49 protein-coding genes are annotated in these 41,714 nt (G+C 62.8%); 29 read left to right on the forward strand and 20 right to left on the reverse strand.

Annotated features, from left to right (window positions below):
- Positions 1–22 precede the first annotated feature (22 nt).
- Genes C5F53_RS13485 through C5F53_RS13495 form a run of 3 tightly spaced genes read right to left on the reverse strand, consistent with a single transcriptional unit; the run spans position 23 to position 2,719 of the window.
- Complete coding sequence (locus C5F53_RS13485) at positions 23–862, reverse strand: ABC transporter permease (protein ID WP_105261876.1); 840 nt, start codon at positions 860–862, stop codon at positions 23–25.
- Positions 855–1,709: an ABC transporter ATP-binding protein gene (locus tag C5F53_RS13490; protein ID WP_105261877.1), complete on the reverse strand. Its 855-nt coding sequence runs from the start codon at positions 1,707–1,709 to the stop codon at positions 855–857. Before C5F53_RS13490 ends, C5F53_RS13485 begins: the two co-directional genes overlap by 8 nt.
- A complete protein-coding gene (locus C5F53_RS13495) occupies positions 1,706–2,719 on the reverse strand; it encodes an ABC transporter substrate-binding protein (protein ID WP_105261878.1) in 1,014 nt (337 codons plus the stop codon). The genes C5F53_RS13490 and C5F53_RS13495 overlap by 4 nt, the downstream gene beginning before the upstream one ends.
- Before the next feature lie 219 nt (positions 2,720–2,938).
- Here C5F53_RS13495 and C5F53_RS13500 point away from each other — a divergent pair, with 219 nt between their 5' ends.
- The 6 genes from C5F53_RS13500 (at position 2,939) to C5F53_RS20275 (ending at position 8,401) form a co-directional block, all read left to right on the forward strand.
- The gene (locus tag C5F53_RS13500) at positions 2,939–3,865 is read left to right on the forward strand and encodes a TauD/TfdA family dioxygenase (protein WP_105261879.1); all 927 of its coding nucleotides are present in this window, start codon (positions 2,939–2,941) and stop codon (positions 3,863–3,865) included.
- Positions 3,865–5,052 (forward strand): MFS transporter, encoded by a 1,188-nt coding sequence (locus tag C5F53_RS13505; protein WP_105261880.1) that lies wholly within the window; start codon positions 3,865–3,867, stop codon positions 5,050–5,052. The genes C5F53_RS13500 and C5F53_RS13505 overlap by 1 nt, the downstream gene beginning before the upstream one ends.
- Before the next feature lie 146 nt (positions 5,053–5,198).
- Positions 5,199–6,140, forward strand: a complete 942-nt coding sequence (locus C5F53_RS13510; RefSeq protein WP_105261881.1) for a CysB family HTH-type transcriptional regulator — start codon at positions 5,199–5,201, stop codon at positions 6,138–6,140.
- A gap of 220 nt (positions 6,141–6,360) precedes the next feature.
- Positions 6,361–7,119, forward strand: coding sequence for a hypothetical protein (locus C5F53_RS20140; RefSeq protein ID WP_161499934.1), 759 nt, complete (start codon positions 6,361–6,363; stop codon positions 7,117–7,119).
- A gap of 124 nt (positions 7,120–7,243) precedes the next feature.
- Entirely contained in the window at positions 7,244–8,020 is a 777-nt protein-coding gene (locus tag C5F53_RS13515) for a hypothetical protein (RefSeq protein ID WP_105261882.1), read from the forward strand.
- Between the two features lie 234 nt (positions 8,021–8,254).
- On the forward strand, positions 8,255–8,401 hold the full coding sequence (locus C5F53_RS20275; RefSeq protein ID WP_161499935.1) for a hypothetical protein: 147 nt from the start codon (positions 8,255–8,257) through the stop codon (positions 8,399–8,401).
- A 119-nt stretch (positions 8,402–8,520) separates the two neighbouring features.
- Here C5F53_RS20275 and C5F53_RS13520 read toward each other — a convergent pair whose 3' ends face one another.
- From C5F53_RS13520 to tauA, 4 genes are read right to left on the reverse strand one after another with little or no spacing between them, the layout of a single operon-like run.
- Positions 8,521–9,417, reverse strand: a complete 897-nt coding sequence (locus C5F53_RS13520) for a DMT family transporter (protein ID WP_201740850.1) — start codon at positions 9,415–9,417, stop codon at positions 8,521–8,523.
- 55 nt (positions 9,418–9,472) lie between these two features.
- Positions 9,473–10,342 carry an ABC transporter permease subunit gene (locus C5F53_RS13525; RefSeq protein WP_105261883.1) on the reverse strand — a complete coding sequence of 290 codons (870 nt, stop codon included), beginning with the start codon at positions 10,340–10,342 and terminating at the stop codon, positions 9,473–9,475.
- Complete coding sequence (locus tag C5F53_RS13530) at positions 10,339–11,139, reverse strand: taurine ABC transporter ATP-binding protein (RefSeq protein WP_105261884.1); 801 nt, start codon at positions 11,137–11,139, stop codon at positions 10,339–10,341. The genes C5F53_RS13525 and C5F53_RS13530 overlap by 4 nt, the downstream gene beginning before the upstream one ends.
- A gap of 4 nt (positions 11,140–11,143) precedes the next feature.
- The gene (gene tauA, locus C5F53_RS13535) at positions 11,144–12,166 is read right to left on the reverse strand and encodes a taurine ABC transporter substrate-binding protein (RefSeq protein ID WP_105261885.1); all 1,023 of its coding nucleotides are present in this window, start codon (positions 12,164–12,166) and stop codon (positions 11,144–11,146) included.
- 186 nt (positions 12,167–12,352) lie between these two features.
- Between tauA and tauD the strand changes: the two genes are divergently transcribed.
- The 6 genes from tauD to C5F53_RS13565 all read left to right on the forward strand — a co-directional run bounded on the left by tauD (position 12,353) and on the right by C5F53_RS13565 (position 18,116).
- Entirely contained in the window at positions 12,353–13,186 is an 834-nt protein-coding gene (gene tauD / locus C5F53_RS13540; protein WP_105261886.1) for a taurine dioxygenase, read from the forward strand.
- 247 nt (positions 13,187–13,433) lie between these two features.
- Positions 13,434–13,901, forward strand: a complete 468-nt coding sequence (locus tag C5F53_RS13545; RefSeq protein ID WP_105261887.1) for a rhodanese-like domain-containing protein — start codon at positions 13,434–13,436, stop codon at positions 13,899–13,901.
- A gap of 12 nt (positions 13,902–13,913) precedes the next feature.
- Positions 13,914–14,834 carry a serine O-acetyltransferase EpsC gene (gene epsC / locus C5F53_RS13550; protein ID WP_105261888.1) on the forward strand — a complete coding sequence of 307 codons (921 nt, stop codon included), beginning with the start codon at positions 13,914–13,916 and terminating at the stop codon, positions 14,832–14,834.
- Positions 14,831–15,103: a helix-turn-helix domain-containing protein gene (locus C5F53_RS13555; RefSeq protein WP_105261889.1), complete on the forward strand. Its 273-nt coding sequence runs from the start codon at positions 14,831–14,833 to the stop codon at positions 15,101–15,103. Before epsC ends, C5F53_RS13555 begins: the two co-directional genes overlap by 4 nt.
- Before the next feature lie 69 nt (positions 15,104–15,172).
- The gene (locus C5F53_RS13560; protein WP_105261890.1) at positions 15,173–16,105 is read left to right on the forward strand and encodes a family 2A encapsulin nanocompartment shell protein; all 933 of its coding nucleotides are present in this window, start codon (positions 15,173–15,175) and stop codon (positions 16,103–16,105) included.
- Between the two features lie 88 nt (positions 16,106–16,193).
- A complete protein-coding gene (locus tag C5F53_RS13565; RefSeq protein WP_105261891.1) occupies positions 16,194–18,116 on the forward strand; it encodes a family 2A encapsulin nanocompartment cargo protein cysteine desulfurase in 1,923 nt (640 codons plus the stop codon).
- A 107-nt stretch (positions 18,117–18,223) separates the two neighbouring features.
- Here C5F53_RS13565 and C5F53_RS13570 read toward each other — a convergent pair whose 3' ends face one another.
- A complete protein-coding gene (locus C5F53_RS13570; protein ID WP_105261892.1) occupies positions 18,224–19,105 on the reverse strand; it encodes an MBL fold metallo-hydrolase in 882 nt (293 codons plus the stop codon).
- Positions 19,106–19,216: 111 nt separating this feature from the next.
- On the opposite strand from C5F53_RS13570, the gene C5F53_RS13575 reads away from it, so the two are divergent.
- The 6 genes from C5F53_RS13575 to C5F53_RS13600 all read left to right on the forward strand — a co-directional run bounded on the left by C5F53_RS13575 (position 19,217) and on the right by C5F53_RS13600 (position 23,248).
- Positions 19,217–19,549 (forward strand): helix-turn-helix transcriptional regulator, encoded by a 333-nt coding sequence (locus tag C5F53_RS13575; RefSeq protein WP_105261893.1) that lies wholly within the window; start codon positions 19,217–19,219, stop codon positions 19,547–19,549.
- A 23-nt stretch (positions 19,550–19,572) separates the two neighbouring features.
- Positions 19,573–20,004: a YeeE/YedE family protein gene (locus C5F53_RS13580; protein WP_105261894.1), complete on the forward strand. Its 432-nt coding sequence runs from the start codon at positions 19,573–19,575 to the stop codon at positions 20,002–20,004.
- A 38-nt stretch (positions 20,005–20,042) separates the two neighbouring features.
- Entirely contained in the window at positions 20,043–20,483 is a 441-nt protein-coding gene (locus C5F53_RS13585) for a YeeE/YedE family protein (protein ID WP_105261895.1), read from the forward strand.
- A 1-nt stretch (position 20,484) separates the two neighbouring features.
- Positions 20,485–20,826, forward strand: a complete 342-nt coding sequence (locus C5F53_RS13590; protein WP_105261896.1) for a TIGR01244 family sulfur transferase — start codon at positions 20,485–20,487, stop codon at positions 20,824–20,826.
- A 10-nt stretch (positions 20,827–20,836) separates the two neighbouring features.
- Positions 20,837–22,549 (forward strand): SulP family inorganic anion transporter, encoded by a 1,713-nt coding sequence (locus tag C5F53_RS13595; RefSeq protein ID WP_105261897.1) that lies wholly within the window; start codon positions 20,837–20,839, stop codon positions 22,547–22,549.
- Between the two features lie 138 nt (positions 22,550–22,687).
- On the forward strand, positions 22,688–23,248 hold the full coding sequence (locus C5F53_RS13600; protein WP_105261898.1) for an alpha/beta hydrolase: 561 nt from the start codon (positions 22,688–22,690) through the stop codon (positions 23,246–23,248).
- A gap of 51 nt (positions 23,249–23,299) precedes the next feature.
- Here the strand turns inward: C5F53_RS13600 and C5F53_RS13605 are convergent, their stop codons facing one another.
- On the reverse strand, positions 23,300–23,821 hold the full coding sequence (locus C5F53_RS13605) for an Rrf2 family transcriptional regulator (RefSeq protein ID WP_105261899.1): 522 nt from the start codon (positions 23,819–23,821) through the stop codon (positions 23,300–23,302).
- 133 nt (positions 23,822–23,954) lie between these two features.
- On the opposite strand from C5F53_RS13605, the gene nhaR reads away from it, so the two are divergent.
- The 8 genes from nhaR (at position 23,955) to C5F53_RS13645 (ending at position 31,141) form a co-directional block, all read left to right on the forward strand.
- On the forward strand, positions 23,955–24,848 hold the full coding sequence (gene nhaR / locus C5F53_RS13610) for a transcriptional activator NhaR (RefSeq protein ID WP_105261900.1): 894 nt from the start codon (positions 23,955–23,957) through the stop codon (positions 24,846–24,848).
- 78 nt (positions 24,849–24,926) lie between these two features.
- Positions 24,927–25,703: a dienelactone hydrolase family protein gene (locus C5F53_RS13615; protein WP_105261901.1), complete on the forward strand. Its 777-nt coding sequence runs from the start codon at positions 24,927–24,929 to the stop codon at positions 25,701–25,703.
- Positions 25,704–25,785: 82 nt separating this feature from the next.
- Entirely contained in the window at positions 25,786–26,256 is a 471-nt protein-coding gene (locus C5F53_RS13620; protein WP_105261902.1) for a CopD family protein, read from the forward strand.
- A 2-nt stretch (positions 26,257–26,258) separates the two neighbouring features.
- Entirely contained in the window at positions 26,259–27,110 is an 852-nt protein-coding gene (locus C5F53_RS13625) for a MipA/OmpV family protein (RefSeq protein WP_236635367.1), read from the forward strand.
- 125 nt (positions 27,111–27,235) lie between these two features.
- Positions 27,236–28,237: a sulfate ABC transporter substrate-binding protein gene (locus C5F53_RS13630; RefSeq protein ID WP_105261903.1), complete on the forward strand. Its 1,002-nt coding sequence runs from the start codon at positions 27,236–27,238 to the stop codon at positions 28,235–28,237.
- Entirely contained in the window at positions 28,238–29,125 is an 888-nt protein-coding gene (gene cysT, locus C5F53_RS13635; RefSeq protein ID WP_105261904.1) for a sulfate ABC transporter permease subunit CysT, read from the forward strand.
- A gap of 4 nt (positions 29,126–29,129) precedes the next feature.
- Positions 29,130–30,029 (forward strand): sulfate ABC transporter permease subunit CysW, encoded by a 900-nt coding sequence (gene cysW, locus C5F53_RS13640; RefSeq protein WP_105261905.1) that lies wholly within the window; start codon positions 29,130–29,132, stop codon positions 30,027–30,029.
- Between the two features lie 17 nt (positions 30,030–30,046).
- Positions 30,047–31,141, forward strand: a complete 1,095-nt coding sequence (locus tag C5F53_RS13645; protein ID WP_105261906.1) for a sulfate/molybdate ABC transporter ATP-binding protein — start codon at positions 30,047–30,049, stop codon at positions 31,139–31,141.
- Positions 31,142–31,198: 57 nt separating this feature from the next.
- On the opposite strand, the gene C5F53_RS13650 is transcribed toward C5F53_RS13645, so the two are convergent.
- From C5F53_RS13650 to C5F53_RS13695, 11 genes are all read right to left on the reverse strand, one after another.
- Positions 31,199–31,447 carry a DUF3297 family protein gene (locus C5F53_RS13650; protein ID WP_105261907.1) on the reverse strand — a complete coding sequence of 83 codons (249 nt, stop codon included), beginning with the start codon at positions 31,445–31,447 and terminating at the stop codon, positions 31,199–31,201.
- Between the two features lie 23 nt (positions 31,448–31,470).
- Positions 31,471–31,611: a hypothetical protein gene (locus C5F53_RS20280; RefSeq protein ID WP_161499936.1), complete on the reverse strand. Its 141-nt coding sequence runs from the start codon at positions 31,609–31,611 to the stop codon at positions 31,471–31,473.
- Positions 31,612–31,692: 81 nt separating this feature from the next.
- A complete protein-coding gene (locus C5F53_RS13655) occupies positions 31,693–32,394 on the reverse strand; it encodes a GIY-YIG nuclease family protein (RefSeq protein WP_105261908.1) in 702 nt (233 codons plus the stop codon).
- 62 nt (positions 32,395–32,456) lie between these two features.
- Positions 32,457–32,669, reverse strand: a complete 213-nt coding sequence (locus C5F53_RS13660; RefSeq protein WP_105261909.1) for a hypothetical protein — start codon at positions 32,667–32,669, stop codon at positions 32,457–32,459.
- A 79-nt stretch (positions 32,670–32,748) separates the two neighbouring features.
- Positions 32,749–33,375: a TetR/AcrR family transcriptional regulator gene (locus tag C5F53_RS13665; RefSeq protein ID WP_105261910.1), complete on the reverse strand. Its 627-nt coding sequence runs from the start codon at positions 33,373–33,375 to the stop codon at positions 32,749–32,751.
- Between the two features lie 16 nt (positions 33,376–33,391).
- Complete coding sequence (locus C5F53_RS13670; protein ID WP_105261911.1) at positions 33,392–34,396, reverse strand: ABC transporter substrate-binding protein; 1,005 nt, start codon at positions 34,394–34,396, stop codon at positions 33,392–33,394.
- Positions 34,397–34,449: 53 nt separating this feature from the next.
- The gene (locus C5F53_RS13675; RefSeq protein ID WP_105261912.1) at positions 34,450–35,313 is read right to left on the reverse strand and encodes an ABC transporter permease; all 864 of its coding nucleotides are present in this window, start codon (positions 35,311–35,313) and stop codon (positions 34,450–34,452) included.
- Complete coding sequence (locus tag C5F53_RS13680; RefSeq protein ID WP_105261913.1) at positions 35,310–36,203, reverse strand: ABC transporter permease; 894 nt, start codon at positions 36,201–36,203, stop codon at positions 35,310–35,312. The genes C5F53_RS13675 and C5F53_RS13680 overlap by 4 nt, the downstream gene beginning before the upstream one ends.
- Positions 36,190–37,017 carry an ABC transporter ATP-binding protein gene (locus tag C5F53_RS13685; protein ID WP_105261914.1) on the reverse strand — a complete coding sequence of 276 codons (828 nt, stop codon included), beginning with the start codon at positions 37,015–37,017 and terminating at the stop codon, positions 36,190–36,192. Before C5F53_RS13685 ends, C5F53_RS13680 begins: the two co-directional genes overlap by 14 nt.
- A 157-nt stretch (positions 37,018–37,174) precedes the next feature.
- Complete coding sequence (locus C5F53_RS13690) at positions 37,175–37,810, reverse strand: response regulator transcription factor (protein ID WP_105261915.1); 636 nt, start codon at positions 37,808–37,810, stop codon at positions 37,175–37,177.
- Positions 37,807–39,762, reverse strand: coding sequence for a nitrogen regulation protein NR(II) (locus C5F53_RS13695; protein ID WP_161499937.1), 1,956 nt, complete (start codon positions 39,760–39,762; stop codon positions 37,807–37,809). Before C5F53_RS13695 ends, C5F53_RS13690 begins: the two co-directional genes overlap by 4 nt.
- Before the next feature lie 36 nt (positions 39,763–39,798).
- On the opposite strand from C5F53_RS13695, the gene C5F53_RS20145 reads away from it, so the two are divergent.
- The 3 genes from C5F53_RS20145 to C5F53_RS13705 form a co-directional block, all read left to right on the forward strand.
- A complete protein-coding gene (locus C5F53_RS20145; protein WP_146097359.1) occupies positions 39,799–40,836 on the forward strand; it encodes a DctP family TRAP transporter solute-binding subunit in 1,038 nt (345 codons plus the stop codon).
- Positions 40,837–40,972: 136 nt separating this feature from the next.
- Positions 40,973–41,461, forward strand: a complete 489-nt coding sequence (locus C5F53_RS13700) for a tripartite tricarboxylate transporter TctB family protein (protein WP_105261917.1) — start codon at positions 40,973–40,975, stop codon at positions 41,459–41,461.
- Between the two features lie 24 nt (positions 41,462–41,485).
- A partial coding sequence (locus C5F53_RS13705; protein WP_201740851.1) for a tripartite tricarboxylate transporter permease occupies positions 41,486–41,714 on the forward strand: 229 nt, incomplete at its 3' end.

The following is a 41,714-nucleotide window of genomic DNA, read 5'->3' on the forward strand; positions in this document are numbered from 1 at the left end:
GAAGCGGCCGGTGGGGCCACGGTCAGGTGTTGCCCGCGCCGGGCTTCCAGGCGGTCAGGCGGCGCTCGGTCACTTGCAGCAGCGCGTTAAAGACCACACCAATCAGCGTGATGGCGATGATTCCGAAGTACATGTCGGCAATCAAAAAGCTGTATTGCGCGTAGATGATGAGGTAACCCAAGCCCGACTTGGCGCCCACCATCTCGGCCGCCACCAGCACCAAAATCGACGTCGCACTGGCCAGGCGGATACCCACAAAAATGGTCGGTACCGAGGCCGGCAAAATGACCTTGAGGAACAGTTGCCGCGCACTCGCCCCCATGGTGCGGGCCGACTTGATGAGCAGCGGGTCCACCTGTTTGACGGCGGCAATAGTGTTGAGCAACAGCGGCCAGGAGCAGGCGTAGACCACCATGGCCACCTTGGATACCTCGCCAATGCCCAGCAACAAAATGAAGACGGGCAGCAGGGCCAAGGCAGCCGTGTTGCGCAACAGCTCGATGAGCGGGTTCAGGAAATGGCCCAGACTCCGGTACCAGCCAATCGCCAGGCCCAGCGGCACGGCGTACACCACGGCAATGGCAAAACCACCCGCAGCGCGCCCCACGCTGGCCGAGGTGTGCTGCCAGAGCTGGCCATTCAAAGCCAACGCCCAGCCCGCGGCCAGCACCTCGCTCAGCGGCGGAAAGAAGGCCGTGTCGGTCAACTCCAGCCGCGGGGCCAGCTCCCACCATGCGGCCAGCGCAATGATCAGCGCAGAACGCCAACCCAGGTTCAGCACCTGGCGCAGCACACGCAGCCATGGCGCGGGTGGGGCCAATACCAGCGGGGCGCTGCCCGCGGTCAACGAAACATCAGACATGGAAACTCTCCTTGCGGGCGGGTAGGGTTGCGATACGGGCACGGCGCTGCTGACGCGCAGCGGCCACCTCGTCGTGCAGCAGGGACCAGATTTGGTGACGCAGCTCGCCAAACAGGGGCAGCGAACGCACATCGGGCGTGTCGGCGCGCAGGGTGTCGGGAATGTCCACAATCTCTTTGATACGCCCGGGGCGCGATGTCATCACTGCCACGCGCTGGCCCAGCACCACCGCCTCGTCAATGCCATGGGTGATGAACACAATGGTCTTGCCAGTGCGGTGCCAGATATCCACCAGCTCCTCTTGCAGGGTCTCGCGGGTTTGGGCATCCAGCGCGGCAAAAGGCTCGTCCATCAGCAGCACCTCGGGCTCGTAGGCCAGGCTGCGGGCGATGGCCACGCGCTGCTTCATACCACCCGACATTTCGTGCGGGTAGTGGCGGGCAAAGGCGCTCAGGCCCACCAGGTCCAGGTAGGCGGCGGCCTTGGCACGGCGCTCGCTGCGGCCCAGGCCTGCAATCTCCAGGCCAAAGGCCACGTTGTCCAGGGCCGTGAGCCAAGGAAACAGCGCGTACTGCTGGAACACCACGCCCCGGTCCCGGGCCGGGCCGGTGATGGGTTTGCCATCAATCAGCACTCGGCCACTGGTGGGCAGCGTTAGCCCGGCCAACAGGTCCAGCAGCGTGGATTTGCCGCAACCGCTGGGGCCCACCAGCACCAGGAACTCGCCTGCACGCACATCAAGGCTGACGTTGTCCAGCGCCACAAAACGTTGGGCGGCCCCGCCCTCTTCGGCGCGCACCGTGAACTCCTTGTGCACCTGCTCAAAACGGATCTTGGCGGTACTCATTTGGCAGCTACCTTGGCGCCATTGGCGTAGGGATTGAAGGCGTTGGTGTACAGGTCGGTCGGTTTGATCTGGCCGGCCTTCACGATCTGTTCCTTCACCAGCCAGTCGATCCAGACCTGCAGGTCTTTGTCCAGCACCAGCCCACCTGTGGACGGCACCCCCGTGCTCTTCCAGTACTGGATGGCATCGGCGCTCTCGGCACGGCCACGCGCCTTGATGATTCCTTCGAACGTGCTGCGTACTTGGAGCGCCGGTGTGACACGCGCCCACTCGATGGCGCGGGCAATCGCACTCACCAAGTGTTTGGACGCCTTGGGGTTTTGTTCGATGAACTTGGTGCGCAGCACATAAGAGCCTGCGGTGAAGTTGCCAAACAGGTCGCGGTCGGTGAACAGCGGGCGGATGCCGCCACGCTCCAGCGCCTTGTCGCGCAAGATGCCGCCCAGCGTGGTCACCTCTACCTGGTTTTGGCGCAGGGCCTGCTCACCTGTCACCGGTGGGGTGATGACGAAGGTGACCTGTTTGGCCTCTTCGTCCGTCACCTTGTTGCGCTCCAGGTACTCGCGCACGATGAAGTCGTGGTGCGCGCCCAGGGTGTTCATGGCCACCTTCTTGCCCAGCAGGTCGCGGGCGGTTTTGATGGGGCTGTCGTTCTTGACGTAGTAGCCGCTCCAGGTGTTGTCGTCCACGCCGTAGTAACCAATCACCGCTTTCACCGGCGCCCGCTTGGCAATCAGCTTGACCAGCGCGCCGTTAAAGGCGCCACCAATGTCAATGTCGTTGGTCACCACCGCCTGCACGTCTTGCGGGCCACTGATGGTGTTGCCCACCCACTTGGGCTTGAGGGGGGCCAGGTAGCCCAGATGGTCGGCCAGTTCGATCCACACCACGGTGCCCACGCTGCCCTGGTAACGGATCTCCGAGACCTCCAGAGCATCTTGGGCCCACGCGGTGGCGCTAAAGCCGAGTGCCACGGCTGTGGCAGTTAAAAGTTTGAAAAGTGGTCGCATGCAAAGTCCTTATCGGTTGGTGATGGGAGTGCAGCGTAAAGACGGCACATGCCAACAACAACGAAGAAAAACACGCTTGCTTATGCGGGCTTGCGCAGCGCATATCGACATGCGAATTGGGCGCTTCGCAAGGGCGCACAGGCTTCCTACGATGGCAGCGCCTTCTCGCTTTTCTCTTTCTTGTTCTCCATTTCAACGCTGTCTCACCAAGGAGTTTTCATGTCTGCTGTCTTGCAACATCCCCACATCACCACCGCTGCTGCCATCGAGGTGCGCCCCCTGGCTGGCCGCATCGGCGCAGTCATCCACGGCGTGCGCCTCTCGGGCCAGTTGGCCCCCGCCACCTTTGCCGCCATCCACCAGGCGCTGCTCAAACACAAAGTCATTTTTTTCCACGGCCAGCAGCACCTGGACGATGCCGAGCAGCAGGCCTTTGCCAGCCTGTGGGGCGATGTGGTGGCCCACCCCACCGTGCCCTCGCGCAACGGCACGCAGATCCTGGAGCTGGACTCCAACCACGGCGGGCGCGCCAACTCCTGGCACACCGACGTGACCTTTGATGCGGACTACCCCAAGGTGTCGGTGCTGCGCGGGGTGACCATTCCCGAGTCCGGCGGCGACACGGTGTGGGCCAACACCGCCACCGCCTACGACGAGCTGCCCGACGAACTCAAGGCCCTGGCCGACCGCCTGTGGGCCGTGCACAGTAATGACTACGACTACGCAGCCACCCGCGTGGAACCCGATGACGCGGGTGCCAAACACTACCGGGAGGTGTTCCGCGCGCGCCTGATCGAAGCACAGCACCCATTGGTGCGTGTGCACCCCGAAACCGGTGAACGCACGCTCATTGCGGGCCACTTCATCAAACGCCTGGTGGGCTACAACACGCACGACTCGGACCGCCTGTTCGAGGTCTTCCAGCACCACATCACGCGCCTGGAAAACACAGTGCGCTGGCAGTGGACCACGGGGGATGTGGCCATCTGGGACAACCGCGCCACGCAGCACTACGCCATCAACGACTACGGCCACCAACACCGCGTGGTGCGCCGGGTAACCGTGCGCGGCGAGGTGCCCGTGTCGGTGGATGGCCGACGCAGCTTTGCGGTGGGCGGCAGCACGCAGACGGCGCAGACCGCCTGATGCGCGGTTTTCTGGAACGCAACGCCTTCCTGCTGCGCTTTGCGCTGTTGTCCCTGTTTATGGGCATCAGCGTGGGCCTGGCCAAGTTCACCACCACGCTGTATGCGCTGGAGCTGGGTGCCCAGGGTTGGCTGCTGGCCGCCATGGCCGGCGCCCAGTCGGTGGGCATTGTGTTCACCAGCCTGCCCGTAGGCTTTTGGGTGGAACGTTTTGGCCCGGCGCGGTTGTTTGTGGCCGGCAGCTGGGCCATGGGGGTGCTGTATGTGCTGATTCCGGCCGTGCCACACGCCTTCTATCTGTTGCTGCTCACGGCGCTCATCAGTTTTTTGATGCCGCTGCGGTTTGTCTCGCTCAACACCGTGTTCATGGTGGCGCTGGAGCGCCTGGGCCACGGCCGTGCGGGCTGGCAGCGTGGGGCCCATATGTCGGGCATGTTTTTGCTGGGGCCGGTGCTGGCGGCGGCGGCCATTCCGGTGCTGGGGCACGCGGGCAGCTACTGGCTCATTGGCGCCATGTTTTTTGCCACCGCCCTGCTGGCCGCCCCGGTGATGAACCACCACCCGCAGGTGGCCACGGGCGGCGCCGCACGCGTGCCCATGTTGCAGGCGGTGCGCGCGCTGTGGCAGCTGCCCGAGGTGCGGGCACTGGCCGCGCAAGAGTGTGCGGTGCAGGCTGCGCATATGTACTACGCGTTCTACATCGTGGTCATCGCGGTGCAGCAGCTGGGGCTACCGGCCCTGGGCGCGGGCAGCCTGGTGGCGGTGCAAGGCGCCAGCTTTATTGCCGCGCTGATGGTGCTGGGCCCGGTGGTCGGCCGGTTTGGCCCACGTGCCACGGTGCTCAGCGGGGGGGCGCTGGCCGTGCTGGCGCTGCTGCTGTTGGCACTGGCGCAGCACATCGCGTGGCTGTGGGTGGGTGGCGCGCTGCTGGGCGTGGGCCTGGGGCTGCTGCAGATCCACACCCTTACGCAGTTTGCCCAGGTGGGCGCGCGGCTGGGCCGCGGCCGGGTGTCGGGCCTGAGCGCGCTGGCTGGGCCCAGCGGTGGCTTGGTAGGGGGATTGCTGGGCGGCACGCTGGGCGTGGTGGTGGGGCTGCAGACCGTGTTCTTGCTGTTGGTGCCGGTGTTTGCCGCCGTGGCCTGGGTTGCCTACCGGCAGCCGGCACGGGCTCAGATGATTTCGGCGTAAGGAATCAATTTCTTGTTCTTTTGAGTTTTGAGGGACTCCCCGTAGAGTCAGAGCCTCACCGGCCATCTGGCCCTCATTTACAAGCCAAATTGGCCTGTAGCCCCCGCGGAATATGCGCAAGCAGCTTCTGTTTTGATAGCAACTACATGAACTTTCAGCAACTCCGATCCGTCCGCGAAGCCGTGCGCTGCGGCTACAACCTGACCGAGGTGGCCAGCATGCTGCACACCTCGCAGCCCGGCGTGAGCCGGCAGATCCGCGAGCTGGAGGAAGAGCTGGGCGTGGAGATTTTTGGCCGCTCTGGCAAGCGGCTCACGGGACTTACACCGCCGGGCAAAGACCTGCTGCCCATCGTCGAACGCCTGCTGCTGGACGCGGACAACCTCAAGCGCGCCGGGCAAGACTACAGCGCGCAGCTGGAAGGCCAGCTGTCGGTGGCCGCCACGCACTCGCAAGCGCGTTATGCGCTGCCCCATGTGGTGAAAGACTTCCGCGACCAGTTTCCCAAGGTCACGCTGCACCTGCACCAGGGCTCGCCCAAGCAGGTGGCGGCCATGCTGCTCTCGGGCGAGGCCGACATTGGCGTGGCCACCGAGGCGCTGGCCGACTACCCGCAACTGGTCACCCTGCCCTGCTACCGCTGGACGCACAGCATCGTGGTGCCCCCCGGCCACCCGCTGCTGGCGCAAGACGGGCCGGTAACGCTTGAGCAACTGGCGCGCTATCCCATCATCACTTACGAGCTGGGCTACACCGGCCGCGCACACATCGATAACGCCTTTGCCACCGCCGGCCTACGGCCCGAGGTGGTACTGACCGCGATGGACGCCGACGTGATCAAGACCTATGTGGAGCTGGGCATGGGCGTAGGCATCGTCGCATCGGTGGCCGTGGACGAAGAACGCGACGCTCACCTGCGCATCCTCGATGCGGGCCACTTGTTCCAGGTGAACGTGACCCGCCTAGGCCTGCGCCGCGGGGCGTGGCTGCGGGGGTATGCCTATCGGTTTATTGAGACCTTTGTGCCTACGCTTAGCAAGGAGGTGGTGGCGAAGGCGTTGAGTAGTGCGGTGGCGCTGGAGGCGTAAATATTCGCCGGGATCTGCTGGCCAAGGTTATGTAGTTTTCTTGCGGAGCGAATGCCGAGATTAGCGTCAACTGAAATTAGATATGGCACAACACTGGACGCGGGTCTGTTGTGTGGCATCTGCTGACGCTTTCCTCGAGAGATACTGCCAGTCGACGGTGCTGTCTAATTCGATTGCAGCGCTTCAAAGTTGCGTTGACTCCCTCGATCTTGGTTTCACAATGAACATGATGCTTCGACTTTGCTGTCTTCTTTTGGTCCTCGCCGGACCAGTGCAGTCATTTGCGCAGGGCGGCGAAGCAAAGCGACGATCCCCCTTTTCCGAATATCCATACGTTGCACCCCAAGTTTTTGTGTACGAGCGTGAGCTCTTCACACAGTACAAGGGTGTATCGGTTGTTCGAGCGAATGTTTCAGATTTTGAAACGCGAAGCCGCATTGGCATTGTTGCAATTACCCCGAAGGTAAGTGCATACCTCGATCGAATCGACAACTCTGTTCATGGCCCCAGTTCTTTTGAAATCACTGATCTGAAAACTGGTGCACTAATCGGAAAATTTGATCTTGGTCTGGTTCCGGAGTCTGCAGAACTTTTGTTTACCGGACAGAGCAATGTGTACCTTCATCATGTGCCGACTTCAGTGTGCTTTGGTTCTGTCACAAGAAAGTTTGTACTGACTGGCAAACGGCTTGTGGAGACACAACAGGCGATTGCATATTTGAATGCTGACGCGGACATCTTTGGTGATATCAAACTCTTCTCCAGGACTGAAATTTCTGGCGCTGTTGTCGCAACTGTGCAGGAGGGGGCCCGAGTTACGGTGCTTGGCATAGCCCCAGATTCCGTCGCATTGAACCCCAGTCGCGGTCAATCACTTCCAACCCTCTTAATAAAAACCCCACTGGGTCTGACGGGGTGGTATGTACCAAGCCGTTCTGGTGGTGAGCAGGCGGGCGTCACCATTACGCAGTGCAACTAAGCAGTACATAAATTACGTCGGACAGTTGTGTGACATTGAACGAGGCCCACGTCGGGCACCAAGCTTACGTTTGTGGATCCCGACTTTCGGGTAGGCTACTTTCTTGAATTGCTACCAAGTGAAGATGATCATGTCCTTCGAGAAATGTTACGCGCGCCACCTTGGAAACTGCGATGGCAAGTCCCGGGAGCACGTCATTTCCCGTGTAATTCTTGAGTCTCTTGCACCGTTCGGTGTACAGGGATTTCCTTGGCTCAAGCCTGGTGAGACTGGCCAGGCGAGCCCAAACTCTCTCACAGCGACCGTGCTCTGCAAGCACCACAACGGATTGCTTAGCAGCTACGACGCTGAAGCAGCCAAGTTGTTCGCGCATCTCAAGCTGATTGACAGCAAACGGACGCCAAATGAGTTGGGCACGGTGCCGCAGATTTCGATTGACGGTATTCGCTTCGAGAGATGGTTGCTCAAGGTGCTCTGCGGCATCCAAGCCTCAGGTAACTTCCAAGTCAATGGCAAATTTTTTGGAAAATTGTCTCCGAGCCAATACATGATCGATCTCCTGTATCGGGACGAGCCGTGGAAGCTGGGAATAGGGCTGTACATCGACTTTGAACAACGCAAGCGACTGAATGCTTTTCGGGGCCTAGGCTACGACCCTATTTATGTCATGACGACACCGACAAACGCGATGATTTGCGGCATTGACATTCACCTCTGGGGTTTTCCGTTTCGAGGGCTGTTTGCGGTCCATGAAGATGGGAGCTTTCTTCCGGGCTACCGACCTCCAAAGCTCGAAATCGTCAACGGCGAGGTTCGAAAAGAAATCACGTTTTCATGGCCAGAGGGGACGCCTTGTAACTCTTGGCCAACCTTGACGCGAGACGGAACTAATCCTGATTAGGTCGACCCATACAGGCTCAAGAGCGGCCGATCGACGGCTTTGCGGACATGACTGGGAGACTGTTTTTCGACTAGGCATTTTTGCCACGACTCTGGTGGCAACAACGACTCGATAACTGCCCCCGCTCTCATCAAACGTTTTTCGCAATAAGAACTGCCATTTCCTTCCTTCCCTAACCGCCCCCCGCTTCGCACAATGAAGTCATCTACAACAACGATGTCAAGGAGGTGGTGCATGCAAGACTACGATATTGCCGGCCTGAACCAGGAGGGCCCCTTCAACACGCGCGAGCTGCTGGTGTCGCTGGGTGCGGCGCTGCTGTGGGTGGCTGTGTCCATGGTCGCCATTCAGCTGTTGCTCTTGCCCGTGCAAGGGGTGTGAGGTGGCAGCGTTCACGCTACAACAGCAGTGGCTGCGCATCCGCGAAGTGACTTGGCGCCATTGGAGCGCGGACCAGCCCTCGCTCGCGCGGTCTCGCGGGCTGCGCCTGGCGTTGGCGCCTAGGGGTGTTCTGCCGTGGCGTGCACCTGCTCGTGCCGCAGCACATACAAACCACTGCCCACAATGATGGCGCCACCCAGCAGGGTGAAGGCGTCGGGCAGCTGCTGCCACACCAGCCAGTCAATGCCCAGACTCCACGCCAGAGCGGTGTATTCAAACGGGGCCACGGCGCTGGCCTGGCCGTGGCGGAAGGCCTCGGTAATGGCCAGCTGTGCTAGAAAACCCGAGGCCGCCAAACCCGCCCACAGCGGCAGGTGATGCGCCTGCAGCGGCAGCCATTGCGGCAACGCCAGCGCACCCGCCACCACCGTCAGGATCACCATGACCCACAGCACTAGGCTGTCCTTTGAATCGGTGCGGCTGGACAGCCGTGTGACCACGGCTGACACCGCATAACAAACCGCAGCGCCCAGCACCGCCAGCCCCGACCAGCTGGCAAACCCTTCGGCACTGGGGCGCAGCGCCACCAGCACCCCGAGCAGCCCGCCGCCCACGGCCCACCAGTGCGCACGGGGCACTCGCTCGCCCAACACGGGCCAGGCCAGCACCGTGATGAGCAGCGGGGCAAAAAACATGAGGGTGTAGGCGTGGGTGAGCGGCAGGCCGCGCACGCCGTAGGTGAACAGCACCAGCATGGCAATGACCAGCCCACCGCGCAGCAGGTGCAGCGGCCAGCGTGCCTGCCAGACGGCGGCCCAGGAACCGCGCCACTGGATCCACAGCGCAATCAGCGGCAGCGTGAGCGCGCCGCGCATGGCGGCAATCTGCAGCGGCGGGTAGTGGGCAGACAGCGCCTTGATGATGGTGTCCATGGCGGAGAACAGCATCACGGCCAGCAGCATGGCGGTAATGCTGCGCGGGTTGCCCTCTTGCAGGCGGGAGAAGAAATGCGGCATGCGTTGGATAGTAGCGGTGCCACACGACACCGCTATGGTGATGCGCGCGCTGCCCTTACTGCTTACCTTTCCAAGGCACCAGCCAGCTCTCCAACAGGCGCATGCTGAAGGAGAACGCAAAGGCGCAAGCGGCAATCACCGCAATACCAACAAACACCGCGTCGGTGGCCAGAAAGTGCGAGGCCGACATGATCATGTAGCCAATGCCGCGTGTGGCCGCAATCAGTTCGGCCGCCACCAGCGTGCTCCAGCCCACGCCCAACGCAATGCGGATGCCGGTCAGAATTTCAGGCAAGGCCGAAGGCAGCACGATGTCCTTGAACAGCTGCCAGCGCGAAGCGCCCAGCGACAAAGCCGCATTCACCCGCTCCTGCGGCAGCGATCGCACGCCGGCCTGGGCCGAGAGCACCACGGGCGCAAACATGGCCAAGGCCAGCAGAACGATCTTGGAAGTTTCACCAATGCCCAACCAGATGATAATGAGTGGCAAGTAGGCCAAGGGCGGCAACGGCCAATAAAACTCGATGGGTGTGGAGAACACGCCCTTGGCCCAGCGGCTCAGGCCCATGAGCAGACCCACGGGAATGCCCAGCGCCACGGCAATCACCGCGGCCGACAGAATGCGCCCTAGGCTGGCGGACACGTGCTCCCAGAGCGTGGCGTTGGCATAGCCTTCGCGAAAGATCTCCACGCCCAGCGACAGCACTTCGGCCGGCGTGGGCAAAAACAGCTTGGGCACCAGCCCCGCCTGGGCGATGGCCCACCACAGCAGCAACAGGGCGGCACCGGTGGCCACGCTGATGGTGACGGTGGATTTTTCACCAATGCCGAAGTTGCGCATTTTCACGATGCGTGGCTCCCGACGCCGGGTGCGTGGCTCGGCAGACGGTGGCAGCACGGTGGCAGTCACGGCTAGGTTGCTCATGCGGTGGCCTCCTGGGGTTCGTTCTGGTTTTCGTTGTAGTGGACGATGGCCCGAATCTCTTCGCGCAGGTGCGCAAACTTGGGCGCGGTCTTGATGGCACGCGCATCGCCGTCACGGGCAAAGGTGTTGACAAAGTCCAGGTCAAAGCGCGCCACGATGCGGCCGGGCCGCGGCGACATGACGATGAGCTGGGTGCCCAGGAACAGCGCCTCTTCGATGGAGTGGGTGATGAAAAATACCTGCTTGCCGGTGCGGTGCCAAACCGAGACCAGCAGCTCCTGCATCTGCTCACGCGTCATGCTGTCCAGCGCGCCAAAGGGCTCGTCCATGAGCAGAATGTCGGGGTCGGGCGCGAGCGCACGGGCCAGGCTCACACGTTGGCGCATGCCACCCGACAGCTCGTACGGTGCGGCATTCGCAAAGTCTTGCAAACCCACCAATTGCAGCAACTCCAGCGCGCGGTCGCGTTGTTCGGCGCGGCTGGCGCCGGCAAACTTCAGGCCCAGTGCCACGTTCTCGGCCACGGTTTTCCAGGGCAACAGGCTGTCCTTCTGGAACACCACGCCGCGGTCGGCACCGGGCTTCTCGATAGGTCGGCCATTCAGCGTGATGCTGCCCTCGGACAGCGGCAAGAAGCCCGCCATGGCATTGAGCAAGGTGGACTTGCCGCAGCCCGAGGTACCCAGTGCCACGACGAAGCCCCGGTCCGGGATGTCGAGCGAGACCCGGTCCAGGGCCTGTACCGGGTGGCCGTTGCGCCCCGCAAAGTAGACGCTGGCGTTCTTGACACTGAGCATGGCGTTACTTCTGTGCGACCACAGCACCGGCGATGGCCGAGGTGGTCACAAATGCGGCGTAGCTGGGCAATACGTCGGAGATCTTCTTTTGCTCCTTCAAGAAGCTGGCGGTTTCTTTCAGGATGCGGGCCACGCCCGATTTTTCGCCACCGCCCAGCCAGGCTTCCGACGCTTGCACGTGCAGAGGCACCAGGTTCAAGTTCTTCAACGCGGCGGAGAAGTCGGCCGGTGTGCCGCCCAGCAGCTTGGCCAGGGTCTTGGCGTTTTCGCTCTCAGGTCCCCAGGCGGCCTTGTCCTTCACAAACGAGTTGGAGTATTTCTCGATCACGCCGGCGTAGGCCCTCAGGAACTCGGGGTTCTCTTTGGCAAACGCACCGGTGGCCACCCAGGCGCTGAAGGTAGGTGCGCCTTTTTCAGCCACTTCTTTGGAGGTGATCAGCACCTTGCCGGTTTTCTTCAGCTCGGTCAGCGCGGGGTCCCAGACAAAGCCACCGTCCAGGTCGCCACGGTTGTAGGCGGCCACGATTTCGGGCTGGGGAATGGCAAACACCTGCACGTCTTTTTCGGTCAGGCCTTGGCTCTTCAGCAGCGCCAGCAGTTGGTAGTGGTCGGTGGACACGGGCGCGGCTGCCAGCTTCTTGCCCTTCAAGTCTTTGAGCGAGTTAATGCCGGAGCCGTTCCGCACGACCAACGCTTCGTCGGTACCGGAGATGGAGGCCAGGTAGAAGGCCTTCACGTCCAGACCACGGGAGGTGGCTGCGGCGTAGGGGCTGGAGCCCACGTAGCCAATTTGCACATCACCCGAGGCGATGGCGGCAAACACATCGGCACCCGAGTTGAACTTGCGGAAGTCGATCTGGTAGCCGGTGGCCTTGGCGAAGTCACCATTGGCAATGGCCACGGACGAGGGCAGCGCGTCGGTCTGGTAGCCGATGACGACTTTTTTGTCGGCCGCAAAGCCCAGGCTGGCGCCGGCCAGCAGGGTGGTGGCTATGGCGGCGGTGAAGAGTCTTTTAGTGAATTGCATGGTTCGATTCCTTGGTGATGTGTGACAAAAAGAGCACCCGGTTTGTGGGGCTTGGAATCGAGCTTATTGATATGCCTGGTTTGTGTCGTCGAATGAATCTGACATAGCTAATGCGAATAACGCGCAAGCAAATGGCGCCCTGCGCACTAGGCTTGGACGCATCCGTTTCTCTACTCCCCACCCCCCATGACTCTCGACATCCGCCCTCTGGGCCCCGCCATTGGCGCCTTGGTCAGCAACATCGACCTGACTGAACCCCTGCGCACCCAGGACCGCGACGCGCTGCACAGTGCCCTGCTGCAACACCATGTGCTGTTCTTTGAAAACCAGCCCGTCACCCCGGTGCAGCAGCGCGACCTGGCGCGCGCTTTTGGCGAGCTGCACATCCACCCGGTCTACCCCCAGCACCCCGAGGCGGCCGAGATCATCGTGCTGGACACGCACAACGACAACCCGCCGGATAACGACAACTGGCACACCGACGTGACCTTCATCACCACGCCACCGCTGGGCGCCATCCTTTCGGCGCGCGTATTGCCGCCGCACGGTGGCGACACGCTGTGGGCCAGCGGCATTGCGGCGTACGAAGCGCTGTCCGAGCCGCTGCGCAACTTTCTGGACCCGTTGCATGCGGAGCACAGCTTTGTGCAGTCGTTCCCGGCCTGGCGTTATGCGCGCACGCCCGAAGAACGCAAGACCTGGGAGGCCGCAGTGGCCAAGTCGCCCGAGGTGGTGCACCCCGTCATCCGCACCCACCCGGTCAGCGGCAAGCGTGGTTTGTTCGTCAACGAAGGCTTTACCAGCCGCATCGTGGAGCTGACCAAGGCCGAGAGCGACGCGGTGCTGGCGTTTTTGCGCGCCCACCTGGCCAAGCCGGAGTTCACCGTGCGCTGGCGCTGGAAGCAGTACGACCTGGCCTTCTGGGACAACCGCCTGACCCAGCACTACGCCACGGCCGACTACCTGCCCCACCGCCGCGTGATGCACCGCGCCACCATCCTGGGCGAGGCACCGTTCTAAGCTGCAATTCGCTATGAAATCAGGAGCTGCTTGCGCAATATTTACGTGGGCTAGAGGCCATTTTCGTGCCAAAACAAGGGCGTGGCAGCCGGCGAACAGCCGCACCATGTCTCAGATGTTTTGGTTGTTAACAAGCAAAAAAGTATTCGTTTGCAATCTAAGCCTTGCTCTTTAGAGTGCCCCCATGGCCACCGCAAACCGCAGTTTGCTGGCGATAGACACCTAGACGAACGAGAGGAAACCCACCATGTCAGCCCCGTCTGAAACATCCGCACTGCCCCAAGCCCTGGAAGCCGCCCGTGCCGTGGCCCTGGCCACCGGCCTGCCCTACGCCGGAGGCGTGACCCCGCCCCTGGCCTGGCAGCTGTTCTCGCAAGAGCAGGCCTTGCTGGTCGATGTGCGCAGCGGCGAAGAACGCAAATTTGTCGGCCACGTGCCCGGCAGCCTGCACGTGGCCTGGGCCACCGGCACCGCGCTGACGCGCAACCCGCGCTTTGTGCGCGAGCTGGAAGCCAAAACCGGCAAAGACACGCCCGTGCTGCTGCTGTGCCGCAGCGGCAAGCGGTCCGCCCTGGCGGCTGAGGCCGCGGCCAAGGCCGGCTTTACCCAAGTCTTCAATGTGCTGGAAGGCTTTGAAGGCGAGATCGACACCCACGGCCACCGCGGCACCGACGACGGCTGGCGCTTCCACCAGCTGCCCTGGATCCAGGACTGAGACCCAAACACCATGGCCACTTTTGACACCCCCGAGATCGTTGCTTCTTTGCGCGCCGTGCGACAGCAATGGCGCGAATCGCAAAAGCGGGCACTGGAGCCCGGCGGGCGCGAGTTCCCCTCGCGCGAGGCGCTGAACCATATCGTGGAGAACCTCAAGGGCGCGCTGTTCCCGCTGCGCCTGGGCCCACCCGACCTCTACCCCGAGGGCGAAGACTTCTACGTGGGCACCACGCTGGAGACCGCGCTGCACGGCCTGCTGGACCAGGTGCGCCTGGAACTGAAATACGTGGCCCGCCAACAAACCGGTCGCGATGCCGATGTGGAGGCCCAGGCCCTGCAAGTGACCCGCGCACTGGCGGCCGAGCTGCCACGCATCCGCACCCTGCTGGACAGCGATGTGCTGGCTGCCTACCAGGGCGACCCCGCAGCCCGCAGTGTGGACGAGGTGCTGCTGTGCTACCCCGGCGTGCTGGCCATCATCCACCACCGCCTGGCGCACAAGCTCTACCTGCTGGGTCTGCCGCTGCTGGCCCGCATCATTGCCGAGCTCTCGCACAGCCAGACCGGCATCGACATCCACCCCGGCGCCCACATCGGCGCGGGCTTCTTTATCGACCATGGCACCGGCGTCGTGATTGGCGAAACCGCCGTCATCGGCCAACGCGTGCGCCTGTACCAGGCCGTGACACTGGGCGCTAAACGCTTCTCCGCTGACTCCGATGGCACGCTGCACAAGGGCCTGGCGCGCCACCCCATCGTGGAAGACGACGTGGTGATCTACGCCGGCGCTACCGTGCTGGGCCGCATCACCATCGGTAAGGGCGCCACCATTGGCGGTAATGTCTGGCTCACGCACAGCGTGGCCCCGGGCAGCCACATCACCCAGGCCGTGCACCGCCACGACACCCACGCAGAGCCGGTGGCTGCATGAGCGAACAGTTACTTGAAAACTTTGGCATCGCGGTGCGCCGCATGCGTGCCACGCGCGGCCTCTCGCAAGAGCAGCTGGCCGAGCGCTCAGACCTGAACCGCTCCTACGTGGGCGAGATCGAGCGCGGCCAGGTCGTGTCGTCTCTGGTCACCATCCAGAAACTCTCCACCGCGCTGGACATTTCGGCGTCTGGCCTATTGCAAGAGTGCGAAGCCACGGCCAACAGCCGTTTTGTGCAGCGCATCAAATTGACGGCTATAGCCTGTTGAGCGCAGGGCGCGCACTTTGGATACTGCCGCAGACCTTTTTCCCATCCCTGTCACACACCAAGGACCTCCATGACCAGCACTCCCGCCGCCCTGACCACGCTGGGCGACAACGCCGCACGGCAACTCGCCAACGCCACCAAAACCACGGCGCAGCTCTCCACCATCTCGCCCCGTTGGCTCACGCACCTGCTGCAGTGGGTGCCCGTCGAAGCCGGCATCTTCCGCCTGAACACCGTCAAGGACCCCGAGTCCATCAAGGTCACCTGCACCGCACGCCAGACCGAAAACCAATTGCCCCGCACCTTCGTCAACTACGACGAAAAGCCACGTGAGTTCTTCCTGAACGCCGTCAGCACCATCCTCGATGTGCACACCCGCGTGTCCGACCTGTATAGCAGCCCGCACGACCAGATCAAAGAGCAACTGCGCCTGACCATTGAGACCATCAAGGAAAACCAGGAAAGCGAACTGATCAACAACCCCGACTACGGCCTGTTGTCGCAAGTCACCGATGAGCAACGCATCTTCCCGCTGACTGGCGCACCTACGCCTGACGACCTGGACGAGCTGCTGACCAAGGTGTGGAAAGAGCCTGCCTTCTTCCTGGCCCACCCCGTCACCATCGCTGCCTTTGGCCGCGAAGCCACCCGCCGCGGCACACCGCCGCCCACCATCAGCCTGTTTGGCTCGCAGTTCATCACCTGGCGCGGTATTCCCCTGATCCCTTCGGACAAAGTGCCTGTGGCGGATGGCAAGAGCAAGATTTTGCTGATCCGCGTGGGCGACAAGCGCCAAGGCGTGGTCGGCCTGTTCCAGCCCGGCCTGCCTGGCGAACAAAGCCCCGGTCTGTCGGTGCGCTTCATGGGCATCAACGACCAAGCCATCTCCAGCTACCTGATTTCCTTGTACTGCTCGCTGGCCGTGCTGACGCCCGATGCCGTGGCTGTGCTGGACGACGTGGAAGTCAACAAGTACCACGACTACCCAGATACCTACAAGTAATCACTACCAGTAATCCACTGTGACTACTTCAGGCATCCCTGCTGCACCCGCTGCAGCACCTCCGATCGACCCGGCGCTGATTGCGCAAATGGCCAATGCGCTGTTTGCCAGCGGTCCGTCGGGTGTGTCGGGCTTGTCGGCACTGAGTTCTGGCGCCCCCGGCGTGCAGGCCCCGGTGAACCTGGCTCCGGCCGGTTCTCCGTTGGCCAGCCCCGCGGGCCTGGGCCCCAGCGTGCCCGGCACTCCGATCCCACAAGGCCTGGCGCCCGGCGCCAACCTGATTCCAGCTTCGCCCACACCGGTGTTGTCCCTGGCCAACCGCATTCCCGCACTGCAGCCCCATGCTGTCGCCGGCAATGGCGTGCCCGACACCCTGTTCAGCCAGGCACCGGCTTACGAGCCCCGCTTTGGCAGCGCAGTCCTCGGCGTGCCCGAGGCCAGCGCGGCCGTGGCACCGGTGGCCAACCAGAGTGCGCAGCCCAGCCCTGGGGGCGCTTCGCCGTTCTCTGGCGGTGCATCACCGTTCTACTTTCTGAACGAGCAGTACGGCCACCCCGCACCGGGTGCCGCATCTGCTGTGCCACGCGCACCGTCGGCGCCTTCAGAGCCGTCGTCCCCCAGCCTCGGTTCTGGCGTTAGCCCGTCCGCAGCCGGTGTGCCGGTCACCACGCCGTCGACCGAGCCCAAGTACTACTTTGTGGACTCGGTGGTACTGCCCAGTGGCTACGTCACGCCCGCCAAAGCTGCGCCCAACGGCAACGTGCCTCAGGTCGGCAGTGGGCAACGCCCGCCGTTCGATGTGCACGCCGTGCGCCGCGACTTCCCCATCCTGCAAGAGCGGGTGAACGGCAAGCAGCTGGTGTGGTTTGACAACGCGGCCACGACGCACAAGCCGAAATCGGTGATCGACCGCATCGCCCACTTCTACGAGCACGAGAACTCGAACATCCACCGCGCGGCGCACGAACTCGCAGCCCGCGCGACCGACGCGTACGAAGGCGCCCGCCAGCGGGTGAAGAACTTCATCAACGCGCCCGATGTGAACGAGGTGATCTTTGTGCGCGGCACCACCGAGGCCATCAACCTGGTGGCCAAGAGCTGGGGCGGCCAGCACATTGGCCCCGGTGACGAAATCATCGTCAGCAACCTGGAGCACCACGCCAACATCGTGCCCTGGCAGCAGCTGGCTGCGGCCAAGGGTGCCAAGCTGCGCGTGATTCCGGTGGACGACAGCGGCCAGGTGCTGCTGGACGAATACCAGAAGCTGCTGAACGACCGCACCAAGATCGTGTCCGTCACGCAAGTGTCGAACGCGCTGGGCACGGTCACACCGGTCAAGGAAATCGTGGCCATGGCCCACCGCGCCGGTGCAAAAGCATTGGTGGATGGTGCGCAGTCCATCTCGCACATGCGGGTGGACGTGCAGGACATTGGCGCCGACTTCTTTGTGTTCTCTGGCCACAAGGTGTTCGGTCCCACCGGCATCGGTGTGGTCTGGGGCAAGCGCGAAGTGCTCGAAGACATGCCACCCTGGCAAGGCGGCGGCAACATGATTGCCGATGTGACCTTCGAGAAGACCGTGTTCCAGCCTATCCCGAACAAGTTCGAAGCTGGCACCGGCAACATCGCCGACGCCGTGGGCTTGGGTGCCGCCATCGACTACGTGAACAAGGTGGGCATTGAAAACATTGCCCGCTACGAACACGAGTTGTTGGTCTACGGCATGCAAGCGCTGGGCGCCATTCCTGGCGTGCGCTTGATTGGCACTGCGGCCGACAAGGCTAGCGTGATGTCGTTTGTGCTCAAGGGCTACACCACGGAAGAAGTGGGCAAGGCATTGAACGACGAAGGCATTGCCGTGCGAACCGGCCACCACTGCGCGCAGCCCATCCTGCGTCGCTTTGGCGTGGAGACCACGGTGCGTCCTTCACTGGCGTTCTACAACACCTTTGACGAGATTGACCGTCTGGTGGCGGTGGTGCGCAAGCTGAGTTCCGCGCGGGCCCATTGAGCAGACCCAATAGCGCAACGTGAAACGCCAGCCCCACAAGGGCTGGCGTTTTGCTATGGTTTCAGGAGCTGCTCGCGCAATATCCACAGGGGCTAGCCATCAATTTCTTATAGAACGTTAACCGGTACCTTGAGGTAGACCCGCCCATCCGACTCGGCCGGTGGCATGGCGCCTGCACGGATGTTGACCTGGACCGAGGGCAGGATCTGGGTGGGCATGGCCAGGCCCGCGTCGCGCTGGCTGCGCATGGCGACAAAGGCGTCTTCGCTCACGCCGTCGTGCACATGGATGTTGCTGGCGCGCTGCTGCGCGACCGTGCTGACCCACGCCGCGTCGCGCCCCTCGGGCGGGTAGTCGTGGCACATATAGAGGCGGGTGTCGCCGGGCAGAGCCAGCAGCTTGCGCACGCTCTGAAACAGGTCATGGGCGTTGCCACCCGGAAAGTCGCAGCGCGCGGTGCCCACGTCGGGCATGAACAGGGTGTCGCCTACAAACACCGCATTGCCCACCTGGTAGGCCATGCAGGCGGGCGTGTGGCCCGGCACGGACAGCGCCTGGGCGCGCAGGTCGCCAATGGCAAACACCTCGTCGGGCTGGAACAGGTGGTCGAACTGGCGGCCGTCGGGGTGGAACTCGGGCTCCAGGTGGAAGACGGCTTTGAAGACGTTTTGCACATCGGTGATGGCGGCGCCAATGGCGATCTGGCCGCCCAGCTGCTTGCGCAAGTAGTGGGCGGCGGACAGGTGGTCGGCATGGGCATGGGTTTCCAGAATCCACTGCACGGTCAGCGCCTTGTCTTTGACAAAGGCTACCAGCGCATCGGCCGACCGGGTGCTGGTGCGGCCAGACTTGGCGTCGTAGTCCAGCACGGAGTCGACCAGGGCGCAGTGGCCGCCTGCGTGGTCGAACACCACGTAGCTCACGGTCCAGGTGGCGGGGTCAAAAAAGGCCTGCACCTGGGGTGCGGGGGTGGCGGCAGTGGCTGTCATGGAAAACTCCTTGTAAAGGTCGTTGTTTCAATTTCGACATAGATAGTTTATTGACTTATAGATTGTTAGTCAATAAACTATCGACATTGCAAACGAATTGGAACCCTGACCATGCTGGCCACCCCCGACACCCCGACCGCCCCCGCGCTGGACCTGGCCGTGCTGCGCCAGTCGGCCGACGCAGCCTGCCGCCTGATGAAAGCCCTGTCCAACCCCGACCGCCTGCTGCTGCTGTGCCAGCTCAGCCAGGGCGAAAAGAACGTGGGCGAGCTGGAAGCGTTGGTGGGCATTGCCCAGCCCACGCTGTCGCAGCAGCTGGGCGTGCTGCGCGAAGAGGGCCTGGTGAGCACCCGGCGCGAAGGCAAATCCATCTACTACTGCATCAACAGCCCGCAGGCGTTAGCAGTGATGGGCGTTTTGTACGCTGAGTTTTGCACTAAGTAAGCACTAACCACAAGGAACACACCATGACGATTGACTGGAACCATTTCACGCCCTGGGCCTCGCTGGCGGGCGGCATTTTGCTGGGCCTGGCCTCGGCCATCTTCATTCTGGTGAACGGCCGCATCCTCGGCATCAGCGGCATTGTGGGTGGCCTGCTGCGCCCCAAGGCCGGTGACACCAGCTGGCGCATTGCCTTTGTACTGGGCATGTTGGCGGCCCCCATGCTTTACCTGTTGGTGGCCGGCCCTGTGCCCGCCACGATTGACGCGGGCTGGGGCACAGTGGTCGTGGCCGGCCTGTTGGTGGGTGTGGGTACGCGTTACGGCTCCGGCTGCACCAGCGGCCACGGAGTGTGCGGCCTCTCACGTCTCTCGCCGCGCTCGCTGGCGGCCACGTTGGCCTTCATGGGCGCGGGCTTTGCCATCGTTTTTCTGCTGCGCCACGTCTTCGCCTGAGCGCTGATCCATCACCCGTTTCTCCGAGGAGCCTTGTTATGCAACACCGTGTGACTGAATTTTTTGTGGGCCTGCTGTTTGGCATTGGCCTGATCTTGGCCGGCATGACCGACCCCAGCAAAGTGCTGGGCTTTCTGGACCTGGCCGGCACCTGGGACCCGTCGCTGGCCTTTGTGATGGGCGGCGGTATTTTGGTCGGGCTGGGCGCATTTGCCGCAGCCAAGAAGCGCACCACCAACTTCTTTGGCGGCGCACTGCACTTGCCCACTTCGGCTGTCATCGACAAGCGCCTGATTGGCGGCAGCCTGCTGTTTGGCGCCGGCTGGGGCTTGGCAGGTTTTTGCCCGGGGCCGGCGATTGTGTCGCTGGGCGCAGGACAATCCAAGTCAGCGGTGTTTGTGCTGGCCATGGTGGCTGGCATGGCCATCTTTGAATGGGCCGAGCGCCGCAAGGCACGCACTTTGACTGGAGACCAATGACATGACCCTACGCACCCAAGCCCTCACCCCCCACTTTGCCGTGGCCGCCCAAATGGACGCCAGCATGGTGGCCGACGCCGTTGCCATGGGTTTCAAGACCCTGGTGAACAACCGCCCCGATGGGGAAGGCGGCCCCGACCAGCCCCTGAGCAGCAGCGTGGAAGCCGCGGCCCGCGCGGCCGGCCTGCACTATGTCTACCTGCCCGTGGTGGGCGGCGCCATCACGCCAGCGCAGGTGCAGGCCATGCGTGAGGCGATGCAAGACGCGCCCCAGCCCGTGCTGGCGTTTTGCCGCTCGGGCGCACGCTCGGCCCAGCTCTACGCGCTCACGCAAGCCGAATAAGCGCCGCACCATGCCACCCACCACCGCCACCCGCTTGGCCTGGCTGCCGCACTGGCTGCGCCACTACCAGCGCGCCTGGCTGGGGGGTGATGTGTCGGCTGGGTTCATCGTGGCGGTGCTGGTGATTCCGCAAAGCCTGGCCTACACGCTGTTGGCCGGCCTGCCGCCCGAGATGGGGCTGTACGCCAGCATCTTGCCGGTGGTGGCCTATGCGCTGGTGGGCTCCAGCATGACGCTGGCCGTGGGCCCGGTGGCGATTGCCGCGCTGATGACCGCCAGCGCGCTGCAGCCGCTGGCGATTGCCGGCACCACCGAATACGTGCAACTGGCCATGCACTTGGCGCTGATTTCGGGGCTTATGTTTCTGGCGTTTGGCGCGTTGCGCCTGGGTTGGCTGGCTTACTTTTTAAGCCACCCGGTGGTGAGCGGGTTTGTCACGGGCTCGGCCATCGTCATTGCGCTGGGCCAACTCAAATACATCCTGGGTGTGGCCGCGCCCAACAGCTCTAGCTGGGCCACGCTGCAAGGGCTGTGGCGCGCCCTGCCCCAGACCAACCTCACCAGCCTGGCGCTGGGCCTGGGCAGCATGGTGTTTTTGTTCTGGAGCAGACGTTACCTGGCCAACAGCCTGCGCCGCCTGGGCGTGGCCAGCCAAGCCGCCGACCTGCTGGCACGCATGGCGCCGATTGCAGCTGTAGTCGCAAGCACCAGCCTGGTGGCTTGGGGCGGATGGGATGTGGCCCGCAGCGTGGCGGTGGTGGGCACGGTGCCGGCCGGTTTGCCTGCGCTCAGCCTGTCGCTGCCGGGCAGCACCGAGCTGGGCCAGCTCTGGCTGCCAGCGCTGTTGATTTCGCTGGTGGGGTTTGTGGGCAGTGTGTCGGTGGCGCAGTCGTTTGCCATGCAACGCCAGCAGCGCATCGTGCCGGACCGCGAGTTGTGGGGCCTGGGCGCAGCCAATGTGGCGGCGGCACTGTCGGGTGCCTACCCGGTGCATGGCGGGCTGTCGCGCTCGGTCATCAACTTTGCGGCCGGGGCGCAAACGCCGCTGGCATCTCTCATCACCGCGGCCGCCATGGCCGTCATCATCTATTTCTTCACCGGCCTTTTCTATTACCTGCCGCTGGCGGTGCTGGCGGCCAGCATTCTGGTGGCGGTGACATCGCTGGTGGACCTGCCCACGCTCAAGGCCAGCTGGGCTTATGACCGGGCCGATGCGCTGTCGCTGTTGGCCACGGCGCTGGGCGTCATCGTGCTGGGGGTGGAAACTGGCATTGTGCTGGGCGTGGCCATGTCGCTGGCGGCGCTGGTGTGGCGTAGCAGCCACCCGCACATGGCGGTGGTAGGGCGTGTGCCGGGCACCGAGCACTTTCGTAACGTGGAGCGGCACGCGGTGCAAACGGTGCCGGGCCTGCTGGCGCTGCGCGTGGACGAGAGCCTGTTTTTTGCCAACGCCACGGCGCTGGAAGAACGCATGGAAGCGCTGGTGCGGGCGGACCCCGACATCCGGCGCCTGCTATTGGTGTGCTCGGCGGTCAACCAGATCGACGCCACCGCGCTGGGCATGCTCACGGCGCTGGAGCAAAGCCTGGCCGAGCGCGGCATCCGCCTGGAGCTGGCCGAAGTCAAAGGCCCGGTGATGGACCGGCTGCAAGCCACGGCGCTGGGGCAGCGCCTGCAAGGCCGCGTGTACCAAAGCGTGCATGACGCGTTTGTGGCGCACTGAAGGCACAAGCCGCCCGCGTGGACAGTGCCGCTAAGGCTCTATTCGCTATATACAAATGGAAAATAAGTAGTTTGGGTTTTAAAGCGGGCTTCTGACAATGCGCCTCTGTTCCGCATTTGGCGCTCTCGCACAACACCCATGGTCACCCTTGTCATCGTTCCCGGCTGGCGCGACTCCGGCCCCGGCCACTGGCAAACGCTGTGGGCCGAGCAGATTTCCGGCGCGGTGCGGGTACACCAGGACGACTGGATCACCCCGGTGCGCAAGGCCTGGATTGCCTCCATCGGCCAAACCATCTTGGATGCGCCCGGCCCGGTGGTGATTGCCGCCCACAGCCTGGGCTGCATTGCCACTACGCATTTGCCCCCCGAGGTGGCGGCCAAGATCCAGGGCGCCTTGTTGGTGGCCCCGGCCGACCCCGAGCGGCGCGGCATTCTGGCCGACTTTGCCCCCGTGCCCTACCAGCGCCTGCCCTACCGCAGCGTACTGGTGGCCAGCAGCAACGACCCGTTTTGCCCGGTGCGCACCGCAGGCGCCTATGCACGCGCCTGGGGCAGCGAGTTTGTGCGCTTGCAGGATGCCGGCCACATCAATGTGGAAGCCGGCTTTGGCCCCTGGCCGCTGGGTCTGGCGCTGCTGCAGTCGCTGGGTGTGGCCCATACGGCGCTTGCCAACGCCCCAGAATCACTATCGATTTAGGAGCTGCTTGCGCAATAACTGCGGGCGCTACAGGCCTTTTTGGCTTAAAAACTAGCCGCGCAACGCCAACGAGTTGGCCAGCGCAAACACCGAGTTGGGCGCGTTGGTGCGCACGGGTGCCAGCGGCTTGATCTTTTGCAGCACGCCTTTTTTGGCGGGCTTGCGCTCTTCCACCTGGAAGCCCTTGGCGCGCTGGTCTTGCGCCAAGCTTTTCAGCGTGATGGTTTTCATGTGCGCCACGATGGTAGTCTGCAACGCGGCCCACAGGTCCTGCGTCATGTCCTGCACACCGTCGCGCGGGGTGCTGGCTTCGGCGGTTTCTTCAATCGCGCCAATGATGTCGGCCACGGTGATGCTGTCGCCCCGGAAACCCAGGGTGTAGCCGCCGCCGGGGCCACGGGTGCTTTCCACCAGACCATGTTGGCGCAACTTGGCAAACACCTGCTCCAGGTACGACAGAGAAATGCGGTGCCGCAGCGCGATGTCTTGCAATGGCACGGGCTGCGCGCTTTCGCGCAGGGCCAGGTCAATCATGGCGGTGATGGCAAAACGGCCTCGGGTACTGAGTCGCATACGTTTACTCCTTTGAGTAAGAGACTAGGAAGACTCGAACTGTAGGTTCTTGTATGCTTCGCGTAAATTCGTATTTTGTATTTTTTTACTTCGATTATTTCGCAGTGTTTCAGTTTGTTTCAGAGGGAACGCCATGAACTTCAAGCACCTTCACTATTTTTGGGTCACCGCCAAGGCGGGCGGCGTCATGCGCGCGGGCGAGCAGCTGCACACCACGCCGCAAACGCTGTCGGGCCAGATCAAGCTACTGGAGGACTGGCTGGGGCGCAAGCTGTTCCAGAAAAGCGGGCGCAATATGGAGCTGACCGAGGACGGCCGCCTGGCGCTGGGGTATGCGGACCAGATCTTCACGCTGGGCGCTGAGCTGGAAAACGCGGTGCGCCAGGCCAGCGGCCAGCGCCGCGTGCTGGACTTCAAGGTGGGCGTGGCCGACTCGGTGACCAAGTCGCTGGCCTACCGGCTGCTGGAGCCGGCGCTGGAGGTAGAAGCCCCGGTGCGCATGATTTGCAGCGAGGGCAAGTTCCCCGACCTGCTGGCCAAGCTGGCGCTGAACCAGCTGGACCTGGTGATTGCCGACGAGCCGATGTCCAAACGCATCAGCGTCAAGGCCTTTAACCACCCGCTGGGGCGCAGCCCCATGAGCTTCTTCTGCACCCCGGCCCTGAAGGCGCAACTGAAAGGGGCGTTTCCGGCCTGCCTGAACGGCGCGCCCATGCTGTTGCAGGGCGCCCAGGCCTCGGTGCGCCAACAGTGGGAAGGCTGGCTCAGCCACCACCAGATTCACCCCACCACCATTGGCGAATTTGACGACGGCGCGCTCATGAACGCCTTTGGCCGCAAAGGCCGCGGCGTGTTCATGGCGCCGTCGGTCATGGAGGCAGACATCGTGGAGCAGTTTGGTGTGGAAGTGATTGGCCGCAGCGACGAGCTGGTGGAAGAGTTCTTTGCCGTGTCGGTGGAGCGGCGCATTACCCACCCGTGTGTGGTGGCCATTACCACGGCGGCGCGCGACCAGCTCTTTACCTGAGCGCACCCACGCGAGCTGCATGACAATGCGCTGTCGACCTGTCGCAAGCGTGATCGAATTGTCCTGAATGGAGGTCCTATGCTGAAGAAGTTACTTACGGCGTTCCTGTGCTTGCAGATCTCCCATTCCGTGATGGCCGGGTTTTCTGCACAACAAATGGAAGGACACCTGACCACGCTCATTCCCCAGAATGCATCGGCTACGGCTGCAGATGGAGCCAAGTACCCCGTGGTTTTTTTCTTGCAGGGAAGCAACGGTACCAATACCCAAGCCCGTCTCTGGGCAGAGTGGTATGCCCGATATGGCATCGCGTCGGTCATGATCGACAGCGCAAGCGCCAGGGGAATGAAGCGACTGTTCGGGATCGACTACGAAGCGGACCTGGCCCCCGCACTGGAGGCCGTCCAAGGCAACCCACAACTGGATTTATCGCGTTATGCCGTCATGGGATTCTCAAGAGGCGGGACTGCCGCCTTGGACTCCGGCACATTTCTGATGCCGACCCAACCCAAGCCTGACTTTGTTTTTGCGCTGTACCCGGGCGACAGTGGCCAGTGCCGGAACACATACAAGGACCCCACCAAGGTATTCGTTTTTTATGGTGCGCTTGACGATTGGGGTGATTACATGGGAACACGCAACGCATGCAGCCGAATGCCGGGAATCTATGGCAACGCATCTTTTCATCTGTTGAAAGATGCGCACCATGGCTATGACGGTACTTGGGCTGGCAAGTGGCAATGCTGTGGCAATCGAACCTTCACCTCGGAACCAAACCCCGAGGCGCTCCAATACACCCGCGACCTTATTCTCAAAGAAATACAGGAAAAATGGGAGCCTGGTGCCCCACAGTAAATACACCTGATCTGGCGTCTTCCGCGACGACGTACGGCAGGCATACTCTTCTTTCCCATTTACCCATCTTTAGATCACGCCTATGTACGACATCGCCAAGCTCATTCACCTGGTCGCGGGCATCGTGTGGATGGGGGGCATGACCTTCATGCTGCTGGCGCTGCGCCCGGCGGCCCTGGCGCTGATGGAGCCCCAGCCCCGCGCACGCCTGATGGGGGAGGTGTGGCGCCGCTTTTTTGCCATCGTGCTGGTTGCCATTGCCGCGCTGTTTTTCAGCGGCACACACCTCTACACCGCCGCCTTCAAAGCCAGCAAACTGGCCAGCGGCGTGGGCAGTGTGCCCCTGGGCTGGAACATCATGCTGGTGCTGGGCATCACCATGATGCTGATTTTTGGGCACATTTACTTCGCCGGTTTTCGCAAGTTCCAACGCGCGGTGGCTGCCGCCGAATGGCCGGTAGCTGCTAAAGCAGCTGGGCAAATCCATAAGCTAGTACTCGCCAACTTTGTACTGGGCTGGGTCGCCATTGCGGCCGTGCGCCTGGTGCGCTGATCTTGGCCCGCCCTGACACGCTGGGCTTGCGCAGCGCGGCATGGACCACGTTGGCGCTGCTGGGTTGCAGCCTGGCCGCTACGGCCCACGCCCAGGAACAAGGCCTGCCGCTGTGGGAGCTGGGCGTGTTTGCCGGCGCCCTCTCCAGCCCGGCCTACCCGGCGTCCAGCGAACGCAGCACACGGGCGCTGGTACTGCCCACCCTCATTTACCGCGGCGAGGTGTTCCGCTCCGACCGGGGTGGCGTGGGCGCACGCCTGCTGCGCACCGAGGACACCGAGCTGGACATTGGCTTTGCAGCCTCCCTGCCAGCCAGCTCCCAAGACATTCCGGCACGCCAGGGCATGGCCGACCTGGGCACGCTGGTCGAATTTGGGCCCCGGCTCAAGGGCACCCTGGCGCAACCCAGTGCGGGCAGCCGCGTGCGGTATGAGCTGCCGCTGCGCACGGTGCTGGAGATCAACAACGGCGTGCGCACCCAGGGTTTTGCGCTGGAACCCGAGATCAGCTACGAAATGCGCGACGTGGGCGTGGGCTGGCGCATGTCCACCAGCGCCAGCCTGGTGCTGGGCGATAGCCGGCTCAACCAGTACTTTTACGGCGTGCCGGCCGACCTGGCCACGGCGCAGCGCCCCGCTTACACCGCCCAGGCCGGGCTAATCGCCACGCGGCTCACGCTCAATGCGTCACGCAGCCTGGGGCCGGACGTGCGGGTGTTTGCCTATGTGCGGGCCGAGAGTTACGCCGGCTCGGCCAATGCCGCGAGCCCGCTGTACCAGCAGTCCACCGGCACCTCGGCCGGGCTGGGGCTGAACTGGACGCTGGGCCGTTCTGCCACCAAAGCCGCCAACTAAGCCTCTGCTTAGACCAATAAGCGCATAACCAAACAACGAAGTATTCGTTGTGGTTTGATGGGGAGTTCCCCAAAATCGCGGTTCTGTGTCTTGATCACACCACCACACCCGCTTTGGAGCACCCTATGAATTTCAAGCAAAAAGCCACCCTAGCCCTCGCCGTTATTGCGCTGACAGCTAGCAATTTGGTAGCAGCCCAGACCACGCTGCTGAATGTCTCTTACGACGTGGCACGTGAGTTCTACAAGGACATCAACACCGCCTTCATTGCCAACTACAAAAAGACCACCGGCAAGGACATCAAGATTGACCAGGCCCACGCAGGTTCCAGCGCCCAGGCGCGTGCCGTGAACGACGGCCTGGAGGCCGATGTGGTGACCTTCAACACCAGCACCGATGTCGACTTTTTGGCCAGCACCGGTGTGGTGGCCAAGGACTGGACCAAGAAATTTGCCAACAACGCCGCCCCCACCAGCTCCACCATGCTGTTTTTGGTGCGCAACGGCAACCCCAAGGGCATCAAAGACTGGGACGACCTGGTCAAACCTGGCGTACAAGTGATTGTGGTGAACCCCAAAACCGGCGGTAACGGCCGCATGGCCTACCTGGCGGCCTGGGGCCAGGTGCGCAAGAAGGGCGGCACCGATGCGCAGGCCCAAGAGTTTGTCAGCAAGCTCTACAAAAACGTGCCCGTGCTGGCCAAGGGTGGCCGGGACGCGACCACCATCTTTTTGCAGCGCAATATTGGCGACGTGTTGATCACGTTTGAATCGGAAGTGGTGTCGGTGGACAAGGAGTTTGGCGCCGGCAAGGTGGATGCCATCCACCCCAGCAGCTCCATCGTGGCGGAGAACCCCGTGGCCGTGGTGGAACGCACCGTGGCCAAAAAAGGTACGGCTGAACAAGCCAAGGCTTACCTGAACTTCCTGTACTCCGACGAAGGCCAGGAAATCGCTGCCCAACACGCGATTCGCCCCACCAATGCCGCCATCTTGAAAAAGTACGGCAACGTGTTCAAGCCCATCAGCCTGTTCCGCGCTGAAGACTACTTTGGCTCGTTTGCCGAAGCGCAAAAAGTGCACTTCAACGACGGCGGCCAGTTCGACAAGCTCTACACCGTTAAGTAAATGACAGCTGCCGCTACGGCGGGGGGGCTGCACAGCCCCTCTGCAGCCACGCCCTCCTCTGCCAAGCGGCCCGCCAAACGCGTGCTGCCGGGCTTTCGCCTCACGCTCGGGTTCACGCTGTTTTACCTGGCGCTGATCGTGCTGATCCCGCTCTCGGCGTTGGTGTTCAAAACCTTCACGCTGAGCTGGGAACAGTTTGTCAGCGCGGTGACCAGCCCGCGCGTCATTGCGTCCTACCAGCTCACCTTTGGTGCCTCGTTTCTGGCGGCGGTGGTCAACGCGGTGTTTGGCCTGCTGGTGGCGTGGGTGCTGGTGCGCTACCAGTTCCCCGGCAAAAAGATCGTCGACGCGCTGGTGGACCTGCCGTTTGCACTGCCCACCGCCGTGGCCGGCATCTCGCTCACCGCGCTCCTGGCTAGCAACGGCTGGGTCGGCAGCATTCTGGAGCCCTATGGCATCCAGCTCGCGTTTAACCGCAATGGCGTGGTGATTGCCCTCATCTTCATCGGCCTGCCTTTTGTGGTGCGCACGGTGCAACCGGTGCTGGAAGACGCCGAGAAGGAACTCGAAGAAGCCGCCACCTGCCTGGGCGCCACGCGCTGGCAGACCTTCCGTTACGTGATCTTCCCCACCATAGGCCCTGCCTTACTCACCGGTTTTGCCATGGCGTTTGCGCGTGGCGTGGGCGAATACGGCTCCGTCATTTTTATTGCCGGCAACATGCCTATGCTGTCTGAAATCACGCCCCTCATCATCATTGGCAAGCTGGAGCAGTACGACTACGCCGGCGCCACCGCCGTGGCCACCGTGATGCTGTTGGCCTCCTTCTTCATGCTGCTGGTCATCAACGCACTGCAGTCCTGGCAGCGCAAGCGTTCGGGAGCCTGACCCTATGAGTAACTCCCGAACCATCCGCCGCGCCAAGGCCGGCACTACCGAGCCCGCATGGGTCAAGTGGACGCTGATCGGCATCGCGCTGGCGTTTATCTTTTTGTTCCTCGTGCTGCCACTGGCGGCCGTGTTTACCGAAGCGCTGCGCAAGGGCGCCGATGCTTTCTTTGAAGCCTTCAAAGAACCCGACGCATGGAGCGCCATCCGCCTCACGCTCATCACCGCGGCGATTGCCGTGCCGCTGAACCTGGTGTTTGGCGTGGCCGCCGCCTGGGCCATTGCCAAGTACGAGTTCAAGGGCAAGGCCTTCCTCACCACGCTGGTGGACCTGCCCTTCTCGGTATCGCCCGTGGTGGCCGGTTTGATTTATGTGCTGATGTTTGGCGCACACGGCTGGTTTGGCCCCTGGCTGCAGGCGCACGACGTCAAGATCGTGTTTGCCGTGCCCGGCATCGTACTGGCCACCATTTTTGTGACCTTCCCCTTCATCGCACGCGAGCTGATTCCGCTGATGCAGGCGCAGGGCACCGACGAGGAGCAGGCCGCGCAGGTGCTGGGTGCCAGCGGCTGGCAAACCTTCTGGCACGTCACGCTGCCCAACATCAAGTGGGGCCTGATTTATGGCGTGATCTTGTGTAACGCACGTGCCATGGGTGAGTTTGGCGCGGTGTCGGTGGTGTCTGGCCACATCCGCGGCCAGACCAACACCATGCCTCTGCACGTGGAGATTTTGTACAACGAGTACCAGTCGGTCGCCGCCTTTGCCATTGCCTCGCTGCTGGCACTGCTGGCGCTGGTCACGCTGGTGATCAAGTCCTTTGTGGAATGGCAGTTTGAACGCGACCAGAAGGCCGCCGCCGAACTCCCGCCCGAGCGGCCCTTGGCCCCGGTCCAGCCCTGAATCTTTTCGAGAAAATTATGAGCATTGCTATCCGCAACGTCAGCAAAGACTTCGGCACCTTCAAGGCCCTGCGCGATGTGAACCTGGACATCGAGTCCGGTGAACTCGTCGCCCTGCTCGGCCCCTCGGGCTGCGGCAAGACCACCCTCTTGCGCATCATTGCCGGCCTGGAAACGGCCGACCAGGGCAACATCCTCTTTAGCGGCGAAGACACCACCGACGTGCATGTGCGCGAGCGCAACGTCGGTTTTGTGTTCCAGCATTACGCGCTGTTCCGCCACATGAGTGTGTTCGACAACGTGGCTTTTGGCCTGCGCATGAAGCCACGCGCCACGCGCCCGTCAGAAGCCGTCATCAAACAAAAGGTGCACGAGCTGCTGGGCCTGGTCCAGCTGGACTGGCTGGCCGACCGCTACCCGGCGCAACTCTCGGGCGGCCAGCGCCAGCGTATTGCGCTGGCCCGCGCGCTGGCGGTGGAGCCCAAGGTGCTGCTGCTGGACGAACCGTTTGGCGCACTGGACGCCAAGGTGCGCAAGGAACTGCGCCGCTGGCTGCGCCGCCTGCATGACGACCTGCATGTCACCAGCATCTTTGTAACCCACGACCAGGAAGAAGCGCTGGAAGTGGCCGACCGCGTGGTGCTGATGAACAGCGGCAACATCGAACAGATCGGTTCGCCGCAAGAAGTGTGGGACCACCCCGCCAGCCCGTTTGTGTATGGATTTTTGGGCGATGTGAACCTTTTCCACGGCCGCGCCCACGAAGGCGAGATGCTGATTGGTGAAGCCCAGCACGGCGTGCGCCTGGCCACGCCCGAACACGCCACCACACAAGATGCCAAGGCTTTTGCCTATGTGCGCCCGCACGACCTGGACGTGCAGCGCTATGCCGCCGGCACCGGCCAGAACGGCATTGCCGCCAAACTGGTGCGTGCCATTGTGGTGGGCCCCATTGCCCGCCTGGAACTGCTGCCACAAGACAGCAGTGCGGCCGGCAGCGGCGACATCATCGAAGCGCAAATTGGCGCGCAGGAGTATGCGGCGCTGGCGCTGAAAGACGGTGAAGTGGTGGTGCTGACGCCGCGCAAGGCGCGGGTGTTTGTCACGCCGTAAGTTAAAGCAACAAAAAAGGCCCGTGAGGGCCTTTTTTGTTGGTCGGCGCAATCAGCCTTAGGCGTAAAACGCCTCTACCTTGCCTTTGAGTTTGATCAGCAGCGGTTTGCCTTTGCGGTCCACGGTTTTGCCGGCGGGCACTTTGATCCAGCCTTCGCTGACGCAGTATTCCTCCACGTCCATGCGCTCCTTGTCGTTGAAGCGGATGCCAATGTCATGCGCAAACACGGCGGCTACATGGTGGGGGCTGCGCGGGTCGATGGACAGGTGGTCGGGCAGCGGGGGGCGTTCGGTGGTGTCGTTCATAAGTGTGTAGGTGTTGTGCGGGCTCAGCCCAGAATGCGGAACAGCCCGTAGGCCGAGAGTACGCCGGTACCCACCAGCAAAACCGTCTTGGTAGCGCGCGCGCCCACCAGTGCACCGGCAATGCTGCAGAGGAGGATGGCGCCGAATATGTAGCTTGTCTTCATGGGGCGTGATGGTAAGGCATGGGGAGATATTTCAAACACCGACGAACACAAGCTCTAAAGAAGTTAGCACTTGATAAATGCTCAAGAGCCAATAAACCTAACGATTGATTGCACCTCTTCTATGGTAGTTATGAACCACTCATCACCCGGGGCATCCTCTTTCCACCTCCCGCGCGCTTTAAGTACCGCGTGGATTGCATCCTCTACTTGCGCGACTCGCTTAACTTGCCAACGCCCCAGGATCTCTGGTTTCTCAAAAAATCCGGCTCCTTTGCATTGTCCGAAAACGCGTGTTTCAACATCTGCGGCAGTAGTCAGTCCAACCTTAATAGGAAACGCCTCGCTAGTCTTCTTAATTGCCGGAAATGTAAAGGCGTAAACCCATCCATTGAATTCCACATTCGCTTGCTCTTCAAGCGCTTCGTCTTCATCCTCCACTGCCTCCATAGTCAGCTCTGTTTCCGACTTAAGTCGATACATACCAGACTGCCCCAACCAAACAAAAGGCGACTCTGGACTACGCTTGGCTCGTAGAGATGTGAAAAACCGAATCGCTGTGCCAACCTGGTGCATCTTCCCTTCGGTATCCCGTGCCGGATACACCATCCCAACCTGGGCTTCTGTCAGATATCGAGCCAGAACCCTGTTAATTACAGGATTCAGTTTGAAGGACTCACCGGACTGCGCCTCTGGTTCCTGCGCTATCTCTGGCAACAAGTGATATCGAGCGAATCTGTAACAGAAAGACGCATTGGGCTCAAATTCGATTGGTAGTGGTTTCATAACTGCGCTTTCAAGGCGTGTGAACACTGAATGTATCTGGCACCACAAAGAATACCCGCCTACTACACCCGCCCCAACGCCTCCCGAATTCGCCCAATCGTCTCTTCCATCCGCGCCCTGCTCGACACCTCCAGCCCCAGCTGCCGGGCGATGTCGTTGACGATGGCGGCGTTGAGCGGCAGGCCACCAGCGTCCACGGCTTTGATGAGGGCGCGGGCGCGCTGTTCAGCGGTCAGGGGCTTGCGCCGCCCCAGCAGAAAATAGAGCCAGTTCATGGCCACAAGGATATCGCCAAACGCTCCTGTTTTAGGAGCTGTTTGCGCAATATCCACGGGGGCTAGAGGCCAATTTGGCTTATAAACCGCAGCCACGCAGGATCAGCGACACGACGTGTTCGGTGGCACGCTCAAAGTCTTTGGGGGTGAGGGCGTCCTGCTCCAGCACAGCGCAGATCTGCACGTCGAAGTCGGCATAGGTCTGGGTGGCGGCCCAGATGGTGAAGAACAGGTGCATGCCGTCGACCTTGGCCATCCGCCCCGCGTCTACCCAGGCTTGCACCACGGCGGCTTTTTCCAGCAGCAGGGTGCGCAGTTCCTTGGCCAGCAGGCCCTTGACCACGGGGGCGCCGTGCAGCAGTTCGTTGGCAAACACCTTGGAGCCATCGGGGCGCTGGGCGGACAACACCATCTTGTCGCGGATGTACTGGGCCAACGCAGTCTTAGGGTCGGCGTCTACGGTGATGCCATGCGTGGGCACCAGCCAGTCGTTCAAGATGCGCGCCAGTACCTCACGGTACAGCACCTCTTTGCTGCCAAAGTAGTAGTGCAGGTTGGCCTTGGGCAGGCCACTGGCCTCGGCCATGGCGGCCATGGTGGCGCCGCCAAAGCCGGCGCGCGCAAACACCTTCTCGGCCGCAGAAAGTATCAGGGCCTCATTCGCTTGGCGAATGAGGCCCTTGGGAGCATCGGCAACGTTTGTCATGTCGCCGATTATTCAATCACTTTTGCGCAGCGTCATAGATGGCGTGCGAATACGCAGCCTTGCCCGGGTCTTTCTTGATGACGGGGTCGCTGCCACCAGCCAGCAACACCTTGACGGTGCGCTCATAGGCGGCGGGTTCCAGGTAACCAATCTTCTTGGTGCCGGCATTGGTGATCAGCTTGGCCACGTTTTCCATCTGGCGCTTTTGCACCTTCATGCTGGCGCTGCCCGATGTGTCCGCAGCGACCACAGCCTTGGCGGCACCTTCAGGGTCCTTGACGGCAGCGTCCCAGCCCTTGAGCGTGGCTTTGAGGAACTTGCCCATGCGCTCCACAAAGGCGGGGTCTTTCAGGTTGGACTCCAGCACGTACAAGCCGTCTTCCAGCGTGGCCACGCCTTCTTTTTCATAGAAGAAGGTGACCAGGTCTTTTTCCTTCACACCGGCGTCCACCACTTGCCAGTACTCGTTGTAGATCATGGTGGAGATACAGGCGGCCTGGTTCTGCAGCAGCGGGTCGACGTTGAAACCCTGCTTCAGGATCTTGATGTCGGAGTCGGTCTTCAGGCCGAGCTTGCCCATCCAGTTGAGGAAGGGGTATTCGTTGCCGCCGTACCAGACGCCCAGGGTCTTGCCCTTGAAGTCTTTGGGGCTGGCTACGCCGCTGGCCTTTTTGCAGGTCAGCATCAGGCCGGACTGGTTGAACACCTGAGCCACGTTAACCAGGGGCACACCAGCTTCACGCGCGGCCAGGGCCGAGGGCATCCAGTCCACCACGATGTCGGCCTGCTTGCCGGCGATCACTTGCGTGGGCGCAATGTCGGGGCCACCGGGTTTGATGGTCACGTCCAGGCCGGCGTCTTTGTAGAAGCCCTTGGCCGCGGCCATGTAGTAGCCGGCAAACTGGGCTTGCGGCACCCACTTGAGCTGCACAGTCACCTTGTCGGCAGCTTGTGCGGCAAAGCCGGCAGCGGCCAGCGCCAGAACCAGCAGGCTCTTGGCGCATTGGGAAGAACGAATCATGGAAAGCTCCTTCTACGGGTTAATAAAAAACGCAACACAGACCTAGCGCGGGCTCACCCTTCGCGCACTGAGGGATGCCAGAACGCCGCGCGGCGCTCCAGCTGTACTAGCAAGGCATAGGCCACCGAACCGGTGACCGCCGCCACCACAATCGCGCCCCAGACCAGCGGCATGTTCATGCGCGCGGCCTCGGTGCTGATGCGAAAACCCAGGCCCGAGGTGGGCGAGCCAAAAAACTCCGCCACGATGGCGCCGATGAGTGCCAGCGTGGCATTGACCTTGAGCGCACCAAAGATGAAAGGCAGCGCCGCAGGCAAGCGCAGCGCCAGCAGCGTGCGCGAGTAACTGGCGGCGTAGCTGTACATCAGCTCGCGCTCCAGCTTGCCCGCGGCCTGCAGGCCGGCCAGTGTGGACACCAGCATGGGGAAGAAGGTCATGAGCACCACAACGGCCGCCTTGGAGGGCCAGTCAAAACCAAACCACATGACCGCGATGGGCGCCACGCCGACCAGCGGGATAGCGCTGGTGAGCGAAGCCACGGGCAAGAGGCCGCGCTGCAAAAACGGCATGCGGTCTATCGCCACCGCCACCGCAAAGCCCAGGCCGCAACCCAGCGCCCAACCGATCAGCACGGCCTTGCCCACGGTCTGCACAAAATCGCCCCAAAGCTTGGGTGCATGGTCGCCTATGGAACCAATCACCAGGCTGGGTGCGGGCAGCAGCACGCGCGGCACATCAAGCGCGCGCACCAGAATTTCCCAAAACACCAGCACCCACGCGCCAAACAGCGCGGCCGTGGCTATGCCCACCCAGCGGCTGCCGTTGACGGCCGCCATGCGGTAGACGCTGTAACCCGCCACCAGGGCCAAAAGCAACATGCCGGGCCAGAACCACAGCGGAGTCACACCGTTGGTCATACGCCCCCCCGACTGCGCAGCACCAAGCGCTCCACCCCGGCCACGATGCCGGTGAGTGCCAAGCCCAGCAAGGCCGACATGACCAGCGCGGACCAGATTTGCACGGTCTGCCCGTAATACGAACCGGTGAGCAGGCGTGCACCCAGCCCGGCCTGTGCGCCCGTGGGCAGCTCGGCCACCATGGCGCCCACCAGGCCCGCCGCCACACCCACGCGCAACGCGGGAAAGAGGAAGGGCAAGGCCGCAGGCAAGCGCAGCAACCACAGAGACTGCCAGCGGTTGGCGGCATAGGTGTGCATCATTTCGGTCTCAATCTTCTGCGGGGAACGCAGCCCCTGCACCATGGCCACGGTGACCGGAAAGAAACAGAGGTACATGGCGATAAAAGCCTTGGGTGCGGTGCCAGAGAAGCCCAGGCTGCCCAGCACTACCAGCACGATGGGCGCAATGGCCAGCACCGGCACGGTTTGCGAGGCCACGATCCAGGGCAGCAGTGCCTTGTCCAGCGTGCGGCTGTGCACGATGAGCACCGACAGCAGCAGGCCCAGCGCCGTACCCATGACAAACCCCAGCAGCGTGGACTGGCCGGTGACGATGACGTGGTAAATCAGGTTGCGGGGCGAGTCCACCGGCCATTCGGTCAGGCTCTCGTAAAAGTCCAGGGCCACCTGGTGGGGCGCGGGCACCAGCGGGCGCTCCATGCCCATAGTGGCCTCGAACAGCTCCATTTGCGTGTAGCCGGCCTCTTCGTCCAGCACACGCTCGATGGCACCTTGTGCGTTCAGACCCCAGGCCGCGCCGTACCAGGCCAGCACCACAGCCAGCAATACGACGGCAATGGGCAGCCAGTCGTGCAGTGCGCGTTGGGTCAGTGTTCTAGTGGTGGCCATCTGCCAGTGCCTCGCGCACTTCATGGGCCAGCGCCATGAACTCGGGTGTGTCGCGCAGCCCCAAGTGGCGCGCATCGGGCAGCGGTGAGTCAATCACCTTGACGATGCGCCCGGGGCGCGGAGACATGACCACGATCTTGGTGGACAAATACACCGCCTCGGCAATGCTGTGCGTCACAAACACGACGGTGCGGCGCTCGCGTTGCCAGAGCTGTTGCAGCTGTTCGTTGAGCCGGTCACGTGTGATCTCGTCCAGCGCACCAAAGGGCTCGTCCATCATCAGAATCTTGGGCTCGAACGACAGCGCGCGTGCAATCGACACACGCTGCTGCATGCCGCCCGAGAGCTGCCAGGGGTACTTGCCCTCAAAGCCCTTGAGGCCCACGCGCTCCAGGTGCTCCATGGCAATACGTTTGGCGTCAGCCTTGCCTTTGCCTTGGATCTGCAGCGGCAAGGTCACATTGGCAAGTACGTTGCGCCAGGGGAACAGGGCGGGGGCCTGGAAGACATATCCGTAAGACCGCGCCAGGCGTGCGTCGTGGGGGCTCACGCCGTTGACCAACACCTGGCCCGCGCTGATGGGCTCCAGGTCGGCAATGACGCGCATGAGGGTGGTTTTGCCGCAGCCGCTAGGGCCGATCAGCGAGACAAATTCGCCTTCATGAAAGTCCAGACAAATATCGCTAAGGGCATGGACCGGGGTGTCGGCGGTTTGGTAGACCACGCTGGCATTGCGCACCTCCACGGCTTTGCGCCCTGGCGTGCCAGCGGGTGGGAGGGCAAGCTGCCCGTTCAGTGCTTCGGAATGGTTCATTGACACGCAGTGGGTTGGGTCATGGCCGCACCAAAACAGGTCACAGCCGCCGATTCATCGCTCACAACCTAACCAATTGGTCAAGTTACGGGTCGATACTAGCCAGTTCCGTGCCACACACACCACTGGGGTTTGTACGGGGACTGCGTGCGCCGGTCTAGGCTTGGGGTTTGACGATGGGCTGCAAACGGCCCAGTTTGTGGGCCAGCTCGATGGCCGAGCTCACGCCCATCTTTTCGAAAATATTGGCGCGGTGGAACTCCACCGTGCGCTGGGTGATGCCCAGGTGGTCGGCGATGTTCTTGTTGTAGTGGCCCAGGATCAGTTGGTCCAACACCTCGCGCTCGCGCGGGCTCAGCGAAGCGAGTGCGTAGCGCAGGCGATGCGCTTCCTGGTTGGCATCGCCATCGGCCGCCGCCGCCGCCAGGGCTTGTTCCACGCGGTCCACCAACACGTTGTCCTGGAACGGTTTTTCCAGAAAATCCCAGGCCCCGTTTTTAACGGCCGCCACGGCCATACCCACATCGCCGTTGCCGGTCAAAAACAACACGGGCCAGGGGCAGGCCAGCGCCTTGAGCTGCTCAAACACCTGCAGCCCGGTCATGGGCACCATACGAATGTCCAGCAGCACCACGGCCTGGGGCCACTGGCCGTGCAGGGCTTTGGCGGCTTCCAGAAACGGCACACCGCTGTCCCAGGTGGTGGCCTGGTGGCCGCGTGAATCAAACAGCCACGCCAAGCCATCCCGCATGTCGGGGTCGTCGTCAACGATGTGGATGGCTGCGCTGGTCATGGGGTGTCTGCCTCGGGTCCGTATTGTGCCGCCAGGGGCAGCTCCACGGTAAAGCGGGCCCCGCCCAGCACCGGGTCGCGGTCTACCGATATCTCACCGTGGTGGGCTTCGACGATGGAGCGGCAGATGGCCAGGCCCATGCCCATGCCGCCGTCCTTGGTGCTGTAGAAGGCCTCAAACACATGCTCGCGGTCTTCCTCGTGCACACCGGCGCCGGAGTCGGCCACACACAACACGGCCACCTGGCGGGCTACATCGGCATGCACACGCACCTGCACTTGCGCAGGCGTACTGCCCTGGGCCGCAGACTCCTGCGCATTGCCCAGCAGGTTGTTGACCAGGTGCTCCAGCAACAGTTCATCGGCCGCAATCCACACCGGGCCCACGGCGTCCACCCCTTGGGGCACCACACGCTGCAACACCGCCACCAGGTCCAGCCGCTGCAGCGAGATCTCGCGCCGCCGCGCAATCGCGTTGACGCGCTGGATGATGCGGCCCGCCTTCTCGGCCAGCACGGCAATGCGGCTGACCACAGGCACAGTGTCTTGCGGGCTGATGCTGCCGGCGTGCAGGCGGTTCAGCAAGCCGGTGGCAAAACTGCTGAGCGCGCCCAGCGGCTGGTTGAGCTCGTGCGCCAGCGTGGAGGCCACCTCGCCCACCGCCACCAGCCGGCCGGTGGCGTCCACCCGCTCCTGCTGCTGCGCGGCCAGGCGCTGTGCACGCTTGCGCTCGCTGATGTCCAGCACCGAGCTCATCCAGCCCATGTGGGTGCCGTCGGCCGTGTGCAGCGGTGCCTCGTGGATCAACACGTCTACCAGCTGGCCCTTGCGGTGCTGAAACTGCACCTCGACGCCCTGCTGCTGGGTGCCCTGGACCAGAATGCCATCGTGCACCTGTTGCAGGCCGCTGGTCTGGTCTTGGGGCCAGTAGGGCAGGGGCGCAGACTGGCCCAGCAGCTCGTGTGCCTGGTAACCCACCATGCGGCAAAAGGCATCGTTCACATACAGCACCTTGCCACCCAGGTCCCAGGCGCGCAGGCCGATGGTGACGGAGTTCTCCATGGCGGTGCGCAAGGCCACTTCGGCCTCCAGCCGGGCCTGCACTTGCTGGCGTTTGACGATGTCGCGGCGCAGCGCCCACAGGCTCACCACCATGCCGCCCAAAAACACCATGGCCACCAGCAAAAACATGCGGGGCACGGTGGCGGGCTGCTCCTGCACCGGTGTGACTTGCAGAAACACATCGGCCCCGGCCAAGTTCATGGCGGCGCGGTAGGTGCGCAGGCCTGCCGGGGCTGCGGGTGGCGCCCCTTCGTCCAGCACCAGGCGCACACGGTGGGTCTGCGCAAACCAGCCTGGCACCAGCGCGGCCACCGCCTGGTTCAAGGACAGGGCGGCCACGTAGTTGCCCACGAACTGGCCTCGCTCAAAGTACGGCACAGCCAGCCACACGGTGTCGGTCAAAGCCCCATTTGCCTGCACCATGGGACCCGCATAGGCCGAGCGGCGCAGGCCACGGGTGGTGGACTGCATGGTGGCCAGGGCCTGGGCGTTTTGTGGGTGGGTACGTTCATCCACCGGCAGGCGTGCGGGCACGGGCGTCTGGGCAGACCCCACCCACCCTTGGTCCAGCAGCACGCCGGGCTCACGCCACAACAGTCCGCCCTGCACCTCGTTCATTTGTCGGGCGGCGGTGCGCAGGTCATCCTCCAGACGCCGAAAGTGAAACTGCACACTCTGCTCCAGCCACTGCGCATCAGCCGCCTGGCGGCGCGCGTCTTCCTCCACCTCGAAATGCTGCAGGTACAAGACCAGCGCCACCACCGAGGCCACCACCAGCGCCAAAAAACCCAACAACCAGGCGCCCGGCCACGGGCTGCGCGCCACACCCGCGGGGTCGGCATGGCGCAGCAAGGCGAAGTTGAAGGTGGGGTCCGGTGAACGGTCGGGCATGGGGGATGCAGGGATGGCACTCGCATAATAACGAGCATGCCTGCCACCGCCCCGCCCGACCTCTTGCGCCGCCGCCAGTGGCTGGGCCGCGTAGGCGGGGGTGCGGCAACAGCCCTGCCCTGGGCCAGCCAGGCGGCCGCCAGCACCACCATCCGGCTGTCCCATGTGGTGGCACCCGACACGCCCAAGGGCATGACACTGGAGCGCTTTCGCACGCTGGTAGAGGAACGCAGCGGCCAGCGCATTCGGGTGCAGATTTACCCCCAGGGCCAGCTCTACGGCGACCAGGACGAGATGCAGGCCCTGCAGCTCGGCGCGGTCGACATGGTGGCGCCCTCCTTGTCCAAGTTCGGCCCCATTGGGTTTCCCGAATTCGAACTGTTTGACCTGCCATTTTTGTTCAACAGCGTGACCGAGGTGCGCCGCCTCACGCAGGGCCCGCTGGGGCAGCGCCTGCTGGAACGCCTGGGGCGACAACGCCTGCTGGGCCTGGGCTTTTTTGACAACGGCTTCAAACACATGAGCGCCAACCGCCCGTTGTTGGAGCCCGCCCACTTCATCGGCCTGCGCATGCGGGTGCAGGCCTCGCGTGTGATTGCCCAACAAATGCGTGCACTGGGCGCACAACCAGTCACCCTGCCCTTCAGTGAAACGCGCCGCGCGTTGGAAACCGGGGTGGTGGACGGTACCGAAAACCCGGTGTCCAACTTCTGGACCCAAGGCATGCAGACCGTGCAAAGCGACCTGAGCCTCACCCAACATGGCTACCTGGGTTATGCGGTGGTGACGCACCAGCGCTTTTGGTTCAACCTGCCCGCACCCGACCGCAGCCTGGTGCAGCAGGCCCTGCGGGAGGCGCTGATGTTTGGCAACAGCATTGCCGATGCCCACAATGACAAAGCCCTTGCCGCCTTGCAGGTCGCGGGCTCGGTCCGCGTTCACCGGCCCAACAATGCGCAGCTGACGCGCTTGCGGCAGGCGGTGTTGCCGGTGCAGGCAGACCTGGCGCAACGCATAGGCCAGCCGTGGTTGGACGCCCTGCACGATGCCCTGCCCAAAGAGCGGCACGGGTAAACCCTAGCTGTTGAACGCCACAGTTACTTCCGCGCGGTGTCCTGACTAACCTTCGCGGTTCGTTAAGGGCGCAACTTCCACGCGCCGACCGCGCGAACGGCGCGGTGGCAGACAAAAAACAACGAGGACGATTCACTTGAAAATTCAAAGCCAAAAAGATTTTTTCTCCGGCCTGATGTTCATGGGCGTAGGGGTAGCCTTCGCCTGGGGCGCATCGGGCTACACCCTGGGAGACGGCGCCCGCATGGGCCCGGGCTACTTCCCGCTGGCCCTGGGCGTGCTGCTGGCCTTTCTGGGCAGCATCATCACCTTCAAGGCCCTGGTGGTGGAAACCGTAGACGGTGACAAGATCGGCAAGCTGGCCTGGAAGCCCCTGTTCTTCATCATCCTGGCCAACCTCGTGTTTGGTGCCTGCATCGGTGGCCTGCCCCTGATTGGTCTGAAGCCCCTGGGCCTGATCATCGGCATCTACCTGCTCACCTTCATTGCCAGCAACGCCGGTGAAGAGTTTGCCCTCAAGCCCGTACTCATCCTGGCCACCCTGCTGGCCCTCTTGAGCTACTTAGCCTTCATCGTGCTGCTCAAGCTGCAGTTCCCGGTCTGGCCCGCCTACTTCACTGCCTAAGTCACCGCCTGAGGACACTGCCCCATGGAACTCTTTGACAACCTCGCCCTCGGTTTTGGTGTGGCCTTCACCTTCCAGAACCTGATCTACGCCTTCATCGGCTGTTTGCTCGGTACCCTGATTGGTGTCTTGCCCGGCATTGGCCCCCTGGCCACCATCGCCATGTTGCTGCCCGCCACCTATGCCTTGCCCCCCGTGGCGGCCTTGATCATGCTGGCCGGTATTTACTACGGCGCCCAGTACGGTGGCTCCA

Source organism: Rhodoferax sp. TS-BS-61-7 (assembly GCF_002943465.1).
GTDB lineage: Bacteria > Pseudomonadota > Gammaproteobacteria > Burkholderiales > Burkholderiaceae_C > Allorhodoferax.

Coding starts and splice junctions, on each gene's coding strand:
- C5F53_RS13650 (WP_105261907.1), bottom strand. CDS start 31,447: ATGAACGACACCACCGAACGCCCCCCGCTGCCCGACCACCTGTCCATC.
- C5F53_RS13605 (WP_105261899.1), bottom strand. CDS start 23,821: ATGCGACTCAGTACCCGAGGCCGTTTTGCCATCACCGCCATGATTGAC.
- C5F53_RS20280 (WP_161499936.1), bottom strand. CDS start 31,611: ATGAAGACAAGCTACATATTCGGCGCCATCCTCCTCTGCAGCATTGCC.
- C5F53_RS13595 (WP_105261897.1), top strand. CDS start 20,837: ATGCCACCCACCACCGCCACCCGCTTGGCCTGGCTGCCGCACTGGCTG.
- C5F53_RS13690 (WP_105261915.1), bottom strand. CDS start 37,810: ATGACCAGCGCAGCCATCCACATCGTTGACGACGACCCCGACATGCGG.
- C5F53_RS13660 (WP_105261909.1), bottom strand. CDS start 32,669: ATGAACTGGCTCTATTTTCTGCTGGGGCGGCGCAAGCCCCTGACCGCT.
- C5F53_RS13600 (WP_105261898.1), top strand. CDS start 22,688: ATGGTCACCCTTGTCATCGTTCCCGGCTGGCGCGACTCCGGCCCCGGC.
- C5F53_RS13685 (WP_105261914.1), bottom strand. CDS start 37,017: ATGAACCATTCCGAAGCACTGAACGGGCAGCTTGCCCTCCCACCCGCT.
- epsC (WP_105261888.1), top strand. CDS start 13,914: ATGGCCACTTTTGACACCCCCGAGATCGTTGCTTCTTTGCGCGCCGTG.
- C5F53_RS13670 (WP_105261911.1), bottom strand. CDS start 34,396: ATGATTCGTTCTTCCCAATGCGCCAAGAGCCTGCTGGTTCTGGCGCTG.
- C5F53_RS13520 (WP_201740850.1), bottom strand. CDS start 9,417: ATGCCGCATTTCTTCTCCCGCCTGCAAGAGGGCAACCCGCGCAGCATT.
- C5F53_RS20275 (WP_161499935.1), top strand. CDS start 8,255: ATGCAAGACTACGATATTGCCGGCCTGAACCAGGAGGGCCCCTTCAAC.
- C5F53_RS13530 (WP_105261884.1), bottom strand. CDS start 11,139: ATGCTCAGTGTCAAGAACGCCAGCGTCTACTTTGCGGGGCGCAACGGC.
- C5F53_RS20145 (WP_146097359.1), top strand. CDS start 39,799: ATGCCTGCCACCGCCCCGCCCGACCTCTTGCGCCGCCGCCAGTGGCTG.
- C5F53_RS13590 (WP_105261896.1), top strand. CDS start 20,485: ATGACCCTACGCACCCAAGCCCTCACCCCCCACTTTGCCGTGGCCGCC.
- C5F53_RS13500 (WP_105261879.1), top strand. CDS start 2,939: ATGTCTGCTGTCTTGCAACATCCCCACATCACCACCGCTGCTGCCATC.
- C5F53_RS13680 (WP_105261913.1), bottom strand. CDS start 36,203: ATGGCCACCACTAGAACACTGACCCAACGCGCACTGCACGACTGGCTG.
- C5F53_RS13655 (WP_105261908.1), bottom strand. CDS start 32,394: ATGAAACCACTACCAATCGAATTTGAGCCCAATGCGTCTTTCTGTTAC.
- cysW (WP_105261905.1), top strand. CDS start 29,130: ATGAGTAACTCCCGAACCATCCGCCGCGCCAAGGCCGGCACTACCGAG.
- C5F53_RS13510 (WP_105261881.1), top strand. CDS start 5,199: ATGAACTTTCAGCAACTCCGATCCGTCCGCGAAGCCGTGCGCTGCGGC.
- C5F53_RS13675 (WP_105261912.1), bottom strand. CDS start 35,313: ATGACCAACGGTGTGACTCCGCTGTGGTTCTGGCCCGGCATGTTGCTT.
- nhaR (WP_105261900.1), top strand. CDS start 23,955: ATGAACTTCAAGCACCTTCACTATTTTTGGGTCACCGCCAAGGCGGGC.
- cysT (WP_105261904.1), top strand. CDS start 28,238: ATGACAGCTGCCGCTACGGCGGGGGGGCTGCACAGCCCCTCTGCAGCC.
- C5F53_RS13515 (WP_105261882.1), top strand. CDS start 7,244: ATGATCATGTCCTTCGAGAAATGTTACGCGCGCCACCTTGGAAACTGC.
- C5F53_RS13490 (WP_105261877.1), bottom strand. CDS start 1,709: ATGAGTACCGCCAAGATCCGTTTTGAGCAGGTGCACAAGGAGTTCACG.
- C5F53_RS13585 (WP_105261895.1), top strand. CDS start 20,043: ATGCAACACCGTGTGACTGAATTTTTTGTGGGCCTGCTGTTTGGCATT.
- C5F53_RS13545 (WP_105261887.1), top strand. CDS start 13,434: ATGTCAGCCCCGTCTGAAACATCCGCACTGCCCCAAGCCCTGGAAGCC.
- C5F53_RS13560 (WP_105261890.1), top strand. CDS start 15,173: ATGACCAGCACTCCCGCCGCCCTGACCACGCTGGGCGACAACGCCGCA.
- C5F53_RS13555 (WP_105261889.1), top strand. CDS start 14,831: ATGAGCGAACAGTTACTTGAAAACTTTGGCATCGCGGTGCGCCGCATG.
- tauA (WP_105261885.1), bottom strand. CDS start 12,166: ATGCAATTCACTAAAAGACTCTTCACCGCCGCCATAGCCACCACCCTG.
- C5F53_RS13570 (WP_105261892.1), bottom strand. CDS start 19,105: ATGACAGCCACTGCCGCCACCCCCGCACCCCAGGTGCAGGCCTTTTTT.
- C5F53_RS13525 (WP_105261883.1), bottom strand. CDS start 10,342: ATGAGCAACCTAGCCGTGACTGCCACCGTGCTGCCACCGTCTGCCGAG.
- C5F53_RS13580 (WP_105261894.1), top strand. CDS start 19,573: ATGACGATTGACTGGAACCATTTCACGCCCTGGGCCTCGCTGGCGGGC.
- C5F53_RS13620 (WP_105261902.1), top strand. CDS start 25,786: ATGTACGACATCGCCAAGCTCATTCACCTGGTCGCGGGCATCGTGTGG.
- C5F53_RS13565 (WP_105261891.1), top strand. CDS start 16,194: ATGGCCAATGCGCTGTTTGCCAGCGGTCCGTCGGGTGTGTCGGGCTTG.
- C5F53_RS13575 (WP_105261893.1), top strand. CDS start 19,217: ATGCTGGCCACCCCCGACACCCCGACCGCCCCCGCGCTGGACCTGGCC.
- tauD (WP_105261886.1), top strand. CDS start 12,353: ATGACTCTCGACATCCGCCCTCTGGGCCCCGCCATTGGCGCCTTGGTC.
- C5F53_RS13615 (WP_105261901.1), top strand. CDS start 24,927: ATGCTGAAGAAGTTACTTACGGCGTTCCTGTGCTTGCAGATCTCCCAT.
- C5F53_RS13645 (WP_105261906.1), top strand. CDS start 30,047: ATGAGCATTGCTATCCGCAACGTCAGCAAAGACTTCGGCACCTTCAAG.
- C5F53_RS13485 (WP_105261876.1), bottom strand. CDS start 862: ATGTCTGATGTTTCGTTGACCGCGGGCAGCGCCCCGCTGGTATTGGCC.
- C5F53_RS13695 (WP_161499937.1), bottom strand. CDS start 39,762: ATGCCCGACCGTTCACCGGACCCCACCTTCAACTTCGCCTTGCTGCGC.
- C5F53_RS13505 (WP_105261880.1), top strand. CDS start 3,865: ATGCGCGGTTTTCTGGAACGCAACGCCTTCCTGCTGCGCTTTGCGCTG.
- C5F53_RS13665 (WP_105261910.1), bottom strand. CDS start 33,375: ATGACAAACGTTGCCGATGCTCCCAAGGGCCTCATTCGCCAAGCGAAT.
- C5F53_RS20140 (WP_161499934.1), top strand. CDS start 6,361: ATGAACATGATGCTTCGACTTTGCTGTCTTCTTTTGGTCCTCGCCGGA.
- C5F53_RS13630 (WP_105261903.1), top strand. CDS start 27,236: ATGAATTTCAAGCAAAAAGCCACCCTAGCCCTCGCCGTTATTGCGCTG.
- C5F53_RS13495 (WP_105261878.1), bottom strand. CDS start 2,719: ATGCGACCACTTTTCAAACTTTTAACTGCCACAGCCGTGGCACTCGGC.